The sequence below is a fragment of the Aliidongia sp. genome (genome assembly GCF_035943795.1).
GTDB lineage: Bacteria > Pseudomonadota > Alphaproteobacteria > ATCC43930 > CGMCC-115725 > Aliidongia.
Map to the genome: position 1 here is coordinate 1 of NZ_DASZBY010000083.1, position 54165 is coordinate 54165.

59 protein-coding genes (1 of these 59 only partly in view) are annotated in these 54165 nt (G+C 66.8%); 31 read left to right on the forward strand and 28 right to left on the reverse strand.

What is annotated here, in order from left to right; genetic code table 11:
• Positions 1 to 210: 210 nt before the first annotated feature.
• Positions 211 to 1497 carry an MFS transporter gene (locus VGV37_RS14120; RefSeq protein WP_326880333.1) on the forward strand — a complete coding sequence of 429 codons (1287 nt, stop codon included), beginning with the start codon at positions 211 to 213 and terminating at the stop codon, positions 1495 to 1497.
• A 13-nt stretch (positions 1498 to 1510) separates the two neighbouring features.
• Here the strand turns inward: VGV37_RS14120 and VGV37_RS14125 are convergent, their stop codons facing one another.
• A complete protein-coding gene (locus VGV37_RS14125) occupies positions 1511 to 2002 on the reverse strand; it encodes a 2,4'-dihydroxyacetophenone dioxygenase family protein (protein ID WP_326880334.1) in 492 nt (163 codons plus the stop codon).
• 11 nt (positions 2003 to 2013) lie between these two features.
• Positions 2014 to 2739 (reverse strand): SDR family NAD(P)-dependent oxidoreductase, encoded by a 726-nt coding sequence (locus VGV37_RS14130; protein ID WP_326880335.1) that lies wholly within the window; start codon positions 2737 to 2739, stop codon positions 2014 to 2016.
• A gap of 110 nt (positions 2740 to 2849) precedes the next feature.
• Between VGV37_RS14130 and VGV37_RS14135 the strand changes: the two genes are divergently transcribed.
• Positions 2850 to 3731, forward strand: a complete 882-nt coding sequence (locus VGV37_RS14135; protein ID WP_326880336.1) for a 2-dehydro-3-deoxygalactonokinase — start codon at positions 2850 to 2852, stop codon at positions 3729 to 3731.
• A gap of 3 nt (positions 3732 to 3734) precedes the next feature.
• A complete protein-coding gene (locus VGV37_RS14140; protein WP_326880337.1) occupies positions 3735 to 4358 on the forward strand; it encodes a 2-dehydro-3-deoxy-6-phosphogalactonate aldolase in 624 nt (207 codons plus the stop codon).
• Positions 4359 to 4369: 11 nt separating this feature from the next.
• Here VGV37_RS14140 and VGV37_RS14145 read toward each other — a convergent pair whose 3' ends face one another.
• Positions 4370 to 4801, reverse strand: coding sequence for a YccF domain-containing protein (locus VGV37_RS14145; RefSeq protein WP_326880338.1), 432 nt, complete (start codon positions 4799 to 4801; stop codon positions 4370 to 4372).
• Between the two features lie 110 nt (positions 4802 to 4911).
• Here VGV37_RS14145 and VGV37_RS14150 point away from each other — a divergent pair, with 110 nt between their 5' ends.
• From VGV37_RS14150 to VGV37_RS14165, 4 genes are all read left to right on the forward strand, one after another.
• Entirely contained in the window at positions 4912 to 6000 is a 1089-nt protein-coding gene (locus VGV37_RS14150) for a DUF2252 family protein (RefSeq protein ID WP_326880339.1), read from the forward strand.
• A gap of 77 nt (positions 6001 to 6077) precedes the next feature.
• Positions 6078 to 7523: an MBOAT family protein gene (locus VGV37_RS14155; protein ID WP_326880340.1), complete on the forward strand. Its 1446-nt coding sequence runs from the start codon at positions 6078 to 6080 to the stop codon at positions 7521 to 7523.
• 238 nt (positions 7524 to 7761) lie between these two features.
• Positions 7762 to 9018, forward strand: coding sequence for a hypothetical protein (locus VGV37_RS14160; RefSeq protein WP_326880341.1), 1257 nt, complete (start codon positions 7762 to 7764; stop codon positions 9016 to 9018).
• A 39-nt stretch (positions 9019 to 9057) separates the two neighbouring features.
• On the forward strand, positions 9058 to 10152 hold the full coding sequence (locus tag VGV37_RS14165; protein WP_326880342.1) for a hypothetical protein: 1095 nt from the start codon (positions 9058 to 9060) through the stop codon (positions 10150 to 10152).
• Positions 10153 to 10155: 3 nt separating this feature from the next.
• Here VGV37_RS14165 and VGV37_RS14170 read toward each other — a convergent pair whose 3' ends face one another.
• The gene (locus tag VGV37_RS14170) at positions 10156 to 10524 is read right to left on the reverse strand and encodes a helix-turn-helix domain-containing protein (protein WP_326880343.1); all 369 of its coding nucleotides are present in this window, start codon (positions 10522 to 10524) and stop codon (positions 10156 to 10158) included.
• A 98-nt stretch (positions 10525 to 10622) separates the two neighbouring features.
• Between VGV37_RS14170 and VGV37_RS14175 the strand changes: the two genes are divergently transcribed.
• Positions 10623 to 11234, forward strand: a complete 612-nt coding sequence (locus VGV37_RS14175) for an FMN-dependent NADH-azoreductase (RefSeq protein WP_326880344.1) — start codon at positions 10623 to 10625, stop codon at positions 11232 to 11234.
• Positions 11235 to 11283: 49 nt separating this feature from the next.
• Here VGV37_RS14175 and VGV37_RS14180 read toward each other — a convergent pair whose 3' ends face one another.
• Complete coding sequence (locus tag VGV37_RS14180; RefSeq protein WP_326880346.1) at positions 11284 to 12357, reverse strand: branched-chain amino acid aminotransferase; 1074 nt, start codon at positions 12355 to 12357, stop codon at positions 11284 to 11286.
• 104 nt (positions 12358 to 12461) lie between these two features.
• Positions 12462 to 13409: a LysR family transcriptional regulator gene (locus tag VGV37_RS14185; RefSeq protein ID WP_326880347.1), complete on the reverse strand. Its 948-nt coding sequence runs from the start codon at positions 13407 to 13409 to the stop codon at positions 12462 to 12464.
• 113 nt (positions 13410 to 13522) lie between these two features.
• Here VGV37_RS14185 and wrbA point away from each other — a divergent pair, with 113 nt between their 5' ends.
• The gene (gene wrbA, locus VGV37_RS14190) at positions 13523 to 14125 is read left to right on the forward strand and encodes an NAD(P)H:quinone oxidoreductase (RefSeq protein WP_326880348.1); all 603 of its coding nucleotides are present in this window, start codon (positions 13523 to 13525) and stop codon (positions 14123 to 14125) included.
• A gap of 36 nt (positions 14126 to 14161) precedes the next feature.
• Here the strand turns inward: wrbA and VGV37_RS14195 are convergent, their stop codons facing one another.
• A complete protein-coding gene (locus VGV37_RS14195) occupies positions 14162 to 15406 on the reverse strand; it encodes a GDSL-type esterase/lipase family protein (RefSeq protein ID WP_326880349.1) in 1245 nt (414 codons plus the stop codon).
• 297 nt (positions 15407 to 15703) lie between these two features.
• Between VGV37_RS14195 and VGV37_RS14200 the strand changes: the two genes are divergently transcribed.
• From VGV37_RS14200 to VGV37_RS14220, 5 genes are read left to right on the forward strand one after another with little or no spacing between them, the layout of a single operon-like run.
• A complete protein-coding gene (locus VGV37_RS14200) occupies positions 15704 to 16681 on the forward strand; it encodes an aliphatic sulfonate ABC transporter substrate-binding protein (RefSeq protein WP_326880350.1) in 978 nt (325 codons plus the stop codon).
• Complete coding sequence (locus tag VGV37_RS14205; RefSeq protein ID WP_326880351.1) at positions 16678 to 17493, forward strand: ABC transporter permease; 816 nt, start codon at positions 16678 to 16680, stop codon at positions 17491 to 17493. Before VGV37_RS14200 ends, VGV37_RS14205 begins: the two co-directional genes overlap by 4 nt.
• Positions 17490 to 18269 (forward strand): ABC transporter ATP-binding protein, encoded by a 780-nt coding sequence (locus tag VGV37_RS14210; protein ID WP_326880352.1) that lies wholly within the window; start codon positions 17490 to 17492, stop codon positions 18267 to 18269. Before VGV37_RS14205 ends, VGV37_RS14210 begins: the two co-directional genes overlap by 4 nt.
• Positions 18259 to 18807 (forward strand): OsmC family protein, encoded by a 549-nt coding sequence (locus VGV37_RS14215; RefSeq protein ID WP_326880353.1) that lies wholly within the window; start codon positions 18259 to 18261, stop codon positions 18805 to 18807. Before VGV37_RS14210 ends, VGV37_RS14215 begins: the two co-directional genes overlap by 11 nt.
• The gene (locus VGV37_RS14220; protein ID WP_326880355.1) at positions 18794 to 19090 is read left to right on the forward strand and encodes a hypothetical protein; all 297 of its coding nucleotides are present in this window, start codon (positions 18794 to 18796) and stop codon (positions 19088 to 19090) included. The genes VGV37_RS14215 and VGV37_RS14220 overlap by 14 nt, the downstream gene beginning before the upstream one ends.
• A 53-nt stretch (positions 19091 to 19143) precedes the next feature.
• Here VGV37_RS14220 and VGV37_RS14225 read toward each other — a convergent pair whose 3' ends face one another.
• Positions 19144 to 19692 carry a cytochrome b gene (locus tag VGV37_RS14225; protein WP_326880356.1) on the reverse strand — a complete coding sequence of 183 codons (549 nt, stop codon included), beginning with the start codon at positions 19690 to 19692 and terminating at the stop codon, positions 19144 to 19146.
• 125 nt (positions 19693 to 19817) lie between these two features.
• On the opposite strand from VGV37_RS14225, the gene VGV37_RS14230 reads away from it, so the two are divergent.
• Positions 19818 to 20957 carry a glycosyltransferase gene (locus VGV37_RS14230; protein WP_326880357.1) on the forward strand — a complete coding sequence of 380 codons (1140 nt, stop codon included), beginning with the start codon at positions 19818 to 19820 and terminating at the stop codon, positions 20955 to 20957.
• Positions 20958 to 20975: 18 nt separating this feature from the next.
• Here the strand turns inward: VGV37_RS14230 and VGV37_RS14235 are convergent, their stop codons facing one another.
• Positions 20976 to 21719: a sulfite exporter TauE/SafE family protein gene (locus tag VGV37_RS14235; protein ID WP_326880358.1), complete on the reverse strand. Its 744-nt coding sequence runs from the start codon at positions 21717 to 21719 to the stop codon at positions 20976 to 20978.
• 99 nt (positions 21720 to 21818) lie between these two features.
• Here VGV37_RS14235 and VGV37_RS14240 point away from each other — a divergent pair, with 99 nt between their 5' ends.
• The gene (locus tag VGV37_RS14240) at positions 21819 to 22712 is read left to right on the forward strand and encodes a LysR family transcriptional regulator (RefSeq protein WP_326880359.1); all 894 of its coding nucleotides are present in this window, start codon (positions 21819 to 21821) and stop codon (positions 22710 to 22712) included.
• Here the strand turns inward: VGV37_RS14240 and VGV37_RS14245 are convergent.
• The 4 genes from VGV37_RS14245 to pspA all read right to left on the reverse strand — a co-directional run bounded on the left by VGV37_RS14245 (position 22709) and on the right by pspA (position 24617).
• Entirely contained in the window at positions 22709 to 23050 is a 342-nt protein-coding gene (locus tag VGV37_RS14245; RefSeq protein ID WP_326880360.1) for a hypothetical protein, read from the reverse strand. The genes VGV37_RS14240 and VGV37_RS14245 overlap by 4 nt on opposite strands.
• Before the next feature lie 205 nt (positions 23051 to 23255).
• Complete coding sequence (pspC, locus tag VGV37_RS14250) at positions 23256 to 23660, reverse strand: envelope stress response membrane protein PspC (RefSeq protein WP_326880361.1); 405 nt, start codon at positions 23658 to 23660, stop codon at positions 23256 to 23258.
• The gene (gene pspB, locus VGV37_RS14255; RefSeq protein ID WP_326880362.1) at positions 23657 to 23890 is read right to left on the reverse strand and encodes an envelope stress response membrane protein PspB; all 234 of its coding nucleotides are present in this window, start codon (positions 23888 to 23890) and stop codon (positions 23657 to 23659) included. Before pspB ends, pspC begins: the two co-directional genes overlap by 4 nt.
• A gap of 49 nt (positions 23891 to 23939) precedes the next feature.
• Positions 23940 to 24617 (reverse strand): phage shock protein PspA, encoded by a 678-nt coding sequence (pspA, locus tag VGV37_RS14260; RefSeq protein ID WP_326880363.1) that lies wholly within the window; start codon positions 24615 to 24617, stop codon positions 23940 to 23942.
• 205 nt (positions 24618 to 24822) lie between these two features.
• On the opposite strand from pspA, the gene pspF reads away from it, so the two are divergent.
• On the forward strand, positions 24823 to 25869 hold the full coding sequence (pspF, locus tag VGV37_RS14265; RefSeq protein ID WP_414637997.1) for a phage shock protein operon transcriptional activator: 1047 nt from the start codon (positions 24823 to 24825) through the stop codon (positions 25867 to 25869).
• Positions 25870 to 26011: 142 nt separating this feature from the next.
• Here the strand turns inward: pspF and VGV37_RS14270 are convergent, their stop codons facing one another.
• The 5 genes from VGV37_RS14270 to VGV37_RS14290 all read right to left on the reverse strand — a co-directional run bounded on the left by VGV37_RS14270 (position 26012) and on the right by VGV37_RS14290 (position 33130).
• Complete coding sequence (locus VGV37_RS14270; RefSeq protein WP_326880364.1) at positions 26012 to 26998, reverse strand: dipeptide ABC transporter ATP-binding protein; 987 nt, start codon at positions 26996 to 26998, stop codon at positions 26012 to 26014.
• Positions 26995 to 28005, reverse strand: a complete 1011-nt coding sequence (locus tag VGV37_RS14275; RefSeq protein ID WP_326880365.1) for an ABC transporter ATP-binding protein — start codon at positions 28003 to 28005, stop codon at positions 26995 to 26997. The genes VGV37_RS14270 and VGV37_RS14275 overlap by 4 nt, the downstream gene beginning before the upstream one ends.
• A 1-nt stretch (position 28006) precedes the next feature.
• Positions 28007 to 28909: an ABC transporter permease gene (locus VGV37_RS14280; RefSeq protein WP_326880366.1), complete on the reverse strand. Its 903-nt coding sequence runs from the start codon at positions 28907 to 28909 to the stop codon at positions 28007 to 28009.
• Positions 28902 to 29822 (reverse strand): oligopeptide ABC transporter permease OppB, encoded by a 921-nt coding sequence (oppB, locus tag VGV37_RS14285; RefSeq protein WP_326880367.1) that lies wholly within the window; start codon positions 29820 to 29822, stop codon positions 28902 to 28904. The genes VGV37_RS14280 and oppB overlap by 8 nt, the downstream gene beginning before the upstream one ends.
• A 437-nt stretch (positions 29823 to 30259) precedes the next feature.
• Entirely contained in the window at positions 30260 to 33130 is a 2871-nt protein-coding gene (locus VGV37_RS14290; protein ID WP_326880368.1) for a TonB-dependent receptor domain-containing protein, read from the reverse strand.
• 1154 nt (positions 33131 to 34284) lie between these two features.
• Here VGV37_RS14290 and VGV37_RS14295 point away from each other — a divergent pair.
• The 5 genes from VGV37_RS14295 (at position 34285) to VGV37_RS14315 (ending at position 38273) form a co-directional block, all read left to right on the forward strand.
• Positions 34285 to 34923: an energy transducer TonB gene (locus VGV37_RS14295; RefSeq protein WP_326880369.1), complete on the forward strand. Its 639-nt coding sequence runs from the start codon at positions 34285 to 34287 to the stop codon at positions 34921 to 34923.
• A 90-nt stretch (positions 34924 to 35013) separates the two neighbouring features.
• Entirely contained in the window at positions 35014 to 35982 is a 969-nt protein-coding gene (locus tag VGV37_RS14300; protein WP_326880370.1) for a MotA/TolQ/ExbB proton channel family protein, read from the forward strand.
• Positions 35983 to 35984: 2 nt separating this feature from the next.
• The gene (locus tag VGV37_RS14305; RefSeq protein ID WP_326880371.1) at positions 35985 to 36419 is read left to right on the forward strand and encodes a biopolymer transporter ExbD; all 435 of its coding nucleotides are present in this window, start codon (positions 35985 to 35987) and stop codon (positions 36417 to 36419) included.
• A gap of 74 nt (positions 36420 to 36493) precedes the next feature.
• On the forward strand, positions 36494 to 36928 hold the full coding sequence (locus VGV37_RS14310; protein ID WP_326880372.1) for a biopolymer transporter ExbD: 435 nt from the start codon (positions 36494 to 36496) through the stop codon (positions 36926 to 36928).
• Between the two features lie 94 nt (positions 36929 to 37022).
• Positions 37023 to 38273 (forward strand): tetratricopeptide repeat protein, encoded by a 1251-nt coding sequence (locus tag VGV37_RS14315; RefSeq protein ID WP_326880373.1) that lies wholly within the window; start codon positions 37023 to 37025, stop codon positions 38271 to 38273.
• Positions 38274 to 38356: 83 nt separating this feature from the next.
• On the opposite strand, the gene VGV37_RS14320 is transcribed toward VGV37_RS14315, so the two are convergent.
• From VGV37_RS14320 to VGV37_RS14330, 3 genes are all read right to left on the reverse strand, one after another.
• Positions 38357 to 39925 carry a peptide ABC transporter substrate-binding protein gene (locus tag VGV37_RS14320; protein ID WP_326880374.1) on the reverse strand — a complete coding sequence of 523 codons (1569 nt, stop codon included), beginning with the start codon at positions 39923 to 39925 and terminating at the stop codon, positions 38357 to 38359.
• A gap of 35 nt (positions 39926 to 39960) precedes the next feature.
• Positions 39961 to 40410, reverse strand: a complete 450-nt coding sequence (locus VGV37_RS14325) for a response regulator (protein WP_326880375.1) — start codon at positions 40408 to 40410, stop codon at positions 39961 to 39963.
• Between the two features lie 100 nt (positions 40411 to 40510).
• Positions 40511 to 41797 (reverse strand): TIGR03862 family flavoprotein, encoded by a 1287-nt coding sequence (locus VGV37_RS14330; protein ID WP_326880376.1) that lies wholly within the window; start codon positions 41795 to 41797, stop codon positions 40511 to 40513.
• A gap of 75 nt (positions 41798 to 41872) precedes the next feature.
• On the opposite strand from VGV37_RS14330, the gene VGV37_RS14335 reads away from it, so the two are divergent.
• The 3 genes from VGV37_RS14335 to VGV37_RS14345 are packed head-to-tail and all read left to right on the forward strand — an operon-like array spanning position 41873 to position 44443.
• Positions 41873 to 42379, forward strand: coding sequence for a MarR family winged helix-turn-helix transcriptional regulator (locus tag VGV37_RS14335; protein WP_326880377.1), 507 nt, complete (start codon positions 41873 to 41875; stop codon positions 42377 to 42379).
• Positions 42376 to 43095, forward strand: a complete 720-nt coding sequence (locus VGV37_RS14340; protein WP_326880378.1) for a response regulator transcription factor — start codon at positions 42376 to 42378, stop codon at positions 43093 to 43095. The genes VGV37_RS14335 and VGV37_RS14340 overlap by 4 nt, the downstream gene beginning before the upstream one ends.
• A gap of 34 nt (positions 43096 to 43129) precedes the next feature.
• A complete protein-coding gene (locus tag VGV37_RS14345) occupies positions 43130 to 44443 on the forward strand; it encodes an ATP-binding protein (protein WP_326880379.1) in 1314 nt (437 codons plus the stop codon).
• Here the strand turns inward: VGV37_RS14345 and VGV37_RS14350 are convergent, their stop codons facing one another.
• The 7 genes from VGV37_RS14350 to VGV37_RS14380 form a co-directional block, all read right to left on the reverse strand.
• The gene (locus tag VGV37_RS14350; protein ID WP_326880381.1) at positions 44444 to 44779 is read right to left on the reverse strand and encodes a tRNA-binding protein; all 336 of its coding nucleotides are present in this window, start codon (positions 44777 to 44779) and stop codon (positions 44444 to 44446) included.
• 115 nt (positions 44780 to 44894) lie between these two features.
• Positions 44895 to 45326 carry a phasin family protein gene (locus tag VGV37_RS14355; RefSeq protein ID WP_326880382.1) on the reverse strand — a complete coding sequence of 144 codons (432 nt, stop codon included), beginning with the start codon at positions 45324 to 45326 and terminating at the stop codon, positions 44895 to 44897.
• Between the two features lie 143 nt (positions 45327 to 45469).
• On the reverse strand, positions 45470 to 46102 hold the full coding sequence (locus VGV37_RS14360; protein ID WP_326880383.1) for a TetR family transcriptional regulator: 633 nt from the start codon (positions 46100 to 46102) through the stop codon (positions 45470 to 45472).
• Positions 46103 to 46192: 90 nt separating this feature from the next.
• A complete protein-coding gene (locus VGV37_RS14365) occupies positions 46193 to 46669 on the reverse strand; it encodes a YbaK/EbsC family protein (protein ID WP_326880384.1) in 477 nt (158 codons plus the stop codon).
• Entirely contained in the window at positions 46666 to 47487 is an 822-nt protein-coding gene (proC, locus tag VGV37_RS14370) for a pyrroline-5-carboxylate reductase (RefSeq protein WP_326880385.1), read from the reverse strand. Before proC ends, VGV37_RS14365 begins: the two co-directional genes overlap by 4 nt.
• Positions 47488 to 47495: 8 nt before the next feature.
• Entirely contained in the window at positions 47496 to 47999 is a 504-nt protein-coding gene (locus VGV37_RS14375; protein ID WP_326880386.1) for a YbjN domain-containing protein, read from the reverse strand.
• 158 nt (positions 48000 to 48157) lie between these two features.
• Entirely contained in the window at positions 48158 to 48487 is a 330-nt protein-coding gene (locus VGV37_RS14380) for an accessory factor UbiK family protein (RefSeq protein ID WP_326880387.1), read from the reverse strand.
• A gap of 237 nt (positions 48488 to 48724) precedes the next feature.
• Here VGV37_RS14380 and rfaD point away from each other — a divergent pair, with 237 nt between their 5' ends.
• The 6 genes in view from rfaD to VGV37_RS14410 are tightly spaced (at most 56 nt apart) and all read left to right on the forward strand, a layout consistent with a single transcriptional unit that may run on beyond the window.
• Positions 48725 to 49711 carry an ADP-glyceromanno-heptose 6-epimerase gene (gene rfaD / locus VGV37_RS14385; protein ID WP_326880388.1) on the forward strand — a complete coding sequence of 329 codons (987 nt, stop codon included), beginning with the start codon at positions 48725 to 48727 and terminating at the stop codon, positions 49709 to 49711.
• Entirely contained in the window at positions 49708 to 50517 is an 810-nt protein-coding gene (gene lgt / locus VGV37_RS14390) for a prolipoprotein diacylglyceryl transferase (protein WP_326880389.1), read from the forward strand. Before rfaD ends, lgt begins: the two co-directional genes overlap by 4 nt.
• A gap of 4 nt (positions 50518 to 50521) precedes the next feature.
• Complete coding sequence (locus tag VGV37_RS14395; RefSeq protein WP_326880390.1) at positions 50522 to 51577, forward strand: class I SAM-dependent methyltransferase; 1056 nt, start codon at positions 50522 to 50524, stop codon at positions 51575 to 51577.
• A gap of 41 nt (positions 51578 to 51618) precedes the next feature.
• Positions 51619 to 52353, forward strand: coding sequence for a peptidoglycan editing factor PgeF (gene pgeF, locus VGV37_RS14400; RefSeq protein ID WP_326880391.1), 735 nt, complete (start codon positions 51619 to 51621; stop codon positions 52351 to 52353).
• A 33-nt stretch (positions 52354 to 52386) separates the two neighbouring features.
• Positions 52387 to 53538 (forward strand): Xaa-Pro peptidase family protein, encoded by a 1152-nt coding sequence (locus VGV37_RS14405; protein ID WP_326880392.1) that lies wholly within the window; start codon positions 52387 to 52389, stop codon positions 53536 to 53538.
• Positions 53539 to 53594: 56 nt separating this feature from the next.
• A protein-coding gene (locus VGV37_RS14410; protein ID WP_326880393.1) for a hypothetical protein crosses the window boundary here: on the forward strand, positions 53595 to 54165 show its 5' portion. Its footprint extends 302 nt past the window's final position; the window shows 571 of its 873 coding nt (coding positions 1-571); its start codon is at positions 53595 to 53597; its stop codon lies beyond the right edge, outside the window.

Sequence of the window (54165 nt, forward strand, 5' to 3'; positions counted from 1 at the left end):
CGAGGAACAGGCGAGACGACGGCATGGCAACCCCCAAGAGCCCGAACACGCTTCGCTATATGGGAAGGGCTTCCGTCTTTTTCGATCCCGCGCCGATAAGTCTGCTTAAAGACGATTGTCAGTTGTCGGACAAATCGGCACTCTGACGCTCGCGGAAAAGAACCAGAACGAAAGCGTGTCGCACCGCGAGGCGCGCGCGAGGGGAGTGACATGACGCAACCTGTTTCGCCGAAGGTCAGGCGCATGCAGCGGCTGGCTTTGCTGCTGCTGCTGGTGACCGGCGCCATCAACTATCTGGATCGCCAGACGCTCGCGATCGGCAATCCCGAAATCCGCGCCGAATTGGGCCTCAGCATCGAGCAGATGGGCTATCTGCTGGCCGCCTTTTCCTTGAGCTACGCCTTCGCGCAATTGCCGACCGGGGGCTTGGTCGACAAGGTCGGTCCGCGCAAGCTGCTCGGTATCGGGTTGGCGATCTGGTCGGTCGCCCAGGGCTTCGCCGGCTTCGTCAGCGGCTATAGCCAGTTCTTCTATGCGCGCATCGTGCTGGGCATCGGCGAGGCGCCGCAATTCCCGACCGGCGCGCGCGTCGTGTCCAACTGGTTCAACGTACGCGACCGCGGGCTGCCGACCGGCATCTTCAATTCGGCCTCGACGCTCGGACCCGCGCTGGCACCGCCGCTGCTGACCTGGCTGATGCTGACCTGGGGCTGGCGCGCCATGTTCATCGCCATGGGCGTGCTGGGCGTGATCGCCGCGATCATCTGGTACGCCTCCTATCGCGATCCGGGCGAGACCGACATCACGGAAGCCGACAAGGCGGCGATCCAGGAAGGCGAGCCGCCGCGCACGGCCGGCGTGAGCTTCGCCCAATGGCTGCGCCTGTTCCGCTTCCGCACGACCTGGGGCATGGTGCTGGGCTTCTTCGGCACGGTCTATCTGATCTGGCTCTACCTGACCTGGCTGCCCGGCTATCTCGAGATCGAGCGGCACATGAGCGTGATGAAGACCGGCATCTATTCCTCGGTGCCGTACATCTTCGGCTTCATCGGGTCGATCGTCGGCGGCGCCGTGTCCGACTGGCTCGCGGCCCGCGGCCACACCCCGATGATGAGCCGCAAGATCCCGATCATCTGCGGCCTGTTCGGCATGGCGCTCTTCACCATCCCGGCCGCCTTCACCGACAGCTGGCAGATGGCGCTCACCTTCATCTGCCTCGCGGTCTTCTGCGGCAACGTGTCGAGCGCCTGCAGCTGGGCGCTGGTCACGGCAGCGGCGCCGCCGACCTACGTCGCGTCCATCGGGTCCATCCAGAACTTCGGCGGCTATCTGGGAGGCACGCTCGCTCCGGCACTCACCGGCATCATCGTGCAGCGGACCGGATCGTTCATCCCGGCGCTGATCGTCGGTGCCGGCATCGCCGCGACGTCGGCCCTGATCTACACCTTCGTGGTCAAACGCCCGATCTCGGGCGCGGACCTCGAAGCGCTCACCTGATGAACTTGGTACATCATCTGATGAACTGGTCGACGTAGTCGCCCAGGCCGACGGCATGGTAGTGCCGTCGGCACATCTCGATCTTGGTGAAGACGTCCTCGTACCCGTTCATCTGGCCGGCTTCGTCCAGATAGATCATGGCGCCGGAGATGGTGAAGAACGTAATCATCTCCGGCACGCCCTCGTCGACCACCAGGGTGTGGATCTCGCCCGGCGGCTCGTAGACGAAGCTGCCTTCGGTCGCGACCCAATCATGCTCCAGGTAGCGCCAACTGCCCTTGATGACGTATCCGGTGACGATCATCGGATGGCGATGGCGGCTCAGCACCCCCGACTTGCGCACGCGCAGCAGGTTCGACCAGCCACCGCTGACCGTGTTGAACAACAGCGGGCGAAACCAGACATTGTCGGCCTGGGGCACCCAGACCCGCTCGTCCTCCGGCATCGCCTGGACCGCGATCTCCGGCTGGATGCCGGCAGCCTGCTGGAATTTCACGGCTGGCATGGATGCTCTCCTCAAGCGACCGCATAGCCGCCGTCGACCGGCAGCACGACGCCGGTGACGAAGGCCGCGGCCCCGGAACATAGAAACACGACGGCGCCGCCGATATCCTCGGGCCGCCCCCAGCGGCCGAGCGGGGTGCGCGCGACGATCGCGGCGCTGCGGGCCGGGTCCTCGCGCAGAGATCCGGTCAACGCCGTCTCGATCCAGCCGGGCGCCACCGCATTGACGCGGATGCCGTCGGACGCCCAGGCGATCGCCAGGCTCTTGGTCAATTGCGCGATGCCGCCCTTGCTGGCGCTGTAGGCGGGGGCCGCACCGCTGCCGAAGAAACTCAGCATCGAGGCGATGTTGACGATGGCGCCGCCGCGCCGGGCCAGCAGCGGCCGGCATGCCGTGGCGAGCCGCATGGCGCCGGTCAGGTTGACCTCGATGACTTTCTGGAACGTCTCGACCTCGAACTCGCCGCCAGCGCGCACGATCATCCCGGCACCGTTCACCAGGATGTCGAGCCGCCCCAGCCCATCGACCAGATCGGTCACCGCCCGATCGTCGGCCACGTCGAGCGCGCGGACCCGGATGCCCTGGAAGGCCGCGCCCGCTTCGGCTGCAGCGACTTCGGCGCCGCCGAGCCCGGTCGCCAGCACATCGGCGCCGGCGTTCCGCAGCGCCTGGGCGATGGCGCCACCGATCCCCCCGGTACCGCCTGTCACCATCGCCGTCAGCCCATCGAGCCGCATGCCGCTTCCCTTCCCCGTTCTTTCCGGCAGGGTGTCCTCCGCTCACGGCGGTTGTCAACGACCGGCCGCCGCCAATAGTCTGATGAAAAGTGACGCACGAGGAGCGAAGCATGATTGCCGTCGATTGGGGAACCTCGAGCTTCCGGGCCTATCGGCTCGGTGCGGACGGCACGATCCTCGCAACCGTCGCATCGCCGCGCGGCATTCTGAGCGTGGCCGACGGCCGGTTCGATGCCGTGTTGCGCGAAGAGGTCGGCCCCTGGCTCGACGCCGAACGGCTGATGCTGCTGTCCGGGATGATCGGCAGCCGGCAGGGCTGGCGCGAGGCGCCCTACGCCCCCTGCCCGGCCGGCGAGCCGGAAATCCGGGCGGCCCTGACCCGGCTCGATTTCGATTGGCCCGGCCAGGCATGGCTGGCACCCGGCCTGACCTGCCGGTCGAACGGCGTGCCCGACGTGATGCGCGGCGAGGAGGTCCAGATCCTGGGCGCACTGGACGCGCTCGACCGCGGCACTGGTCTCGTGTGCCTACCCGGCACCCATTCGAAATGGGTGCGGGTCGAGGACGGCCGGATCACCGGTTTCCAGACCCATATGACCGGCGAGAGCTTCGCAGTCCTGCGGCAGCATTCGATCCTCGGCCGCCTGATGCCGGCGGCGGACGCGGAATCGGACCCGGACGACCAGGCCTTCGCCGCCGGGTTGGCGCGCGCCAGGACCGAGGGCGGGCTGCTGCACCATCTATTCGGCGTGCGCAGCCTGGGCTTGATGGGCGATGTTCCCACCGAAAGCCTGCCGGCCTATCTTTCGGGCCTGCTGATCGGCCATGAATTGGCAGCGACCGTGGCGATTGTCGGCCCGGTGCATCTGATCGGCAACGACACCCTGACCCGGCGCTATGGTCAGGCCCTGACTCTGTCGGGCCGGGTGGCCCTGCCCATGGCGCCGGACCGGGCCGCAGCCGGGCTCCATCTCCTGTCGCGAGGATTGTAAACGATGATCGATCTCAAGACCGCCCTTGCCCGCTGCCCGCTGGTCGCGATCCTGCGCGGCATCACGCCGGACGAGGTGGCGCCGATCGGGGCGGCACTCATCGATGCCGGCTTTGCCATCATCGAAGTGCCGCTCAATTCGCCAGACCCGTTCGCCAGCATCGCGCGCCTGGCCCATCAGTTCGGCGATCTGGCATTGATCGGCGCCGGAACGGTGCTGACGCCGACCCAGGTCAACGACGTCAATGCGGCCGGCGGGCGGTTGATCGTCATGCCCCACGCCGACACCGACGTGATCCGCGCGGCCAAGGCGGCCCGCATGGTGGCGCTTCCCGGATTTGCCACGCCGACCGAGGCCTTCGCCGCGATCCAGGCGGGCGCGGATGGCCTGAAGCTGTTCCCGGCCGAAGCGAACCCGCCCAACGTCCTGAAGGCGATGAAGGCGGTGCTGCCGCCGGACGTGCCGATCCTCCCGGTCGGCGGCATCACCCCGGACCGCATGGCAGCCTACTACCAGGCCGGCGCCACCGGCTTCGGCCTGGGATCGGCCCTCTACAAGCCGGGCGACACGGCCCGGGAAGTGGCCGTCGCCGCCAGCAAGTTCATCGCGTCATTGCCGAGAGGTTGAACGGTCGAAGCTCAGCGCCTGCCATAACGGGAACCATAGGCGACCCCGTTGGGAACGACGGCCTGCCCGATCGGGAACAGCGCGATCGGCACCAGCTTCAGGTGCACCCAGGCAAACGGCAGGCCGATGATGGTGACGGCATAGCCCGCCGCCAGCACCAGATGGCCGAACGCCAGCCACCAGCCAAAACAGACGAACCAGATCAGGTTGCCAAGCAGCCCCAGTGGGCCGGTGCCGATATCCTCGCGGCCCGACAATTCGTCCCGGGAAACGGCGGTCTGGCCGAACGGCAGCAGGGTATAGAACCCGATGTTGAAGGCGGCTCGCGCCCAGGGCAGGCCGACGATCGATAGCGCGAACAGCAGGCCGGCCAGAAACCACGCGCCGCCGGTCAACAGCCCGCCGCCCAGGATCAACCACAGGATATTCAGAATCAGGCTCACAACGTCCTCCCTCGTCGAAACGGCAAGCGGTCGCGGGACACGTTGCACAAGCAGCTGTCATATTTGTGCGATACAGCCAGGTTGCAATATGCCATGGAAGGACCGACCCGATGATGGACATCGTCGAGGCGACCGAGGCCTACGAGACCTGGGCCTTCGCCCAGATCCCCAAGCTGCGCGCCGATCTCGCGCGCAAGCATGCGGCGATGGCTGCGGGCCCCTTCCCGTTCCTGCGCGCGACATATTACCGGTGGGCCCAGCTCTGGCCGAAGCTGTGCGAGGACCTGGCCGATGCGCCGCGCGTACTCGCGGTCGGCGATATCCATGTCGAGAATTTCGGCACCTGGCGCGACATCGAGGGGCGGCTCGTCTGGGGCGTCAATGACTTCGACGAGGCGCACATGGCGCCCTACACGCTCGATCTGGTGCGCCTTACCGCCTCGGCCCTGCTGGCGCTGGAGGCTCACCAGGTCGACGCGGCGCGCGACCGGATCGCCGAGACGATCCTCGCGGGATATCTGAAGCACCTCGAAAGCGACGCGCGCCCGTTCGTGCTCGAAGAGCCCAATCGCTGGCTGCGCAAGCTGGCGTTCGGCGAGTTCCGCGATCCCGAACCGTTCTGGGCCAGGCTCAACAACCTGCCCGGCGCCGAGGACACGATCCCGCACAAGCTATGCAAGCTGTTGGAGAAGCGCTTTCCGCAGACCGGCCTGGCGCTGCGGTTCGTCCACCGCACCGCCGGCCTCGGCAGCCTCGGCCGGCCGCGCTATGTGGCGCTGGCCGACTGGCACGGCTCGACGATCGCACGCGAGGCGAAGGCACTGCTGCCGTCCGCCTGGGTCTGGGCGCGCGACAAGGGGCGCAAGCGCATCCGATACAATGATCTGCTGGCCCGGGCGATTCGCTGTCCGGATCCCTATGCCGGCGCCATCGACGGCTGGATGATCCGGCGCCTGGCGCCGGAAAGTATCGGAATCGACCTGACGGCCTTGCCCAAGAAGAAACTCGAGGAACGGCTGCTGATGGCGATGGGTGCCGAACTCGCGAACATCCATCTGGGCACGGAAAGCGCCGGCGACGCGATCCGCAAGGACCTGAACGGCCGGCGCCGCTCCTGGCTGGAACGTGCCGCCGACATCACGGCCGACCGGCTGCGCGGGGATCAGGCAGTGTGGCGGGCGGCGCAGCACGCGGACTGACGGTCGAAAAGACTTGGCTGACCGGCGCGCGAACGCAAGGATGCGGGCCCGACCGCCCGAGACATCGCCACCGCTTCATGCTGTTCAACTCGCTGCCGTACATTCTGGGCTTCCTGCCCCTGACCCTGGTCGGCTGGTTCGCGCTGGCGCGGGTCAATCCGCGCGGCGGGCGGCTGTGGCTGGCCGGTGCGTCGCTGCTGTTCTACGGCTGGTGGGACTGGCGCTACCTGGCGCTGCTGCTGGGCTCGATCGCCTTCAACTACGGCGCCGCCCGGCTCATCGCCGGCGCCGGGTACCCGAGGCGACGCATCCTGCTCGGCGCCGCGATCGCGGTCGACCTGGCGCTGCTCGGCTGGTTCAAATATGCCGATTTCTTCCGCGAGAGCCTGGCGGCGCTGGCCGGAACCGCCTGGGCACCGCTGGGCGTGGCATTGCCGCTCGGCATTTCGTTCTTCACCTTCACGCAAATCGCCTTTCTGGTCGACACCAGCGCCGGCAAGGTGCGCGAGGCGGACCCGCTCGACTACCTGTTGTTCGTGACCTTCTTTCCTCACCTGCTGGCCGGTCCGGTGCTGCATCACGCCGAGATGATGCCGCAATTCGCCGATCCGCGGACCTCGCGACCGCGCGCAGAGATGATCTCGACCGGCCTGACCCTGTTCATGATCGGCCTGGTCAAGAAGGTCGTGCTGGCCGACGGCATCGCACCGGTGGCCAGCCTGGTGTTCGACGCGACCGCCCAGGGCGGCTCGCCCGGCCTGGGCGAGGCCTGGGCCGCCGCCCTCGCCTACAGCTTCGAGCTCTATTTCGATTTTTCCGGCTATACCGACATGGCGCTGGGTGCCGCCCGCCTGTTCGGCATCGTGCTGCCACTCAACTTCGCCTCGCCCTACCAGGCGGCGAGCCCGATCGAGTTCTGGCGGCGCTGGCACATGACCCTGTCGCGCTTCCTGCGCGACTATCTCTACATCCCGCTCGGCGGCAATCGCCTGGGCCCGGCGCGCCGGCACATGAACCTGTTCGTGACCATGCTGCTGGGCGGCCTGTGGCACGGCGCCGCCTGGACCTTCGTCGCCTGGGGCGCTTTCCACGGCGTGCTGCTGATCGTGAACCACGGCTGGCGCTCGATGGTCGGGCGCCTGGGCCTGGGCGGCGTGACCGCGAAGCCGCCGGCCCGGCTGGCCGGCTGGGCCCTCACCTTCCTCGCGGTGATGCTGGGCTGGGTGCTGTTCCGGGCGAACGGGTTCGATACGGCGGGACGGATGTTCGCCGCCATGGCCGGCCATGGCGGCAGCTTCGCCGCCCTGTTGCCCGGCGCCGAGGTCTGGGTCGAGTTGGCGGCGCTGGGCGCCGTGGCCTTCCTGCTGCCGAACAGCCAGAGCCTGGTGCTGGGCGGGCCGGAAGCCTGGCGCCGGCTCACTTGGCGCCCGTCGCCCGCCTGGGCGCTGGTCCTGGCGCTGGGCTTCGTCGTGGCGCTTGGCCAGATGTCCGACGTCAGCCCGTTCCTGTATTACCGCTTTTAAAAACAGCACGACGTCCGGATTGACGAGCAGCAATCGGGAGCGCACAATCGCCGGTAGGTTAAACCTGTCTTAATGAGAAGAGGGACCAAAAATGGTCGCCGTCTCGTCGCTCGGCTTTTCCGTGTACGAACAATACACGTCGAATACAAATGCCGATGGATCGACCAGTCAAACGGGCGCGCTAGAGGCCGGAGTCACCGTCGGAACCGACGATGGCTCGCAATATGGCTCCGCCATCGTGCTGGACATCAAACAGAAACCGGCCTCCGATATCCTCAAGGCCGGCCTGCGCGCGGTCAACACGCTGACCCAGGTTGCAAATTACGCGCGCACCCAGGCGCCGAAGGATGCGGCCGCCAGCCGCCTGGCCCAGGCGATCCAGGAATTGCGCGCGCTCAATCTGGTCGGTGGCGGCCTGCGGGCCGTGCAGGAAGCCGTCCGGATCGCTCAGGATATCGCGGGTGCCGTGCGCGACCTGGCGTCCGCCGAACAGGCGATCGCCCAGGACGGTGGCTCTGGTGGCATTTCCGACGCCGCCGGTGCCGGTGCGGCCGAGGCGGCGGCAGCCAGCGCCGCCGCACTCGGCGGCGGTGCCACGCCGGCGACCCCTGCAAGCCAATCCGGCGGCACGGCATCCGGCGGCACGGCCGGCTCCGGCGCCAAATCGACACCGGCCGCCGTCGAGGCCGGCTATTCCGGCCAGGTCGGCAATGCCGTGACCGGCCTGATCGCCGGTGAGGCGGGTCTCGGCACCGGGGCATCGGCCGATCACAAGGTCACCTCCGGTCTCGCGCAGGCGATCGTGGCGCAGTTGCAGTCGAGCGGACTGCCGGTCAACGGCTCCACCCTGGTCAAGGCGTTGCAGGATCTGATCGCGAACCCGCTGCGAGGCGCCCAGGAACTGCAGGAGAGCGCCAAGCAGGCCGGGCTCAACGTCAGGGTCTCGACCTCGCTCGACGTCAAGAATACCCTGACCGATCCGCGTAGCGCCGCCGCTTCCGGGGTTTCCGCCGGCGCGGCGGCCGCCGCGATCGACGATCCCTACGACGAGCTGATCAAGGATGCCGTCGCAGCCCTGGCCGCGATCGGCAAAGGCCTGAAGAAGGCGCTGCCGCCGCTGCTGAACTCGCCCAATAAACGGATCGCGCACGAAGCCCGCAAGGCGCAGGACAAGTTCGCCCAGGCCGTCGTCGACACGGTGGAATCGATCGGCGGCTATTACAGCGCCAAGGGCGAGATCGAGGCGAACGGCGGCAGCGACGGGACGCCCAGCCCGGCGACCAGGGCACAGATCGATGCCGCGGACGCAGTCATCAACGGCCCGAACGAAGGCAACGACCAGGGCGGCACGGTCGCCGGCGATGCCGGTGTGAGCGGTGCCGATACCCAACTGGGCAACGCGGCGATCGGCGACGACGGCGCCGCGACGATTGCCGCCGGCTCGACCGCCGGCACGTCGATCGGCATCCATGTCAGCGTGAACATCGAGGTCTGACGCCCGGGCGCCGATGGCGGCGCGGCTGGAAACCTGCTATTGCCGGTCGAGCTTCTTGCCGTCGCCAGGGTCGTCCGCTTGCATCAACGCTATGCCTTCCTGCTGATCCTGTTCTCACTGATCCTGGCAGCCGGCCTCGCCCTCTATGGACGCTCGTTCGAACCGCTGTCCGGTGACCTGACCCGTATCGGCTGGCGCAGCGAGAACGACTTCGGCTGGACCCGGCCGGAAGAGCATTTCGATCCGCTGGCCGCCAAGCTGGGCAATCTCGACGTCCCCTATGACGTGGTCGCGATCGGCGACAGCTTCACCGGCGAATCGCCGTGGCACCCCGGCACGACCTGGCCGCATTTCCTGGCCCATGACACCGGGCTCAAGGTTGCTATTTTCGACAGCGACGACGACATGGTCGGCCGCCTGCTGGCCAGCGACCGTTTCCGGTCCGACCCGCCGGCCGTGGTGATCTACGAGATCGTCGAACGCAACCTGGTGCCCAACCACCGTAGCCGGCCGGCCGACGCCTGCCCGGACGCGATCGCGCAGCCGGCCGTCACCCTGACGCCGGGTCCGCCGACGGCATCGCCCGTTCCGGTGACGCGTCCGACCGCGCGCGCCTGGACCGACTGGCCGGCGTCCTATGCCGCCGCCTACCTGACGCAGAACCTGCGCCGGCGGATCATGGGGCGCGAGACGACCAATTCCGTCGAATTGGACCTGACCCGGGGCGGGCTGTTCTCCAGCCGGGCCGATCGCGAATTGCTGGTCTATGGCGAGGATTTCAACAAGCTCGGCTGGACCGAAGCGGATTGGCGGGGTGCGGCCTGCAATCTGCTGCGGATGCAGGCGCGGGTCGAGGCCAACGGCAAGACCCTGTTCGTCGCCATGGTGGCGCCCGACAAGCTTACCGCCTATGGGCCGTTCCTGGCGGCCCCGCAATTCCGGCGGATCTCGCGGCTCGACCTGCTCGCCCAATACCCGGCGCTCAACCTGGTGCGGTTCGACCGGGATTTCGACCCGACCGACCATGTCGACCTGTACCTGCCGAACGATACCCATTGGTCGACGACTGGCCATCGCCTCGCGGCCCGTCTGGTCGAGCGGTTGCTGATCGCCAAGGGTGCGCTGCCGCCGTGAGTCTTATTCCGCTCGCGCGTCGTAGGCCGATCGGGCGGCCAGGATGGTCGGGCGGTTCTTCAGCGCCCATTCGCCCATTCCCTGCAGCATCGTAATCAGGGTCTGTCCCAGGTCGGTCAGTTCGTAATCGACCCGCGGCGGGACCGTGGGGAATACCGTCCGCGTCACGAGGCCGTCCCGCTCAAGCCCGCGCAGCGTCAAGGTCAGCATGCGCTGGGAAATGCCGTTGATGCCCCGTTTCAACTCGTTGAAGCGCATCGGGCCGCCCGACAGCATGCGCACGATGAACACGGTCCATTTGTCGCCGATCCGCGCCAGCACGTCGCCGACGAGCCGGCAATTCGAAGGCTCATGATTGTTCCCTAGGCTCACGAATGTGCCTCCTTGCGCGGTTCCGGGCCAGTCATCAATTTAGCCCCAGTCACAAAATGTGACTACCTCCCCTTCCTGTCAACGCAAGGCTGTTCCCCATGAGCCAGATCCTTTACGTCACGGCGAGCGCACGCGGCGCCGCCTCCCACTCGACCCAGGTCGCAACCGCCCTGGTCGCCAAGCTGCAGGCCGAACGGCCGGACGCCACGCTGGTCACCCATGATTTCGCGACCAATCCCCTGCCCCATGTCGGTGAGGATTACGTGCTGGGCCGCACGCTGGCGCCCGAGCTGCGCAGCCCGACCCAAGCGAGCGCCGTCGCGGCCTCCGACGCGCTGATCGCCGAGTTGTTCGCGACCGACGTCATCGTCATCGCGACGCCGATGTATAATTTCGGCATCCCCTCGACCCTCAAGGCCTGGATCGACCATCTGGTGCGCGTCGGGCATACGTTCGCCTATGGCGCCAACGGGGCCGAGGGTCTGGTCAAGGGCAAGAAGGTGTACATCGTCGCGGCGCGGGGCGGCCTGTATCTGGAAGGCCCGATGACCGCCTATAATTTCCAGGACGCATATTTGAAGACGGTGCTGGGCTTCATCGGCATCACCGACGTCGAGGTGATCCCGGTCGAAGGCATTTCCTTCGGTCCGGAGGCCGCCGAGAAGTCGGTCGCCGCTGCGCTGGGCCAGGTCTCCGCGCTCGCGGCCTGACCCGAACGAACGCGAGCCCGGCCATGGCCGGGCCCGCATTCCGTGGGCGCTACTTCAGGACGACCGGCTTGGTCCAGTCGTGAGCGTCGTTGGTCTCGCCATACTGGATGCCGACGATCGCGTCATACAGCTTCTGGGTAAGGGCGCCCGTCTTGCCGCCGTTGATGACGATCTTCTGGCCGCGATAGCCCAGTTCGCCGACCGGCGAGACGACCGCTGCCGTGCCCGTGCCCCACATTTCCTTGAGCGTGCCGGCCTCGGCCGCCGCCAGCACTTCATCGATCGAGACCTGACGCTCCGAAACCCTCAGGCCCCAGTCGCGCATCAGGGTCAGGATCGAATCGCGGGTGACGCCGGCCAGGATCGAGCCGTTCAGCGGCGGTGTGATCACTTCGTCGCCGATCTGGACCATGATGTTCATGGTGCCGACCTCGTCCAGGTACTTGTGATGGACGCCGTCGAGCCACAGCACCTGGGTATAGCCGGCCTTCTTCGCGACCTCGGCGCCATAGAGGCTGGCCGCATAGTTCGCCGCCGTCTTGGCCGCTCCCGTGCCGCCCGGCACCGCGCGGACATATTCGTCGGTCGCCAGGATCTTCACCGGGTTCATACCCTCGGCATAGTACGGGCCGACCGGCGACAGGATCAGGTAGTAGCTGTAGCGCTTGGACGGGCGCACGCCCAGGAACGCTTCCGACGCGAACACGAACGGACGCAGGTACAAGGACGTGCCCGGCTTGGACGGAACCCAGGCCTGGTCGACCTCGATCAGTTTGTCGAAGGATTCCAGCACCAGCTCGACGTCGAGCTGGGGAATGCACAGCCGCTCGCACGAAATGTTCAGCCGTTCGGCATGCTTGCGCGGACGGAACAGGCGGATCGTGCCGTCCTTGCCGCGGTAGGCCTTCGACCCGTCGAACACGGCCTGGGCGTAATGCAGCACCGAGGCGGCCGGATCCATCGAAAACGGGGCGTAGGGCACGATGCGCGGATCGTGCCAGCCTTTGCCGTCCTCATAATCCATGACGAACATGTGGTCGGTGAACACCGTGCCGAAGGTCAGGCTGTCGTCAGACGGGCGCGGCTTAGGCTGGGTCGTGCGGGTGATGGCGATATTGGTCATCGACGTGCGGTCTCCTGGTCCCCAAAATCTCGTTGCCGGCATCGAAGAGGCGGCCGTTCCCGGCATCATGGCACCGCCGGTGGCGAATCCGTGTTGATCTTCGCTCAATCCGGCATCGACTTCTTGGATGGGGTTGCCGCTGGAGCCAGGCCCTGGTCCCAATAGGGTTCCTTGCCGATCCGTTCGGCCAGGAAGTCGGTGAACAGCCGGACGCGGGCCGCCAGGTTGCGGGTCGGCGGATAGACCGCATGGATGGCGCCGTCCTTGGTCGGCCAATCGGCGAGAACGCGCACGAGTTGCCCCCTGGCGATCGGGCAACCGACCAGGAAGCTCGGCAGGATCGCAACGCCCTGCCCGGCAAGGACCGCGGCCAGGATCAGGTCGCCGTTGTTGGTAACGAGCCGGCCGCGCACGTTGACCGGCACCCACTCGCCGTCGATCAGGAACGGCCAAGAGTCCGGGCGATGGCTGCCGGAATAGAGCACGCATTCATGGCGCTCCAGCTGCTCCGGTCGGGTCGGCGTGCCATGGCGGTCGAGATAGTCCTGGGTGGCGCAGCAGATCGTGAGCGACGGCGCCAGGCGCCGGGCGATCAGCGAGGAATCCGGCAGGCGGCCGATGCGCAAGGCCATGTCCCAGCCGCCGGCGACCAGATCCAGGTGCCGGTCGTCCAGATCGATATGCACCTCGAGCGCCGGGTGCGCCGCCATGAATTCGAAGATCGCCGGCTGCAGGTGCATGAGCGCGAAGCTCAACGGGGCCGCGATGCGCAAGGCACCGCGCAGCTCCGTGCCGTGACGCGTCGCCCGCTCCTCCGCCTCCGCCGCCTCGCCCAGCGCGCGTTCGGCGCCGGTGAGGAAGCCTGCCCCCGCCTCGGTCAGCGACAGGCGCCGGGTGGTGCGGTTGATCAGACGCACGCCAAGCCGCGCTTCCAGGTCGGCGACCCGCTGGCTGACGATCGATTTGGACAGGCCCAGCCGCTGGGCGGCCGCGGTGAAGCTCCGCGCCTCCGCCGTGCGGACGAAGGCCTGCATTTCCTCGAAACGCCCCATGATTGGATCAACTCGCCGAACAGTGTGTTCCGGAACCAGCGGATTATCCGGAAATCGCAAACAGCCTACCTTCAGGGCGATGAATTTCCCATCGCCGTTTCAGGAGCGATTCCATGAGCAAGGTTCTGGTTCTCTACTACAGCAGCTACGGCCACATCGAGACCATGGCCGATGCCATCGCCGACGGCGCCCGTTCGGTTGCCGGCACCACGGTCGACATCAAGCGCGTGCCGGAACTGACGCCGCGCGAAATCGCCGAAAAGGCCCATTTCAAGCTCGACCAGAAGGCGCCGATCGCCACGGTCGACGAACTCGCCGGCTATGATGCCATCATCTTCGGCACGCCGACCCGGTTCGGCAACATGGCGGCCCAGATGCGCAACTTCCTCGACCAGACCGGCGGGTTGTGGGCGAAGGGCGCGCTGATCGGCAAGGTCGGCAGCGTGTTCGTATCGACCGCGAGCCAGCATGGCGGCCAGGAGACGACCGCGACCTCGTTCCATTCCACCCTGCTGCACCATGGCATGGTCATCGTCGGCGTGCCCTATTCCGAGCCGCGCCTGGTCGACAACAGCCAGGTCAGTGGCGGTACGCCCTATGGCGCCTCGACCATCGCCAACGGCGACGGCTCGCGTCAGCCAAGCGAGAACGAGCTGGCGATCGCCCGGTTCCAGGGCGCCCATGTCGCCAAGATCGCGGCCAAGCTGGCGGCCTGACCGCAGGTCGGCCGGGATCCCCGCGGATCCCGGCCGCTATTCCAGCAGCGCCTCCAGATCGATCGCCGCCGCCATCGCCTGATAGCCGGCCCGGTTCGGATGCAGCCAGTCGCCCGGCCCGCCGATCGTGCTGTCCGGCACGAATTCGGCGCGCATGCCGCCCGTGGCCGGGTCCAGGATCGCCCGGTCGAAATCCGCAACCCCGTCGAACAGGTCGCTCTCGCGAATGAAGCCGTTAAGGCGCCGGCGCTTGGCATCCTGCCCGGCATCGCCATGGGCGGGGCTGATGCTGCCGAGCGCCGTCACCGCGGTGGCGCCGATCACGCGCACGCCCGGGATATGGGCGCGCAGGCGGGCGATGCCCCGCGTCATGCCCTCGATGACCGCCTCGGCCGAGGCCTTGCCGTTCCCGCCGAAATCATTGATGCCTTCCAGCCAGATGACCGTCGTCACGCCCGACAGGCCGATCACGTCGCGATCCATTCGGTCGAGCGCCGACGGACCGCCCGGAAACGGTTGGGCATAGTCCGCCGGCCCAATTACTTGGTTGCCCCCGATGCCGGCATTTGCCACGGCGACATGCCGGATGCCCCGCGCCTGCAGGCGCCGCAGCAGAACATCGGGCCAGCGGTCGTCGCCATTCAAGGTCGAGCCGGTGCCATCGGTGATCGAATCGCCGAAGCAAACGATCAACCTGGTTTCCGCCGGGGCCGCCATGTCGACCGCGTCGAGGAAGAACCAGGACGTCGTGGTGAACGGGAATTCGAGCACCCCGTCAGAGGCGCCCCGCGCGCCGGCACCAGGCGCGGTCAGGTAGGACGTGGTCAATCCCTTGGCATGCCAGGTCATCGGGCCGCTTTCGCCCGCTACATGCAGGCTGACCGCCAGCCGGCGGCCGAGTAGCGCCGGATCGCCGGCACCGGCGACGAACGGCAGGTCGACCGGGTCGCTCCAGATCCAGTGGCGCGGCGGCACCGTGACCGAACGCCCGCCCTCGAACGTCACCGGTCGATTGCTGCCCGGTTCCACCACCGAACCGGAGCGCTGCAGGCCGACATGCACACCGTCGAACGTTACCGGGCGGACACCCAGCGCATTGGACAATCGCAGCCGGGCCCGCGGTCCCCACAGGCTCGGTCGAACCATCAGCCGAAAAGTCTGGTCGCGGGCGCCGAGCTCCGGATTGGGTAAGGCGAAGCGCAGGTCGGGCTGCGCCGACGGATTGCCGATCGGATAAGGGCCCTGCACGGACCCGGCCCAGCTCGTGACCCAATGAGCCATTCGCGTGCAATTCCTTCCGGAAGGAGTTTCACAAAACAACAAATTGCATATGTTAATATACTGCTTGACGGCTCGCCAACCACCGTCTAGCTTTGTCCGACAGCGCCGATTTGAGCAACAGCTTGCGGGCGCTTTACAAATGCAGCTAAAGCGAGGCGTCACAACCGCCCCGGCAAAAGCTGCGGCGGTTTTTTGTCGCCGCGGAGGACCTGTTCCCCCGACGAAAAGCCGTCCGTCCTTTGATCAAGGGGGCGCCGGCGATCGTCGCCGCGCCCCGTCCGAGAGGGTGCGTGCGTCATGACCGGGTTTTCCAATCTCCTTCGCCGAACCCTTGCCGCCACAGCCATGCTGGCCGCCTGTGCCGGCGCCGCGAAGGCCGAGCCGCTCGACGTGCGGCTGGACTACGCCTATTACAATCCGGTCAGCCTGGTGCTGAAGGACAGGCATTGGGTCGAGGATGCCCTCGGCCCCGACGTGCATGTGACCTGGATCCTGAGCGCCGGCAGCAACAAGGCGCTGGAATTCCTCAACGCCCAGAGCCTGGACTTCGGCTCGACCGCCGGCTCCGCCGCCCTGCTCGGCCGGGCGAACGGCAATCCGATCAAGGCGATCTACGTCTATTCCAAGCCCGAATGGACGGCGCTGGTCACGAGCGCCACGTCGCCGATCCAGACGGTGGCCGATCTCAAGGGCAAGCGCATCGCGGTCACCCGGGGCACCGACCCGCATATCTTCCTGCTGCGCGCGCTCGCCGGTGCTGGCCTCACCGAGCATGACGTCAAGATCATCCCGCTGCAGCATGCCGACGGGCGCCTGGCGCTCGACCGCGGCGATGTCGACGCCTGGTCCGGCCTCGACCCGTTCATGGCCCAGGCCGAGCTGGAGACCCACGATCGCCTGTTCTTCCGCAATGCCGATCTCAACACCTACGGCATCCTGAACGTCCGCGAGGCATTCCTGGCGGCTCACCCGGACGTGGTCGAGAAGGTGCTGGCCGCCTATGAGCGCGGCCGGCATTGGTCGCTCGAGCACAAGGCGGAACTGGCGCAGACGTTGGCGACAGCCTCCAAGCTATCGCCCGAGGTCGCGGCCCGGCAGCTGGAGCGCACCGACCTCAGCTCGCCCGTCCTGGGTGACGGTCCGCGCCAATCGATCGCAGCGGCGGCCGGCGTGCTGAAGTCGAGCGGCGTGGTCGATGCCTCGGTCGACCTCGACCAGGTGCTGGCGCAATTGTTCGAGCCGCGCTTCACGCAGAAATTCGCGAGTACGAAATGACCGATCTCGCCTATCTGCCGGGGATCGGCGGGGTCGCGCGGAAGCCCGGCGTGCTGCCGCCGAGCCTCGCGGGCTGGATCCTGCCGCTGGTGCTGGTCGGCGTCTGGGAAGCGGCCGCGCGCGCCGGGGTGGTCGCCCCCAACCATCTCCCGGCGCCGAGCATCGTCGCCGTCACGATCCTGCATCTGGCCCAGAGTGGCGATCTGGCCAGTCATCTCACGGCGACGATCGGCCGGTTGGGCGTGGGCTTCCTGCTGGGATCCCTGGCCGGAACGATCGCCGGGGCCCTGACCGGCGCCTCCCGCCCGATCCGGCTGCTGGTCGACCCCCTCGTCCAGGGGCTGCGCAGCGTGCCCTCGATCGCCTGGGTCCCGCTGTTCATCCTGTGGCTCGGCATCTTCGAGGCGTCCAAGGTGGCATTGATCGCGGTCGGCGTATTCTTCCCGGTCTATCTCAACCTGATGAGCGGCATCGCCGGCGTCGATCGCAAGCTGATCGAGGTCGGGCGCGCCCATCGTCTGTCGCCGTTCGAACTGATCCGGCGCGTGTTGCTGCCGGCCGCGCTCCCCGCCTACATCGTGGGCCTGCGTGGCGGCCTCGGGCTCGGCTGGATGTTCGTGGCCGCGGCCGAGTTGATGGGCGCCAGCGAAGGGTTGGGATTCCTGTTGGTCGACGGCCAGCAGACCGGCCGGCCGGCGGTCGTGATCGCCGCCATCCTGCTCTTCGCCCTGCTGGGCAAGCTCAGCGATCTCGTTCTGGCCCGCGTCGGGCGCGGGCTTACGGCCTGGCAGGATACGGAGGCCGGCCGATGAGCGCGCTGCTGGAAATTCGCGGCCTTGCCAAGCGCTTCGACGGTCGCCTCGTACTGGGTCCCTTGCATTTTGCCTTCGAAGCCGGCGAGACCGTCGCCGTGATCGGCCGCAGCGGCTGCGGCAAGAGCACGCTGCTGCGCCTGATCGCGGGGCTGGACGCGCCTAGCGCCGGCACCGCGACCCTGGCCGGACAGCCGATCCGGCCGGAGGACGTGGCGATCGTGTTCCAGGAGCCGCGGCTGATGCCCTGGCTGTCGGTCGCGGGCAATGTCGGCTTCGGGCTCGGCCACTTGCCGAAGGTCGCCCGGGCGGAAGCGGTCGCCGAGGCGCTCGACGTGGTGGGCCTCGGCGAGGCCGCGACGAAATTGCCCAAGCAACTGTCGGGAGGCATGGCGCAGCGTACCGCGCTCGCCCGCGCCCTGGTCGTGCGGCCGCAACTATTGCTGCTGGACGAGCCGTTCAGTGCGCTCGACCCCTTGACCCGGGCCGGTCTGCAGAACCATCTGAGCGAGGTCCGCGACCATTACGGGCCGACCGTCTTGCTGATCACCCACGATATGGACGAAGCGCTGGTGCTGGCCGACCGGATCATCGTGCTCGATGGCCCGCCGGGCCGGATCGTCGCCGAATTCGCGCCCCGGCTGCCTGCCGGCATCAAGCGCACCGCGCCGGCCTTCCAGCGCTGGAAGGACCGCCTGATCGACGTGCTCGGCCCGAGCGCCGCCCCTGCCACCGGCACGATCACCAAACTCGAGGAACACCGCCATGCAGTCTGACACCCTCCGCGCGCTCCAGGCCCCCCTGAAGGCGCAATACAAGGAAGACGCGGCGGCGGCCCTGGTGACGTTGAAGGCGTCGGGCGACCTCGATGGCCCGGGCCTGACCTGTAAGATCGACACCGGCCGCGCACTGGTCGAGGCCGGGCTGCATCCGGCGACCGGCGGCGACGGGCTGTCGGCCTGTTCCGGCGACATGCTGCTGGAGGCGCTGGTCGCCTGTGCCGGCGTCACCTTGCGCGCGGTCGCGACGGCACTCGACATCACGCTGCGCGGCGGCACGGTCCGGGCGGAGGGCGATCTCGATTTCCGCGGCACGCTTGGCGTCGACAAGACGGCGCCCGTGGGCTTCGCGGCGATCCGGCTGGCATTCGACCTCGAAACCGACGCGTCGGCCGAAGAATTGAAGACTCTGCTGAAACTGACCGAGCGCTATTGCGTTATCTACCAAACGCTGACGGCACCGCCGCCGATCGCGGTGTCGCTCGACGCGGCCATTTCCAAGACCGAGGGGGAACCAGCCTATGCGTCCTTATGAACGCGCCGGCATCGAGCCCGATTTGCACGAGCTGCTGAGCGATCCGGTGCTGCACGCCGTCATGGACCGCGATGGCGTTAGCGCCGAGATGCTGCGCGCCGTCGTTCGCATCGCCCAGGTGCGCCTGGGTCTGGCTGTCGCCTGCGAACTGGTGTCGGACGAGGCTCCGGTGGTGGAGGGATGGCGAATGCCGGCCATCTCCGGCGGGCGCGACGGCGCCGGCCATTGGGCGGGTGCCGGGCGATGTCGCACCAGCGGGCCGCTCCGCCTGAAATGCGCATAAAGATCGACTGATCCCGGACCGGCGCACGGGCGAACCCAGGGCGCCGGTTTTCGTTAGCGGCCGGCGCCGCCGCCGACCATGGCGAGCAGCACCCGGTCGCGGCGCACGAAGTGATGATAGAGCGCCGCTGCCGCATGAATGGCGATCAGCACCAGCAGCGCCCAGGCGATCGTGCCGTGCAGACCGGCGAGCGTCCGGCTCAGTTGCTTGTCGGGACCGATCAGCCAGGGCAATTGTCCCAGGAAATAGAAATTGATCGGCTTGGTCGCCGCACTCGACCACAGCCAGCCGACGAGAGGCTGGGCAAGCAGCAAACCGTAGAGCGCGTATTGGGCGGCACGTGCTGCCAACTTCTGCCAGGCCGGAAGATCCGCCGGCATCGGCGGCACGCCGGCCGCGAAACGCCAGATCAGCCGCAGCACCGTCAACGCCAGAACGGTGATGCCGAAGGATTTGTGCAGTTGAAGCGTCGGCGGCCGCATTTCCTGGGGCAGATCGTCCAGGAACCATCCGATCAGGAACAGGCCCACGAAGAGCACCAAGGTCAGCCAGTGCACCGCTCGGCTGAAGGCGCTATAGGAAGCGTGCAATTCGGTCCTCATGCTCATCGTCATCCATTTCCGCCCTGGCCAACCATCGCTATCTACCCGAGGAATTCGGTCGTTTTAATGAGAACCCATCGCTTGAAATCTTTCGATACCAAATTTCCCTCGGCCGACCGCGCCCCATGATCGCAACCATCGTCGGCGCCGCGAGCGCGCTTGCCTGGCTCTACCTGCTGCTGGCCCGTGGCGGGTTCTGGCGGGTGGCCGAGGCGCCGGCGCCGACCGGTCCTCTCGCGAACGCGCGCGTGACCGTAGTGATCCCGGCACGCAACGAGGCCGAAGGCATCGCCACTGCCGTCACCTCGCTGCTGACCCAGGATCATCCAGGGCCGCTCACGATCGTGCTGGTCGACGATCATTCGACCGACGGGACCGCCGATCTGGCGCGGGCTGCGGCCAACGCGCTCGACGCCGCGGACCGGCTCGATATCATCCCGGCCCGCGATCTGCCGCCGGGCTGGACCGGCAAGCTGTGGGCGGTGAGCGAGGGGCTGGACCGGGCGCGTGCAACGGCAGCCGATTTCTTCCTGCTGACCGATGCCGACATCACCCATGCCCCCGAGAATGTCTCGACCCTGGTGCGCCGGGCGCTGGCCGAGGATCTCGACCTCACGTCGCTGATGGTCCGATTGTCGACCGAGACTCTGCCGGAGAAGGCGCTTATTCCCGCCTTCGTCTTTTTCTTCTTCATGCTCTACCCGCCGCGCTGGGCCGCCGACCCGGGTTCCCGGATGGCGGCGGCAGCCGGCGGCTGTATGCTGGTGCGGCCGGCGGCGCTGGAAAAAATCGGCGGCATCGCATCGATTCGCGGCGCGCTGATCGACGATTGTTCGCTCGCGGCCGCGATCAAGCGCGCCGGAGGCCGCATCCGGCTCGACCCGTCGCGCACGACAAGGTCGAGCCGCGTCTATGGCTCGGCCGGCGAGATCTGGTCGATGATCGCGCGCACCGCCTTCACCCAGTTGCACTACTCGACGCTGCTGCTGGTCGGCACGGTACTGGGGCTGGCCGTGACTTATCTGGCGCCGCCGCTGCTGACGATTTTCGCCTATGGGCCGGCGCAATGGCTCGGCCTCGCCACCTGGCTCGCCATGGCCGCCTGCTTTCTGCCGACGGTCCGGCTCTATGACCGGCACCCCGCCTGGGCACTCGCCCTGCCCGCCATCGCCGCGTTCTATTCGACCGCCACGATCGGCAGCGCCGTCAACTACTGGCGCGGCAAGGGCGGCCAATGGAAGGGCCGGTCGCAGGCGATCCGTTAGGATCGCCGGGAACACAGCCTAAAGCCCGCGGATCAACAGATCGGCGCCCAAGGCCAGCAGGCCCACGAAGAAGCAGGTACGGAACAGAGCCGGCCGTACGCGCACGCGGACCCACTGGCCGATACCCATGCCGGCCAGCGCCGGAATGACCGTGAGACCCGAGTGCCACGCGGTCGCGGCGTCGAACGCGCCGTCATGGGCGAGACCGGCGGCGAGCGCGAGGGTCGAGACCGTGAAGGACAGGCCCAACGCCTGGATCAGGTCCTCGCGTTCGAAGTCCAGCGCCTGGATGAACGGCACCGCCGGCAGCACGAAAACGCCGGTCGCGGCAGTCACCAGCCCCGTCACGCCCCCGATGATCGGCGACAGCGGCCGTTCCCAGCGCGGCGGAACCTTCAACTGCAGGCGGCTGAGGCCCAGGATCGCATAGACTATCAAGGCCGCGCCCAACGCCGCCGTGGCGCGCCCGGCCGAGCCGTCGGTCAGCAGCCCCGCCCCGCACCAGGTCCCGACGCAGATCATCAGCAGCATCGGCCACAGCCGTCGCACCAACGGACCGAAGCGCGGGCCGGCGAACAACTGCCACAGGTTGGTCACCATCGACGGCACGACCAGCAGGGCGGCCGCCTGCGCCGGCAGCATGACCAGCCCCAGCAGGCCGACCGCGACGGTCGGCAGGCCGAGCCCGATCACGCCCTTGACGAAGCCGGCAAGGAGGAAGGTCAGGGTGATGAGGATGAGGGAAAACCAGGGATCGGCCATGGCCGAAGATTGCGCGCCGCCCCGTTCGCGGACAATGTGGAAGTTCCTGATCCAGCCTTCGTCATTACCGAAGGCAGATTACACCCCGCTGAGGCCGCAATGCCGTTCGACCTGACCGACCTGCGCCTGTTCCTGCATATCGTCGAGGCGGCGAGCATCACCAGGGGCGCCGTTGTAGCGAACCTGGCGCTTGCCTCCGCCAGCGAGCGGATCCGCGACCTCGAAGCCCGGCTCGGCACCCGCCTGTTCGACCGTGGCCGCCGCGGCGTCACGCCGACCCCGGCCGGCCAGGCCTTCGCCCATCACGCACGCCTGATGCTGCAGCAGATGGAACGGATGCGCGGCGAATTGGCCGACTATGCCCACGGGCTCAAGGGCCATGTCCGCCTGTTGGCCAACACCGCCGCCCTCACCGAATTCCTGCCCGAAGCACTGGCGGGCTTCCTCGCCGACCATCCGAACATCGATATCGATCTGGAAGAGCGGCCGAGCCATCAGATCGTCCAGGGTGTCGTGGAGGGCACGGCCGACCTGGGCATCGTCGCCGACATCGTCGATACCGGTTCGCTCGAGACCCACCCGATCGCGGTCGATCGGCTGGTCCTGGTCGTCCAGCACGGCCACCCGCTCGCCGGCAAGCGCAGCATTGCGTTTCGCGACGCGCTCGACCTCGAATTCGTCGGCCTTGATCTCGGCAGCGCGCTGCAGCAGCATCTGGCGCGACAGGCCGCCCGGATCGGCCGGCCGCTGCAATTGCGCGTCCGGGTCGCTGGGTTCGAAGCAATCTGCCGCATGGTCGAGGCCGGCGTCGGCTGCGGGATCCTGTCGGAGAGCGCTGCCCGCCGCTATCGCCGGTCGATGGCGATCCGGGTCGTCCCGCTCACCGACCGCTGGGCGACCCGGACCCTCATGCTGTGCCAGCGGCGCGAAGCCGATCTGCCGGCCCATGCGCAGCAGCTCGCGGCCCATCTGAAGGCACGCCAGATCGTTTAGAACTGCGCGGCACCAACCGTGTCGATCCGGCGGGCCGATCCGGTCGCCACCGGCACCGCCGTGATCGGGGTCGCAGTAGCTGGCGGCATGGCAGCCTCCGCCGCCGGGTTGCGGTGGCAGGTCAAAGTCCAGACGTCGGTCGATTCGCCGTTCTGGACGATACGGCCGCCGAACTCGAAGGTCGTCGTGGCACAGCCGGGAGATGGAGCCGCGTCCGTTGCCACAGGCTCGGGTTCGGCCGCGAGGGCCGCGACACCGACCAGCACGAGGCCCAGCATCAGAATCATCTTGAAGAGGGTGCGCGGCGTGCTGCCGCGCCTGTCGAGGGTGTGAACCATGGCGGAATTCCCATCTTCCATAGCGCTGGCTCGATGGAGGCAAGGCTCAGCCGTTGCCGGCCACGGCCTCGAAGCCGCGCGGATCGTTTATAGGGAGCGACTGGTGTGGAGGGCGGATCGGCCGCCTTCCTCTCGCGGGAAGGACGGCCGCCCGATTTGGACGGGTCTCGAACGGGTCGAGATATCTTGGCAGAAAGCTTGGGACTTAAGCGTTCAGGTCGCGGAACTTGCGGCGAAGGTCGAATTCATCCGAGGTCACCCGGCTCTCGATATCCGACAGCCGGCGGTCGAGGCCGCGGAACCGCTTGCGCAACTCGCTCACACTCACGTTCGGCGAGATGCTGACCGTGCGCCAGAAATGCTCCTCTTTTTCCGACGCGAACAATTGCGTCGGCATCGGCTTCAACAGCAAAGCCATCAGGATGTAGACGATCGCGATCGGCAGGAAGAAACCGAACACCATGCCGAGGATGACCGCCAGGCGGACGAACTTCAATTTGATGTCGAAATAGTTGGCCAAACCCGCGCACACGCCGGCGACCTTGCCGCGTTCGGTATCGCGATACAGCCTGATCGGGTTGCGCGACCAGTGGAACTGACCGGCACTCATGGCTGCTTCCTCCAGTCGGGCGCGGTCGCGTCGAGCAACCGTTCCAGGTTTTCGATACGGGACTGCATCCTGTCGGCGATGTCGGCCATTTCGGCCAAGGTCTTCTCGCTCTCGGTCGTCAGCAATTTCGCCTGGCGCCAGCGCGAACCGTAATGCAGGAACAGCCAGATCGGGGCGACGATCACCGCGAACAGGATGCCCATGACCCCAAGAGCTTCATGAAACGCCACGGCACTAAGTCCTTATCGTTAGGGGACCGAAGCCCTCATCGCTCGAAATTCAGATCGAGCCGTCGGCCTTCCTGGCCATTTTCGCCTTCAATGCGCTGAGCTCGTTCTCAACATGGGTCGTGGCCTCCAGCTCGGCCAATTCGTCGGCGACCGACTTCTTGACGCCGATGTCGAACACCTCGACCTTGCCCTCGAGCTCGTCCAGCGCCCGCTCGACCTGCTCGAAGCGTGAGAAGGCATCGGTCACGCGCTCGTCATACAGCGTTGAGCGGATCTTGAGCCGGGTCGTCGCCGTATTGTGGCGCATCGCCATGCTCGCCTCGCGCGCCTTGGCGTCGGCCAGCTTCTGCTGCAGCTTGACCACGTCGTCGCTTTGCTTGGCGAGCCCGTCCTCGATCTGGCCCAGCTGCTTCTGCAACAGGCCGAGGTCGGTCACGACCCGCGCCTTGATCTGCAGGGCGCCCTTGGCCAGGTCCTCGCGATCCTTGGTCAACGCCAATTCGGCCTTGCCCTGCCATTCTTCGATTTCCGCCGACAGCGTGGCGATCCGGCGCTCCAGCTCGCGCTTCTCGGCGATGGTCTTCACGGTGGAAGACCGCACCTCGACCAGCGTATCTTCCATCTCCTGGATGATCAGGCGGATGATCTTCTCGGGGTCCTGCGCGCGGTCCAGGATGGAATTGATGTTCGAATTGACGATGTCGCTGATGCGCGAGAACACACCCATGTTACCGCTCCTCTGATACCTCGGCGGCGACCATACCGGCACCGCCCTCTTCAGCCATATTTCACGTCCTGTGCCAACAGGGATCTGTCCCACAACCTGTTGGAATCGCTTTCTTTCGCGGGCGGCTTGCGAAGGAGTACATCGCGCTGTAGCGTGATCGGCGATTAATTGGCGAATCTCGCTACCGCCTGGAGCCCCTGCCCCGATGCCGATGGACATTCCCGAGCTGCCGAGCCCGCTCGGCAGAAGCCCGAGCTTCCTTGCGACCATGTCGGCGATCTCGCTGCTGGCGCCGCTCGGCAAGCCGGTGCTGGTGATCGGCGAGCGCGGCACCGGCAAGGAGCTTGTGGCGTCGCGCCTGCACTACCTGTCGCCGCGCTGGAACCAGCCGTTCGTCAAGCTGAACTGCGCAGCACTCTCGGAAAGCCTGCTCGAGGCCGAGCTGTTCGGCCATGAGGCCGGATCCTTCACCGGGGCGCAGAAACGGCGGGTCGGCCGGTTCGAGCTGGCCCATCGCGGCACTTTGTTCCTGGACGAGATCGCGAATGCGCCGATGACCGTGCAGGAGACCATCCTGCGCGTGGTCGAATATGGCACGTTCGAGCGGGTCGGCGGCAGCGAGACGGTCAGGGTCGACGTGCGGCTGGTGGCGGCGACCAACGTCGACCTGCCCGCCATGGCAGCGGCCGGCAAGTTCCGCGCGGATCTGCTGGATCGCCTGGCGTTCGACGTCGTCACCCTGCCGCCCTTGCGTCATCGCCCGGAGGACCTGGAGCTGCTGGCCGAGCACATGGCGCTCGAAATGACCAAGGAGCTGAAGCGCGACGTCTTTCCCGGCTTCACCCAGCGCGCCATCGACCAGCTGACCGAATATGAGTGGCCCGGCAACGTGCGCGAACTGAAGAATGTCATCGAGCGCGCGATCTATCGGGCGACCGACCTGGATGAACCGATCGACCGCATCGTGTTCGACCCGTTCGCCTCGCCCTGGCGCCCGGGTGGGATGCCGGCGGCCACGACGATTGCGCCGGTTGCCGCTGCTGCAGCGCAGACGCCTGCTGCACCCCCCGCGCCGATCATCCCGACCGGCGCCTATGATTTCTGCGAACACATCCGACTGTACGAGCGCGAGTTGTTGAAGCGCGCGCTGGAGGCGAATGCGCATCATCAGAAGAACACGGCGAAATACCTGGAGATGACCTACCACCAGCTCCGCGCGCAACTGCGCAAGCACGGGCTGATCGGAGGGTAGCAATCCGCCCCAAACCGTCACCCCCGGGACTCGACGCGGGGGGGTCTACGCGGCGGGCAATTCGCCAAATCCTCAGTGAGCGATCCGGCGGAAAGGCGTGGATCCCCGGGTCGGGCCCGGGGATGACGGTATGGCGAAACCCTTACACCTCGATGTGATGGCACGCGGCGACATGGCCCGAGCCGAAATCGCGGAGCGCCGGCATTTCCGCGGCACAGATCTCCGTCGCGCGCGGGCAACGGGTGCGGAACGGGCAGCCGGACGGCGGATTGAGCGGCGACGGCAGGTCGCCCTGCAGGCGCATGCGCGGCTTGGTCCGCTCCAGTTTCGGGTCGGGCAGCGGCACGGCCGAGATCAGGGCCTGACTGTAAGGATGCAGCGGCCGGCGATAGAAATCGTCACGCTCGGCGATCTCCATGACCTTGCCCAGATACAGCACCATGACGCGGTGGCTGATGTGCCGGACGACGCTCAGGTTATGGGAGATGAACAGGTAGCTGAGGCCTAGCTGCTGCTGCAGCTTCATCAACAGGTTGATGATCTGCGCCTGGACCGAGACGTCCAGCGCCGAGACCGGCTCGTCGCACACCAGCAGCTTGGGCTTCAGGATCAGCGCGCGGGCGATGCCGATGCGCTGGCACTGGCCGCCGGAGAATTCGTGCGGATAGCGGTCCATCCAGGCTTTGTTGAGGCCGACCAGCTCCATGAGATCGCCGACCTGGCGCCGCCGCTCCTCGGCGTTTTCCCGGTTCGGGAAATTCAGCAGCGGCCGCTCGATGATCTGGCGCACGGTCATGCGCGGATCGAGCGAGGCCAGCGGATCCTGGAAGATGATCTGCATGTTGCGGCGCTCGAGCCGCAGCTCCTCGCCGCCCAGCTCCGAGAAATCCTTGCCGAGCCAGACGGTGCGGCCGCCGGTCGGCTCGACCAGGCGCAGCACGGCCCGGCACAGGGTCGACTTGCCGCAACCGGACTCGCCGACGATGCCGAGCGTCTCGCCCGGCGCCAGCTCGAAGCTGACGCCGTCGAGCGCCTTGACCCAGCGCCGCTCGCCGCCGAACAGGCTGCGGCGCTTCATCGGGAAATGGACCTTGAGGTCCTCGATCTTCAACAGCGGCTGGACGGTCATAGGGACACCACATGGCAGGCGACCGTGCGCGAGCCGTCGTCTTGGATGATCGGGCGGACGGTCTTGCACCGCGGCTCGCGCAGCGTGCAGCGCGGCTCGAACGGGCAACCGAGCGCCGCCTTGGCGACCGCCGGCGGCTGGCCGGGGATCGTGTGCAGCTCGCCATGGGTCTGCTCGTCGAGCCGGGGCGTCGAGGCGAGCAGGCCACGGGTATAGGGGTGCTTCGGATCGGCGAACAGCGCCTCGGCCGGCCCGCTCTCCATGATGCGCCCGCCATAGAGCACGATCACCCGGTCGCACAGCGAGGCCACGACGCCCAGGTCGTGGGTGACCAGCACGACCGTCGTGCCGAGGTCGGCCGCCAGGTCCTTCATCAGGTCGAGGATCTGCGCCTGGACCGTGACGTCGAGCGCGGTGGTCGGCTCGTCGGCGAACAGGATCGCCGGCTGGCACAACAGCGCCATCGAGATCATGACGCGCTGGCGCATGCCGCCCGAGAACTCGTGCGGATAGAGCCGGATGCGCTTGGCGGCGTCGGGAATCGACACGGCATCGAGCATCTCGATCGACCGCTTCATCGCCTCGGTCTTGCCCATTCCGCGATGCTTGACCAGCACCTCGGTCAATTGGGTCGAGACGCGCAGGAACGGGTTGAGCGAGGTCATCGGGTCCTGGAAGATCATCGACATGGAGGCGCCGCGCAGCTTGTCGAGTTGATCGTCCTTCATGCCCAGGATTTCCTGGCCGCGCAGCTTCACGCTGCCTGATGCCGCGCCGTTCTTGGCGAGCAGGCCCATCAGGCTCATCAGGATCTGGCTCTTGCCTGAACCGGATTCGCCGACGATGCCGACGATCTCGCCGGCCTTCAGCTCGAAGCTGACCTCGTTGACGGCGGCGACCTTGCCGCTGTCGGTGCGGAATTCGACCTTGAGGTCCTTCACCTCGAGAATCGTCCCGGCCGGGCGGACCGCAGCCTCGGCCCGCACGGCAGTCTTCGTCGTCGCCATGTCAGCGGTCCTTCGGATCGAATGCGTCGCGCAACCCGTCAGCGATGAAATTCAGGCTGAACAGGGTCGCGGCCAGGAATAGGCCGGGGACGATCAATTGCCAGGGCGCGGTGTCCATCGCCTGGGCGCCGCCGTCGATCAAGGTGCCCCAGCTGGATTGCGGCTCCTGCACGCCGAGACCGAGGTACGACAGGAAACTTTCGCCCAGGATCACCTCCGGCACGAGCAGGCTGGCATAGACGATGACCGGGCCGATCGTGTTCGGGATGATGTGCTGGCGCACGATCGCGAATGGCCGCATGCCGCCGGCGCGCGCCGCCTCGATGAATTCCTTGTGCTTCAGGCTGAGCGTTTGCCCGCGCACGATGACCGCGATGGTCAGCCACAGGAGCGCGCCGATCGCGATCAGGATCGATTCGATGCCGCGGCCCAGCACCATGGTCAGCATGATGACGAAGAACAGGAACGGCAGGCTGTAGAGCACGTCGACGATGCGCATCATGACCGTATCGACGGCGCCGCCGAAGAAGCCGGCGACGGAGCCGTAGCTGATGCCGATGGTGATCGCGACGATGGTCGCGAGCACGCCGATCAGCAGCGAGGTCCGGCCGCCTTCCAGCACGCGGGCCAGCAGGTCCCGGCCCAGATCGTCGGTGCCGAAGATGTGACCGCCCGCGAAGGCCGGCGGGATCGAGATGCTGTCGAAATCCGACTGGTTCGGGTCGAACGGCAGGACGAACGGGCCGAAGGCGCAGGCCAGCACGATGATCGCCAGCACGACGAGGCCGACCATGGCCATCTTGTTCCGGCGCATGCGGCCGAAGCCGTCCTTGAGCTTGGACCGGCCGGCGACGGTGGCGCCATGGTCCGTCTCGTGGATGAGTTCGAATGCGGCCTCACTCATAGCGCACCTTCGGGTCGACCAGCGAATACATGAGATCGACGATCAGATTGGCGATGATGATGAGCACGCCGTAGAAAATGACGGTGCCCATCACCAGCGTATAATCGCGGTTCGACGCCGCCTCGACGAAATAGCGGCCGATGCCGGGGATGGCGAAGGCGCGCTCGATGACGACGGAGCCGGTGACGATGCCCGCGGTTGCCGGCCCCAGATAGGCGAGCGTCGGCAGCAGGCCGCCCAGCAGCGCATGTCGCGTCACGGTCAGCCGGACGCCCAGGCCCTTGGCCCGCGCGGTGCGCACATGGTTGGAGCGCAGCGACTCGATCATGCTGCCGCGCGTGAGCCGCGAGATGGCGGCGATGTTCGGCACCGACAGCGCCAGGATCGGCAGCACCTTGTGCTGCCATCCGCCGTCCCAGCCGGCGACCGGCAGCCAGCCGAGCGCGAGGCCGAAGATCAGCTGGTAGATCGGCGCGGTGACGAAGGTCGGAATGGCGATGCCGGTCATGCCGATGGTCATGACCGTATAGTCCCAGGCGCTGTTCTGCTTCAGCGCCGCGAACGTGCCTAGAAAGATGCCGATCGTCGCCGAGATCAGCATCGCCCAGAGGCCGATCTCCAGCGAGATCGGGAAGCCGCGGAAGATCAGCTCCGACACCGTATAGTCGCGGTACTTGAAGGACGGCCCGAAATCCAGGTGCAGCACGCCCCAGAGATAGCGGCCGAACTGCTCCGGCAGCGGCTCGTCCAGGTGATAGGCCTTGTTGAGGTTCGCCATCACCTCCGGCGTCGCCTTGCGGTTCGCGTCGAACGGACCGCCGGGGGCGATGCGGATCATGAAGAATGAAATGGCGATGATCGCGAACAAGGTCGGGATCGACACCAGAAGCCGCCGTAACAGATATCTCAGCATGAGGTCGCTCGACCCTCTCCCGCGTCCCGTGCGGCCCGAGCCATCACCATAAGACCCGGCACCGCGCGACAACCGACCGCGCCTGGCTCCAGCCTAACAGGATATCGAGGAAACGCGCACGCCGTCCGGCCCGTGGGCATCGGACATGGGTTCTTGTTCTAGCTATCGCCCAAAGCCTGAAGACTTCGGGTGATTCATAACCGGCTCATTACCAGGACTTGACCATCGGCAGCAAGAAGCTTGGTCGTCGCGGGTCATCAAAAAGAAATGAACGGTTCGGTTTGCCTGGGAGCAGGCAATCTCAGTGAACAACCGGATCGATACATGACCGATGGCAAAAAGAAGCGGCACGGATCCGGAAATCCGTGCCGCTCGAAGCAGATCGTGGGATGCCGTTTCTCAAGAGAAGAAGCGGCATCCCGGATCCTGGCCTTGGCCTAGAACTTGACCGAGGCCTTCATGTAGATGAACCGGCCGACGAAGTCGTAACCCGCCGAAGCCGCACCGTTGTTGCCCTGGCCCGTCGGGAGCAGGAACGGCGGATCCTTGTCGAACAGGTTGTCGACGCCGACCGTCAGGTTCACGTTCTTGTACTGATAAGTGCCGCTGATGTCGTGATAGAACACGCCGGCCGCCTCGTTGCCTTCGAAGTCGCCCGGGCCGTTGAGCGTATCCTTCACGCCGCCGTAGTACCGGGTCGTCCAGTTGACCGACCAGTTGTCCTGCTTGAACGAAGTCGCGAGCAGGGCCTTGAAGCGGGGTTCGGCACCGTCGCTATTCGGCACGAGAGCGTAGGCGCCAGCCTGCTGCACCGTAGTGCCACCGGCCGAGACGTTGTCGCTCAGCAGGTAGTTGACCTGGCCGTTGAAGTCGAGGTGACCCCAGGCCGGCAGGCCCAGCTTGGCCGTGTCGATGCCGTAGTTGAGCGCGATATCGATGCCATCGGTGTTCTCCGCGCCGATGTTGGCATTGATCGCCTTAACCGGCAGGAGCGAGCCGGTACCGGGGACCCGCCCGCCGGCCAATTGGCAAGCGACCGGTCGGGAAACGAGGTACGGTACGCCGCCGTAGCACGCCGCAAGCAACTGGTTCGGATCGTAACTGCCGATCTCGTTGCGGACCAGGATGGTGTAGAAGTCGGTCGAGACCGACAGGCCGGGGATCCAATGCGGTGTCGCGACGCCGCCGATGGTCCATTCCTGTGAGGTTTCCGGATGCAGGCTCGGGTTGCCGCCGGTCGCCTGTGTGACCTGGTTGACCTGCGTGAGCGTCACGCCCGCAGGCAGCGCAGCCCGACACGCCGCATTGCCGAAGGAGGCGCCCCCAGGAGCGCAAGGATCGTTGCCGCCGACTTCGGTCTGGGACGCACCGCCATAGAGTTCGCGGAGCTGCGGTGCACGATAGCCGGTCGAATGGCCGCCACGCAGACGGAAGTCGTCCGTGATGGCGTAATCGAGGCCGACCTTGAACGTGGTCGCCTGGCCGAAGGTGGTGTTGTAGTCGTACCGGCCGGACGCATCGAGGGTCAGCATCTTGACGAACGGCAGGTTCGACAGCAGCGGGGCGTTGACTTCGACATAGCCGGACGTGGTGGCATAGCTGCCGCTGGTCGGCAAGGCGAAGACGGCGCCGTCACCCTGCGAGGTGATCGAGTCCGGATGGTCGAACAAGGTGTCCGGACGATATTCGAAGCCGACGACCACGCCCAGCGGGCCGGCCGGCAGCTGGTAGACCGGGCCGCCGATATGGCCGTAGGCGACCTGCTCGGTATATTCGCTGGTATCCGTATTGGTGAAGGACAGGTATTGCGCCTGCGCCTTCGTCAGCGTGTTGTAGCCGAAGAAGTTGGCGACGGAGCAGCCCGGTGCGCTGCCGCACGGGTTCATGCCCAGCTCTTGGCTGAGATGGTAGAAGTTCGTCTCGTTATAGACGTCATAGCGGGCCGACGACTTGCCGTACATGTAGCCGGCTTCCCAGTCGTACTTGCCCATCAGGGTACCCTGCAGGCCGGCACGAATCCGGTAGGTCTCGACGTCGTCGCGATACTGGCGCGGGCCATTCTCGAACCGGCGGGTCAGGATCGGCACGTCGGTGTTGACGTTGCCGGCGCCGAAGAGCGCCGCGGCGTTGGGCAGGTTCGTCGGGTTGTACGGGTTGGCGACGACCTGGCCGGCAGTGTTGAGATAGTTGGCGGCCGAGAACATATTGGGGAACTGTGGCGTCGGAACGTTGTAGCCGAGCGGTTCCGGGTTCAGCGTTTCGGCCGACTGGCGGTCGGTATAGAAGCCTTCCAACACGACCGTGACATTGGGTGCCACGTCATAGTGGGTCGTGAAATTCATCTGCTGCCGGTCGAGGCCGGCGGTCAGGCCACCGTTCGGCAGCGTGTTGAACCGGACACCGACGCCGGGGATGAAAATGTCACCCTGGCTGATACCGCCGCCCTGGCACGGGCCGCCGGGCAATTGCTGCGTGCAGAGCGAGCCCGCCGCGGATGACAGCACCGGGTTGTTGAGGCCGTTGTTACCGAAATAATAGTTGGTCCCGCCGATCTGACCGACCGCGCCGGTGACGCGGCTCGAGACGTTGCCATAGCCGTTTTCGATCGCTTCCGGATGCTGGCTGATCGCCCAGGCGCGCTGCGCACCCAGCAACTGATCGGTGTGATCGGTGCCGACGTTGATCAGGATGTTGCCGCGGTCGAAGTCGGCGCCGGCGGTCGAATAGACCGAATGGCGCAGGCCGTCGCCGTAGCTCGTCTCGCCGACCGAGCCACCGACCTCGATGCCGTTGAAATGCTGCTTGGTGATGATGTTGATCACGCCGCCGATCGCGTCGGCACCGTAGATCGACGAGGCGCCGTCACGCAGCACTTCGATGCGTTCGATCATCGAGACCGGGATATTGTCCAGGTCGACGGCGTCGGACGAACCCTGCGTATCCGTGAACGGGAAACGCTGACCGTTCAGCAGGACCAGCGTACGCTGTGGCTGCAGGTTGCGCAGGCCGGCTTCCGAAGCGCCGAGACCGCCGTTGGAGCTGTTGCCGCTGATGCCGCCGGTGAAATCGACGGCCGGCAGCTTCATCAGGATCTGTTCGAGCGACGTGGCCGCGGTCTTGGCGATATCCTCGCTCGACACGACCGTGATGGGATTGGCGCTCGCGGCATCGGTGTTCTTCAGGCGCGAGCCGGTAACCTCAATGGTTTCAGTTTGCGGCGCGCTCTGCGCGAGCGCCGGAACCGCGGCGAAAACCGGCAACAGCGCCAGGACGGCAACCGTTCCGGAAAGTCGGTTCTTAAGTGTCAAGGACCCAGACCCCCTCAATACAATGCTCATTTAAGTGACCCCCTCCCTTGCGGGAAATGCGACCGAGCCGGCAGAACGCACGGCAGGGTCGCAAGGCGAACGGGAATTCTTGTAACTCCCTTGTTACAAAGATTTCCGGAAAGTTTCGTTCGTGACAATAGGCGCGGTCGGGTCGGCGGGGAGGTAGTTGGAGGGTGTGTCCGCGGCGCCACAAAAATGCGGGGCCGCCATGGCGCCAGCGCATGGACTGCCGCTATCGCCCGTCACAAAGAATCGCGAAATCCGGCCACGCACGCCCGGGACCCGCACCCGAAATCCAAAACCTCAGACAATACGCCCCGTCATTTGACAGGCGTCAAATCGCCAAAATCGTCGGAATCGGAAATAACCCGTAATTTCAGGATCGAGTATTCGCAATAATGTGCAAGCTTGCGCTTAGAAAGGAGGCGAATCGCAAAATCATGGCGATTCCTCATGAAAACTGGGCGACTTTTGTCATGAAGATGGCATAATGCGTCTTACGGACCCACACCATGACCGTAACGCATGGCGTTTGCTTCAATAGAAAGCGACGTTATGGCGTCGCAGTTCATGGGGGCGGGTCCAAACCCCCGCATTCATCCCGGCAACCGGCGACGAGCGTTTCCGGTCTGGGATGACGTTCAATGTTTTGGGCTGGTCGATACTGCCGCCGGGATTTGGATATCGGTTCGTGACACAGGGATGGCGAGACAGCGGATTCCCGATCGATTGCGGTGCTGCCGCTATCGACCGCGTGTCCTCTTTTGTCCGGACCCGTCGCGGACGATCCACCCATCCCGGCCGCCGGACCCTCCAAGCCATTGGAATGTCGGTGGAAACACCCTGCCGGATCAGCATCGATCGCCTTACTGTCTGCCCCTTGACGGGAGCGGACGGAGCGTTCTTGGATGCGGCCGGACAGGGAAAACCGGGAATCAACCCAAGGCGAACCCTGGGGAAATCCGGCGAAGCCAGTAACATGGCGCGCTATTTGACGGATTTTCCGGGTTTAGACCAAGGAATGCATAGTTTCGCTTAAACGATTGCGCGTTCGTCCGTCGTGCGGTAACGACGGCGAAATTCGTTGCGCTCGAAACTCTCCCGCGAGAGGGCGGGCGGAGGAGGAGAATGGGATGAATTTCACGCAGCAGCAGAAGAGTCCCGGCCGACAGCTTATGGGCTTCGTCGTCGTGGTGCTCCTGCATGTTGGCTTGATTTACGCGCTGGTGACGGGCCTCGGCACGAACATCGTCGAGGTGATCAAAGCTCCGATCGAGACGAAGATCATTCAGGAGGTGAAGCCGCCGCCGCCGGACGTGCCGCCGCCGCCGCCGCCGCCGAAACTGGCAGCGCCGCCGCCGCCGTATATTCCGCCGCCGGAAATCCAGATCGCACAGCCGCCGCCGCCGACGCCCATGGCGACGGTCGCAACGGTCGCCCCGCCGGCACCGCAAGCCCCGCCGGTGGCCCGCGTGACGGCGCCGTCGGTACCGGATAGCGAAGTGAGCGCGCGGCCGATATCGGGTGGCTCGCCCAAATATCCGGCCCGCATGCTGGATCAAGGTCGCGAAGGCCATGTTGACGTCACTTGCGACGTCGATACGGACGGCTCGACCTCCAATTGCACCGTGACGAGCGTCACCGGAGGGCAGGCTTTTGCAGACTCGGCTTTGGAGTACGTGAAATCGGCACACTACAAGCCGCGAATTTTGAACGGGGTCGCGGTGAAGGAACCGCATCACACGTTCAGCATCGGCTTCACGCTGAAGTAGCGCCGGCAACGACACGGCAGATCAACAGATAAAGGCAACTCGGGACCTCCGCACCGCGAAGACGACGGAACCCGACCTTCCGGAGACACCATGATCAAGACCAACAGCCTGACGGCCCTCGCAATGGCCCTCCTCCTCGCCGCCGCCCCGCTCGCCTCGACCGTGGCGCTGGCCCAGACGGCGCCGGCGGCCCCGGCTCCGGCGGCGACCGCGCCGGCCGCACCGCCTCCTGCAGCGGCCGCTCCGGTGGCCCCGGCCACGCCGGCTCCGGCCGACGCGAGCGCCCCGCCGGCGGCCGCTCCTGCCGCAGCCCCGACCGACGCGCCGGCCCTGGCGGCCCCGCCGGTCGGCCCGGCACCGACGACCGAGGCGGTCGACAATCCCTACGGCCTCGATGCCTTGTGGAAGGGCGGCGATTTCGTGTCGCGCGGCACGCTGGTCATTCTGGTCATCATGTCGGTCGGCACCTGGTACATCATGATCATCAAGGTGTGGGAGCAGTCGCGCCTGTTCTCGGCCGGCAAGAAGGCGAACAAGAGCTTCTGGACGGCCGGCTCGATCCAGGAGTCGGTCGGCAGGCTGAAGCCGACGAGCCCGTTCCGCTACATCGCCGAGAGCGGCGTTTCGGCGAGCGAGCATCACGAAGGCACGCTGGTCGAGCAGATCGACCTCAATACCTGGATCACCATGTCGATGCAGCGCGCAGTCGAGGCGATCCAGAGCCGGCTGCAGGGCGGCCTGGCCTTCCTGGCGACGGTCGGCTCGACGGCACCGTTCGTGGGCCTGTTCGGCACGGTCTGGGGCATCTACCACGCACTGACCGCGATCGGCATCGCCGGCCAGGCCTCGATCGACAAGGTCGCCGGTCCCGTCGGTGAGGCGCTGATCATGACGGCGATCGGTCTCGCGACCGCTGTTCCGGCCGTGCTGGGATACAACTGGCTCGTGCGCCGCAACAAGTCGGGCATGGAGCTGGTCCGCAACTTCTCGTCCGACGTCCACTCGGTGCTGCTCTCGGGCAGCAACCCGGGCAAGGGCGCTGCCGCCCGGGTCGCCTGACCATGGCGATGAACGTCGGCTCGCCCGACGGGGGCGGCGAGGACGAGGTGGTGTCGTCGATCAACACGACACCGCTCGTCGACGTCATGCTGGTGCTGCTGATCATCTTCCTGATCACGATCCCGGTGGTGACCCATACGGTGCCGGTGGTGCTGCCGAAGGAAACCAACATCCCGACGCAGACCAAGCCGGACAACATCAACCTGTCGGTCAACAAGGACGGGGACCTGTTCTGGAACGAGCAGCCGGTGGCCGACTTTCCGGCGCTGGTCGAGCGGCTGAAGGTGGTGGCGGTCAAGGTGCCGCAGCCCGAGGTGCATATTCGAGGCGACTCGAACGCGCGCTACGAATTCGTCGGCAAGGTCGTCATGAGCTGCGAGCGGGCCGGCATCTTCAAGATCGGCTTCATCACCGAACCGCCACCGCACGGCGGTTGAGGACGAACGGCCCGCCGGCACCGCCGGCGGGCCTCCGGACCAGATTTGCGGACCAGATTTAAGGAACGAACCCCATGGGTATGAATGTCGGATCCGGCAGCGAGGGCGGCGATCCCGAGGTGATGGTGGACATGAACACCACGCCGCTGATCGACGTGATGCTCGTGTTGCTGATCATGCTGATCATCACCATCCCGATCCAGACGCACGCGGTGAAGCTCGACCTGCCGGCCGGCAATCCGCCGCCGCCGCCGGCGCCGCCCGAAGTCGTCACCGTCGACGTCGATTTCGACGGCACGATCCTGTGGAACGACGAGGTGGTCGATCGCCAGGGCCTGGACGCGCGCATCCTGACCGCGGCGGCCCAGCCGGTTCAGCCGGAGCTGCACCTGCGACCGAACAAGCTGGTGACCTACAAGTACGTCGCCGCCGTCATGGCCGATGCCCAGCGCCTCGGCCTGACGAAGCTCTCCCTCGTCGGTAACGAACAGTTCATCGACGCGAACTAAAAAAGCGGCGTTGTTGAAAGCGAGGCTGTATTGCAGCCTCACTTTTCGTATCTTTCGGAATCTTCTTTTCCGCCCCCATTCGGAATCCCCATCAATGACGCGTTTCCGCCTTCTGTACGTCGGTCTCGTCGGTGCCGGCCTCGGCCTTTCCATGCTGCCTCACTCGCCGCTCGGCATCGCCGCCGCCCAGGCGCAGGAAGCGGACAAGCTCCGCCCCGAAGTCGGCAAACCGCTGCAGAAGGCGCAGGATTTCGTGAAGCAGCACAAGCTGCCGGAAGCGACCGCCCAGCTTCACGACGCCGAGAACGCCAAGAGCAAGACGGCGTACGAAAGCTTCGTGATCGAACAGGTGCGCGGGTCGATCGCCCAGGCGTCCGGCGACACCGCCGCCGCCGCCAAGTCCTACGAGACGCAATTGGCGTCCGGCCGCGTCACCGGCGCCGAGCAGACCAAGCTGGTCCTGGCCGTCGCCAGCATGAGCTACCAGGCCAAGGATTATCCGAAGGCGATCACCTGGTTCACCCGCTATTTCAAGGAAAGCGGCGCCGACCCCGCGATGCGGACCTTCCTGATCCAGTCCTATTACCTGTCGGGCGACTATGCCAGCGCCGGCAAGGCCCAGGCCGATCAGATCCAAGCCGAGGAGAAGGCCGGCCAGAAGCCGCCCGAGGACCAGCTCCAGCTGCTTCAGGCCTGCCAGACCCAGACGAAGGACAACGTCGGCTTCTCCAACACCATGGAAAAGCTGGTGACCCTCTATCCCAAGAAGGACTATTGGGCGCAGTTGATCCATGGCCTGCAGGTCAAGCCGGGCTTCTCCGACCGTCTGACGCTCGATCTCGATCGGCTGCAGCTGGCCGTCGGTACGCTCGCGACCTCGGCGCAATACATGGACATGGCGCAGATCTCGCTGCAGGCGGGATTGACCGGCGAAGCCAAGGCAGTCGTCGACAAGGGTTATGCCGCGGGCGTGCTGGGAACCGGTGCCGAGGCCGCTCGTCAGCAGCGCCTGAAGGATCTCGTGACCCGGACCATCGCCGAAGACCAGCAGACAGCGGGCAAGGCCGATGCCGATGCCGCAGCGGCGAAGGACGGCCAGGCGCAGCTCGACCTCGGCGCGAAATACGTCAGCTACGGCCAGTTCGACAAGGGCATCCCGGCCATGGAAGCGGGTATCCGCAAGGATGCGCTGAAGCATCCCGAGGACGCCAAGCTGCACCTGGGCCTTGCCTACCTGGCCGCCGGCCAGAAGGCCAAGGCCGTCCAGATGCTGAAGACGGTCGGCGGCACGGATGGCACGGCCGACCTTGCCCGCCTGTGGATCCTGCAGATCGGCAAGGTCTGAGCCCACCCTCTTCTCGTCGCATGAAAAAAAGGCCGGCAGCCCTCGGGGTTGCCGGCCTTTTCCATTGGGGGGCGTCGCGGGCTTCAGGGGGCGAACGACAGGAAGCGCGAGGGGTGGAAGTTCAGGACGTTCTCCTCCCAGCCCCGCAGCCGGGGCGACACGATCGCCCGGTAGACCGGAAAATTCAGCGGCAATACCGCCGCATCGTCGATCAGCACCTGCTCGGCCCGGCCGAGGAGCTTCGCCCGCTGCACGGCATCGACCGTCCCCGACGCCTTCTCGAGCAACACGTCGAAGGTCGGGTTGGCATAGCCCGCGTCGTTGAGCTCGCCCGCCGCCGTGCGATAGCCCGACAGGAGATCGTAGGCATCCGCATAGGAACCGTTGATCTGGTCGTACGCGATCTGGAAATCCCGTTCGCGCAGGTTGGCCAGATAGACCTGCCATTCCCGATTGACCAGAGTCAGCTCGATGCCGCAGCAATCCTTCCACATGGCGGCGATCGCCAGCAGGATGCGTTTCTTGTCGCGATCGGTCTGATACACGATCGACAGCTTGAGCGGCCCGCCCTTGCCGGCACCCGATTCCTCATAGAGCTTGCGGGCGGCAGCCAGCCGGTCCGCCTCGTTCATCTCCTTGTAGCTGAGCGTCTGGGGTTCGTAGCCTTCGACCCCGCCGGTGATGAAACCATAGGCAGCGATCTCGCCGGCCGGCTCGACCTTGTCGCTCAGCACCCGGCGATCGATCGCCATCGACAGCGCCGTGCGCAATTTCAGGTTCGACGCCAGCGGCTCCATGCGCATGTTGATCGCCAGATAGACGACGGCCAGTTGTGGCGCCAGGTGGAGGTGGTTGGGGATCGTCCGCTTCGCCCAGTCCAGCTCGCCCGCCGGCACCCGGGAAATGTCCAGCTCGCCGGCGCGATAGCGCTTCAGCGCGGTCTGGTCGTCCTCGACCACGACCCAGTGGATTTCGTCGAACGCGACCCCGGCGGCCTCGCGATAGGCCGCGTTCCGCTTGAGCACGAGCTCGGATTGCGGTGCCCAGGACGTGAGCACATAGGCACCGTTCGAAACGAGGTTGCCTGGGCGGCTCCACTGGTCGGCGAATTTCGCCAGGGCGGCGCGATTGATCGGTGCCGCCGCCGCCGTCGCCAGCAGGTTCGGCAACAGCGGCATCGGATGTTCCAGGGTAAGGCGCAGCATCGTCGGATCGATCGCCGCGGCGCCCAGCGCCGCCAAATTCTTCTCCGCGCCGGCGATGATGCGCGTGGCGTTCTCCAGCACGTCGAACATCTGCGCGGATGGCGACGCGGTGGCCGGGGCGACGAGGCGTTGAAAGGCGGCGACGAAATCGTCGGCCGTCACCGGCGTGCCGTCGGACCATCTCGCGTCCGGCCTCAGATGGAAAGTCCAGACCAGGCCATCCGCCGAGGTTTCCCACCGGTCCGCCACACCCGGAACCGGGCGGGCGCCGGCATCATAGGTCGTCAGGCCTTCGAACAGATCCATCTCGATATTCTGTTCCGGTCCGCCGGAAGACTTATGCGGGTCGAGCGTTTCCGGCTCGACCTGGCTGGCCCGCTTGAGGATCGTCGCGGCACCGGCCACCTCGTGCGTCGCCGCCAAGCATAGCGTCGACAGCGTGATCATCAGACCATGTGCGAGGATACGTCGTCCCAACCGGCTCAAAGGGTCTGTCCCAGAAAACGCTTCGGGGCCGCCTTGGGCGGCATGGGGATCGGTGGCGGCGACGGCGTCAACGCGGCGGTCACCTTCTTTTCGAGCGCGTCGCGGGACAGCGGCTTGATCAGCAGGCCGTTGAGCTTCAATCCCTGGGCGGCCAGGACGCTCCGCGGCTCGGCTTTCCACGTCATAATGACGATCGGCAGGTCGCGGCGGGGCGGCACGCGGCCGGTCCGGATGTCCGCGGCCAGGTCGAAGCCCGATCGCGCACCGAGCTGCCAGTCGATCAAGGCGAGGTCGATCGTCGTCGACGCCAGCGCGTGCTCGGCATCTTCGGCGCTCTCGACCGAGACGACCCGTTCGAATCTGAGCTCACGTAGCGCCGCCTGGATCATCTGGCGGACCATTTCGGTGGGATCGACGATCAGCGCGGTCTTGCCCCGGCCGATCATCAAATGCTCCGCGCCATTCGGCGGCCCATCCCGTTCAAGAACATGCTCATCGCTGCTGATCGTCAAATAGTTTGCTCGAGGATTTGATACCCGCAAATACTTACAAACCCTTTAGTTCGATTTGTTTCAGAAAGCGGGCGGCGCCGATGCCCGCCCAGCGCCCCGTCGCAAAGCAGGCCTGCAGCAGATAGCCCCCGGTCGGCGCTTCCCAGTCCAGCATCTCGCCGGCCAGGAAAACACCCGGGCGGGTGCGTAGCTGCAGATCACCATCGAGCGCTTCCCACCGGACCCCGCCGGCGGTCGAGATGGCCCGATCGATCGGCGCGGCGCCGGTCGCGACCAGCGGCAGGGCCTTCAAGGCCTCGGCCCATCGTCCGGGTGCATCGTCGATCACGTCCGGCCGGGTCGCGCGCAGCAAAGCGGCCGCGATCGGCGGCAGGTTCGCCGCCTTGCGCAGGAAGTTCGACAGGCTGGCGCCCCGCCGCGGCCGCCCCAGTCGGGCCGCGAGCTCGGCCAACGTCAGATCAGGCTTGAAATCGAGCAGCAGGGTCGCGCTTCCCGCCTCCGCCAGCGCCTCGTGCGGGGTGCCGCCCAGGGCGTAGACGGCGCCGCCCTCGATGCCATACCCCGCGATCACGGCCTCGCCGCGCACCCGCACCGCGCCGATCGCGAGCGCGACGTTCTTCAGCGGCGTGCCGGCGTAGCGCTCGGCGAACCCGTCCGGCCACGCGATGGTGAAGCCGCAATTGGCAGGACGAAAGGGCGCCAGGGACACGTCGAGCCGGCGCGCCCAGGCGCCGTCCGACCCCAGCCGCGCCCAGCTGGCGCCGCCCAGCGCCAGCACGGTCGCAGACCCACGAACATGGGCAACAGCGCCGTCCGGGCCGATGAGACGATGGGCGCCGTCCCCGTCGAAACCGTCCCAGCGGCGGCGCGTATGCAGGCGGACGCCGGACCGGCCCAGCCGTGCCAGCCAGGCGCGCAACAGCGGCGAGGCCTTGAGCCCGACTGGAAAGACCCGGCCGCTGGAGCCGGCGAAGGTCTCGATCCCCAGGTCCCCCGCCCAGGCGCGCAAGGCGTCTGGCGGGAAGGCTTTGAGCATCGGCGCCAGCCGGTCGGCCGCCTCGCCGTAGCGACCGAGGAACCGGTCGAACGCTTCGCCATGGGTCAGGTTGAGCCCCCCGCGCCCGGCCATCAGGAACTTGCGGCCGACCGACGGCATGGCATCGTAGAGCACGATCGGATATCCCTGCCCCGCCAGGCTCTCCGCCGCCATCAGTCCGGCCGGGCCGGCGCCGATCACGGTGACCCCCAAGTCACCGTGATCGATGCCCTCTGGACGCGGGCCCGCGTGGTCGTCGCGCGGTGAGGCGGAATGCTCGGGCATGGGGGAAATATTCCGAAACCTTTTGTGTAAGCCCAAGGCTATACGCCCCGGCGAGACGGCGCCATAATCCGCGCCATGCCCGATCCGTCTCCCGCCGCGACCCTGCTATTCCTCCGCGAGGAGGATCTGCGCCAGGGCGTCGAGCTGCTGTATTTCGCGACCCGCGACTTCGCCGCCGAATGCGATGCCATCCTGGCCGAGCACGATCTCGGTCGGCCCCATCACCTGGCGCTGCATTTCATCGCGCGGCAGCCGCACATCACCGTCTCGGTGCTGGGAGACCTGACCGCTCTCAGTAAACAGAGCCTGGGTCGCGTCCTGGACCTGCTGATCGAGCGCGGCCTGATCAGCCAGCGGCCCGGCCTGAACGATCGACGGCAGCGGCTGCTGACCCTGACCCCGGCCGGGACGACCCTGGAAAAGAGCCTGTCCGACCGGCAGCGGGCGCGCATGGCGCGCGCCTATCGCGACGCCGGTGCCGCCGCCGTCGATGGGTTTCGCAAGGTATTGCTGGGCCTGGTCGCCACCCCGCAGGATCGTCGCCGGTTCGATCGGCCGGCCGAGACGGGTCCACGCCGGTGACGTCGGTCGACGATGATGCCCCGGCGCCGGAAGTCGCTCCGCACCTGCTGATCGTCGACGACGACAGTCGCCTGCGCGCGGTGCTGAAGCGCTATCTGGTCAAGAACGGTTTCCTCGTGACCGAAGCGTCCGATGCGCGCGACGCCCGGGCGAAGCTGAAGTCGCTCGAGTTCGACCTGCTGATCCTCGACGTCATGATGCCGGGCGAAACCGGTTTCGAGTTGCTCAGCCATCTGCGCAAGGAGACGCGTGTCCCGGTGCTGATGCTGACCGCCATGTCGGAGCCGTCCGACCGGATCAACGGGCTCGAGCGCGGCGCCGACGACTACCTGCCGAAGCCGTTCGAGCCACGCGAACTGGTACTGCGCTTGCGCAACATCCTGGCCCGCGTGCCGCCGCCGGCGGCCCCGGTCGAGCCGGTCGCCATCCTGCGCCTGGGCGATTGCGCGCTCGACCTGAAACGTGGCGAATTGACCCGCAACGGCGCCCTGGTCCATCTGACGGCGGGCGAGGCGGCCCTGCTGATGGCGCTGGCCAACCGTGCGGGCGAACCGGTCTCGCGCGAAGCGCTGTCGGCCTATAGCCAGTTCAGCGGCAACGAGCGGACAGTCGACGTGCAGATCACCCGGCTGCGCCGCAAGATCGAGCGCGACCAGAAATATCCTCGCTATCTGCAGACCGTCCGAGGCACCGGCTATGTCCTCAAACCGGACTGAGCCGGGCCGCGCGCCAAGGGCCCGACGATCCAATTTGTTCAAGCGCATTCTGCCGCGCAGCCTGTTCGGCCGGTCGGTGCTGATCCTGGTGACGCCGCTGATCCTGGTCCAGGCGGTCGCGACCTGGGTGTTCTACGATCGGCTGTGGGACACGGTGGTCCGGCGGTTGGCAAGCGCCGCCGCCGGCGACATCGCGCTCACCATCGACGCCCGCACGCTGATCTCCGGTTCCGGCAACGAGGGGCAATTGTTCGAGCTGGCCCATGGTTCGACCGAGTTCAGCTTCGAACTGCTGCCGGGCGCCCAACTGCCCGACCGGGCACCGCCGCCGACCGGCAGCCTGATCGAGCGGCACCTGACGAACGCGCTCGCCGAGCGGGTCGGCCGCCCGTTCCAGATCGACGAAAAATCCCAGGCCGACCAGCACATCATCGACATCGCGATCCAGCTGCCGGACGGCGTGCTCGACGTCGCGGTGCCCCGCTCGCGCGTACTGATCGGCGCGCCCTACATCTTCATCCTGTGGATGGTCGGCACCGCGCTGATCACCTTCGCGCTCGCCACCCGCTTTCTGCGCAACCAGGTGCGCTCGCTGCGCCGGCTTGCCAATGCGGCAGAGGCGTTCGGCAAGGGCCGCGACGTGCCGAATTTCAAGCCGGAGGGCGCCACCGAAGTCCGCCAGGCCGCCGCCGCCTTCCTGGTCATGCGCGAGCGGCTGCAGCGGCAGATCAGCCAGCGCACCGAAATGCTGGCCGGCGTCTCCCACGACCTGCGCACGCCGCTCACGCGCATGAAGCTGGAACTGGAACTGCTGGGCGACGTCGAGGAGGCCCATGGCCTGCGCGGCGACGTGGCCGAGATGCAGCAGATGATCGAAGGTTATCTGGCCTTCGCCCGCGGCGAGGGCAACGAGCAGCCGGCGGTCGTCGACCTGATGGAGTTCCTGCGCGACGCGGTGGCGAACGCCCGGCGCGACGGGACGGAAATCAGCCTGATCGGTCCGGAGGAACTGCATGTGCCGATCCGGCGCGATGCGTTCCGGCGCTGCATCATGAACCTGATCGGCAATGCCAGCCGCTATGGTGGCCACGTCTGGTTGACCGTCATGCCGACGCCGAGTGCGGTCGAGATGATGATCGACGATGACGGCCCCGGCATTCCCGAGGCGCTGCGCGAGGCGGTGTTCCGTCCGTTCTATCGGCTGGAAAGCTCGCGCAACCAGGCGACCGGCGGCATCGGTCTCGGGCTGACGATCGCACGTGACATCATGCTGAGCCACGGCGGCGACCTGAAGCTGGAGACCTCGCCCCAGGGCGGCCTGCGCGCGCGCATGATCGTGCCGCGCTAGCTAAAACAGACGCGCGCCGTTCGGCACCGGCAGGTCCGGTTCGACCAGCACCACAGCGCCGTCGGGATCGGGGAAACCCAGCACCAGCACCTCGGACATGAACTTGCCGATCTGGCGGGGCGGAAAATTGACCACGGCCGCGACCTGGCGACCGACCAGGTTTTCGACCGCGTAATGCACCGTGATCTGGGCCGACGATCGTTTCACGCCGATGTCGGCACCGAAATCGACGGTCAGCTTGATCGCGGGCCTGCGCGCTTCGGGATAGGGCTCGGCCGCAACGATCGTGCCGACCCGGATGTCGACCTGCATGAAATCATCGAAACTTATCGTCATCGGCGGCTATGTCCCTTCGATCTACATCGGAGAACCATAGGCATGACCGCGCCCGGCGCAAAGAAAAAGGGCCGATCCCTGCGGACCGGCCCCGGAGCAAGCGATGCGGCGCTCGCTATTTCTTGGTGTGCTTCTTCACCAGGTCGCGGACTTCGTCGAGGCCTTCGGTCACGCGCTTGTTGATGACCTCGAATGCCTCCTGCTGCGCCTTGCCGACGATCTCGGCCAGTTCGCGGGCATTGCCGAACGCCTTTTCCAGCGCCTGCTTGGCGGCGTCGGTCTGCTTGGTGACGCGATCTTCCGGCGACTGGTTCTGGAACAGCTCGCGCGCGAGGGTCGAGGCTTCTTCGAAACCGGCGCGGAGGATCTCGGCCTGGCGGCGGGCGACGGTCTGCAGACCTTCGATCGCCAACTGGTTGGCCTTGGTCAGCGCTTCGATGTTCTTGCGCTGGGTTGCGAGCACGGTTTCCATGTCCACGCCGGGCAGCTTGAATTCCGCCATCAGCTTGGTGACATCCGTGTCGAACGGGTTCGGAAGCTTGGCCATCGACGTATATCCTCCACAGGGTTTCGGTTGGACGGAACGAACTGCCGCAACTGTTGCGTGGGACCATCTACCGAGGCGCGAGCCTCGTCAAGCGTTTTTGCTGCACTGCAGCAAAAACGCTTGGAACATCCAAATCCGGGGTACTAGGCGACGGCCTCGCCGCCTGGCGCCACCGGCGGCCGGCGCAAACGCATGAACGGTTCCGCCCGCTTCAATGCGCGATCGAGCGACGCCATGGTGCGTGCCAGGTCGGCACTGTCATCCTCCAGCCAAACGCGCACCGTGGCAAGGTACGCGAGCCCCAACAGCTTGACCCGCACGGCACCCTTGAGACCGCTCGCGGAAATGCCCGCGGCCTCCAGCATCCAGCCGAGCGAGCGCGGCAGGTGGCATGCCAGCGCGAGGCCGTCGAGCCGGCCGCGCCGGGCGTCGCGACCCAGTCCCCGAAGACCGGGCTTGTACCGGGCCAGAAGATCGAACCGGTGCATCAGCACCTCGAACAGGCGATCGTGCGGCGTCGCATCCGCCTCGCCCGGCAATGCCACCATCGCCGCATCGACGCGGCGGGCGAAACTCTTCAGGATCGCCCCTTTCGAAGGGAAGACGCCGTAGAGATCGGCCAGGCTGACCTCGGCCGCGGCGGCGATATCGGCCAGGGCCAGCCCGCTCCAGGAACGGTCGGCCGCGAGTGTCAGGGCGGCATCGACGACCGCGCCTTCCAGGTCGGCGACGGGTTTTTGGGAACTGGTCTTCGAGCCGCTGATCTTCCGCGCCATGATCCGGATGCTCTCCTACGCCGATGCAATGATCACATCATATGGCGACCCTTGGGCCCGGTGGCCAGCCCTGTGCGACCGGAAACCCGATCAGCACACGGCGATGACGGTGCCGCCGGTCAGCCTCACCAGGTCGTCGAAGCCGAGCGGGAACACCGCATGGGGATGGCCGGCGGCCGCCCAGATCTCGTCGTAGCGCCGCAGGTCCTGGTCGATGAACACGACCGGCGGCTGCAGATGGCCGACCGGCGCGACCCCGCCGATGGCGAAGCCGGTGACCTCACGCACGAAGGCGGCATCGGCCTTGCCGAGCGGCTGCCCCAGCGCGGCGACGACATTCTGCTCGACCACCCGGTTGCCGCCGCTGGTCACGACCAGCACGGCTTGGCCGGACGTCAGGCGGAAGATGATGGATTTGGCGATCTGCTCGACTGCGCAGCCGATCGCGGCGGCGGCCTCCGCCGCGGTCCGGCAGGCGTCGGGCAGCAGCCGGACCGGCCCTTGGTGGCCGGCGGCGGCGAGCGTGGCGGCGACCCGCTCGATGCCGGGATGCGCGAGGCTGGTCAATCGGCCAGTTCCCGCGACCGACGGGTCGCCGCCGCGATCGCCCGCACCATCAGGTCCGGCACGCCGCCCTCGGCCATCAGCACACCCAGGGCCGCCTGGGTCGTGCCATTGGGGCTGGTGACGTTCTTGCGCAACTGCTCGGCGGATTCACCAGGCGACTGGACGGCAAGCTCGCCGGCACCCGCCACGGTCGTGCGCGCGAGTTTCATGGCGAGGTCGGGCGTCAAGCCGGCGGCGACACCGCCCGCCGCCATCGCTTCCATCAGCAGGAAGACATAGGCGGGTCCGCCGCCGGAGGTGGCGGTCACGACGTCGATCAGCTGCTCGTCTTCGACCCATTCGACATCGCCGCCGGCCTGCAGCAGCCGGTCGCACAGCGCACGCTGCTCTGCGGTGACCCTGGCGTTCGGCACGGCGACGGAGATGCCGCGACCGATCGCGGCCGGCGTGTTGGGCATGGCGCGCACGATTGGAGTCGCCGCCCCGTACAGCGTCTCGAAATGCTCGATGGTCTTGCCCGCGGCGATCGACAGCACGACCGCGCCCCGGCCGACGATGTCGCGATAGACCGGCGCCGCGTTTGCCATCATCTGCGGCTTGACGGCGATGACGACCACATCGGGCGCGAAACCCGCCGGCAGGTCGAGACCCGACTTGACCGCGAGCACCCTGCTGTCGCCGGCGAAGGCATCCGGGCCTGGGCCGGGATCGACGGCCACGGCACGCGCGATCGCCCCACCCTTCAGCCAGCCCGCCAGCAACGCTCCGCCCATCTTGCCGCAGCCGATGAGCAGGACTTCCGTATTGTTTGTCGTCATGAAACGGTTCAGGCCTCGCCCACGGGTTCGATCATGGCGGAGATGACGGCTTCATCGGCCGTCTTGCCGCCCCAGATCACGAACTGGAAGGCCGGATAGAACCGCTCGCACTCGGTCAGCGCCATGTCGACCAGATCCTCGATCTGCTCGACCGAGGCGCCCATGGCACCGCGCAGCAGCACGGCATGGCGGAACATCGGCAGGCTGGTATCGGAGCAGACGTCGAAATGTCCGAGCCACATCTTCTCGTTCACGACCGCCAACAGCTCGTAGACCGGCAGCTTGCGCGCCTTCGGCACCTTCATGTCGAAGCTGCAGGAGAAATGCAGCGCGCTGATTTCCTCCTGCCACACGAACAGCAGGCGATAGTCACACCAGCGGCCGGAGATCTCGACCACCATCTCCTCGTCGCTCGAGCGGTCATGCGGCCATTCGTTGGCCAGCACGATCTCTTCGACCAGGTCGATCGGATTGGTTGCGACAATTTCGGTTTCAGTGGAAAGCGCGGTCATGGCTGCCCTCCTTCAGGGGAGCGTGGGGCCGAAGCATCCGCAGGGTCCGCGTCGGCTTCGATCCCGAGATAATGTATCGATCCGGGAGCCAACCCCAACATACGGTAGGGTGCCAAAGGCTCACGGGGTGTGCAAGCGCCGCGCCCGGCCGCTTGGGCTTACGACGCGTCGGACACCTTCTTCGTGCGAGTCGACGGCGCTTTCACCACGGTCGGCACGGCCAGCGCCGCGGCGCCGGTCAGCTCGGCCAACCGCGACTCCAGGGCCGCGAGCCGGACGGCGAGCGCTTCCTGCTCGGCCCGGGCCCGGGCGGCCATCGTCTGGACCGCGTCGAATTCTTCGCGCGAAACCACGTCCATGCGCCCAAGGACTTTTTCAAACTGTTCGCGCATCCGGGTCTCGATTTCCTCGCGCACGCCGGTCAGCGCGGAGAAGGCGCCGGTCGCGACCCGCGAAAGATCGTCGAGCAGGCGATTGTCGGTTTGCATGGTGCGTCAGCCCCTTCCTGCCTGATAGATCGCCTCATCTTCGCATGCGCTAGCATATTTCCTGCGTCAGGCAAACGTCGATGGGGGCGCATCTGATCCGCGCCGGCTTCTCCGGACCGGCTCGCCAGCGCCGCCGACCGGACCGACGCTTGCCGCCCGCCCGGCCTTCGGCCATAAATCCGGGGGCGGGGCCGCATCGAATGCGTGTCCGCGCTCAAAGCTAAGGAAACGGTTGATATGATCGTCATCACGGGCGGCGCGGGTTTCATCGGCTCGAATCTGGTCGCCGCCCTCGAGGCGCGCGGCGGTGAAAGCCTGGTCGTCTGCGATTGGCTGGGCCTGGGCGACAAGTGGCGCAATCTCGGCAAGCGCGAGCTGCTGGCGATCGTTCCGCCCGAAGAGCTGTTCGATTATCTCGACGAACGCCGCGGCGACATCGAGACCATGTTCCACATGGGCGCGGTCTCCTCGACCACGGAGGGCGACGCGGACCTGATCGTCCGGACCAATCTCACCCTGTCGCAACGGCTGTGGGGCTGGTGCGCCGAAAGCCGCGTCCGGCTGATCTACGCCTCGTCCGCCGCGACCTACGGCGACGGCAAGGCCGGGTTCGAGGACGATTGGTCGAGCGGAGCGCTCGCCAAGCTGACGCCGCTCAATGCCTATGGCTGGTCGAAGCAATTGTTCGACCGCTGGGTCGCGCGCCAGATCGAGCGCGGCTATCCGGCGCCGCCGCAATGGGTCGGTTTGAAATTCTTCAACGTCTATGGGCCGAACGAATATCACAAGGCGGGCCAGCAGAGCGTCGTGGCGCAGATCGCCGACCACGTCATCGGCGGCGGGCGGGCCACTCTGTTCCGCTCCCATCACCCCGACTACGCCGACGGCGGCCAGTTGCGCGACTTCGTGACGGTCGAGGATGTGGTCGCCATCATGATGTGGCTTTACGACATGCCGAAGCTGTCGGGCATTTTCAACATCGGCACCGGCAAGGCGCGCAGCTTCCTGGACCTGGCCAACGCCGTGTTCGCCGCGGTCGACCGCAAGCCCGAGATCCATTTCGTCGACACGCCGGACAATATCCGCGCGAACTACCAGTATTTCACCGAAGCGCGGATGGACCGGCTGCGCGCCGCCGGCTGCCCGGTCCAGCCGACCTCGCTCGAAGACGGCGTGACCGCCTACGTGAAAAACTACCTGACCCAGGCGGACCGCTACCGATGATCGGCGTCATTCCCTATCCCGCGTTCGACCCGTTCGTGTTCCACATCGGATGGTTCGGCATCCGTTGGTACGCGATCGCCTATATCGCCGGCCTGCTGCTCGGCTGGCGCTATTGCCTCTATCTGGCCAAGCGCCCGCCGACGCTGCTCAAGACCATCGACGTCGACGACTTCCTGACCTGGGCTACGCTCGGCGTCGTGCTCGGCGGCCGCATCGGCTACGTGCTGTTCTACCAGTTCGATCTCTACAGCACCGATCCGCTGGAGATCGTCCGGCTGTGGCACGGCGGCATGTCGTTCCATGGCGGCTGCGCCGGCGTGACGATCGCCATGATCCTGTTCTGCCGCAAGCGCGGGATCCCGTTGTTCGCCTTTTCCGATATCGTCGCCAGCGCCGTGCCCCTGGGCCTGTTCTTCGGCCGGCTGGCCAATTTCGTGAACGGCGAGCTGTGGGGCCGCCCGACCGACGTCCCTTGGGCCATGGTGTTTCCAAACGGCGGGCCCGAGCCGCGCCATCCGAGTCAACTCTACGAGGCCGGCCTGGAAGGGATCGGGCTGTTCGTCATCGCCCTGGTGCTCGATCGCGCGTTCGAGGCACGCGTGCGGCCCGGCGTCATCACCGGCGCGTTCTTGATCGGCTATGCCGCCGCCCGGACGGTCAGCGAGCTGTTCCGCGAGCCCGACAAGCAGCTGGGCTTCCTGATCTTCGGCACGACCATGGGCCAGCTGCTGTCGATCCCGTTGCTGCTCGGCGGCATCTGGCTGATCCTGCGCGCCAAGCCGGTGGCGACGACCGTCACCGCCTGAGGCCATGAACCTGCTCGAACGACGCCTGGCCGACGAGATCCGCGCATCCGGCCCGATCGGCGTCGACCGGTTCATGGGTGCGGCGCTCGAGCATTATTACCGCTCGCGCGACCCGCTGGGTGCCGGCGGCGATTTCACCACGGCGCCGGAGATCAGCCAGGTGTTCGGCGAAATCATCGGCCTGTGGGGCGCCGACCAGTGGCAGCGCCTGGGCGGTCCGCTGCCGCTGCGCCTGGTCGAGCTCGGTCCCGGCCGCGGCACCCTGATGGCCGACCTGCTGCGCGCGCTCCGCGTGGTGCCGCCGCTGCGCCAGGCGGTCGAGGTCCATTTCGTCGAGACCAGCCCGACGCTGCGCGAGCGGCAGGCGGAAACCCTGCGGCGGCTTCACCCGGATGTGGCGCCCCGGTGGCACGACGCCCTGGCGCAGGTACCCCAGGGCCCGATGCTGCTGATCGCCAACGAATTGTTCGACGCCCTGCCGATCCGGCAATGGCTGCGCGAGCATGGCCGATGGCGCGAGCGGCTGGTCGGGCTCGACGGGTCGGGCGCCTTCGCGTTCGAGACCGGGCAGATCGGGACGCCGCCGGTGGATCCACCGCTCACCGCAAGCGACGGCGCGCTGTTCGAAACCTGCGAGCCCGGCCTCGCCATCGCCGGCGAGATCGGCCGGCGGCTGGCCGCTGCCCCCGGCGCCGCCCTGCTGATCGATTATGGCCACGGACAGACCGCGGCCGGCGAGACGCTCCAGGCGCTGAAGGCCCATGCTTATGCCCCGGTCCTGGCCGACGCGGGAGAAGCCGACCTGACCGCCCATGTCGATTTCGAGGCGCTCGGCAACGCCCTGGCGGCTGCCGGCGCAAATGTCGCACCATTGGCCCTGCAGGGCCAATTCCTGATCGAGAACGGCGCGAACCTGAGGCTTGAGGCGCTGTTGCGCGGCAAGGACGAAGCGGCCGGCCTACGGTTGAAGACCGGTGTGCGCCGCTTGCTCGATCCCATGGAAATGGGCAGGCTGTTCAAGGTCCTCGCGGCCACGTCCCCCGAACGGAGCCCGCCCTGACCCAGTCGTTCGTCACCCTCCCGACCCTGGCCGATCAGTCCGTGCTGCGCCATGCCTTCTTCACGCGCCAGGGCGGCAGCGGCGACGGGCTCTATGCGTCGCTCAACTGCGGCTTCGGCTCGGATGACGATCCGGCGCGGGTCGAGGCCAATCGCGCCCGCGCCATGGCGCTGCTCGATCTGCCCGCGACCGCGCTGGTAACCGTGCATCAGATCCATTCCGCCGACGTTTCGGTGGTGGAACGACCTTGGCCACGGGCGGAAAATCCGAAAGCCGACGCGATGGTCACCGATCGTCCCGGGGTGGCGCTGGGCATCCTGACGGCGGATTGCGTGCCGATCCTGTTCGCCGACATGGAAGCGCGGGTGATCGGTGCCGCCCATTCCGGCTGGAAAGGCACGCGCGACGGCATTTCCGAGGCGATCGTGGCGGCGATGGAGCGGCTGGGCGCCCGGCGTGGGCGTATCCGGGCGGCGATCGGCCCCGCGATCCAGCAGCAATCCTACGAGGTGGGACCGGAATTCCCGGAACGGTTCACCGCGCTCGATGCCGGGACCGACCGGTTTTTCGTGCCGTCGGTCCGGCCCGGCCATTTCATGTTCGATCTGCCGGGCCTGGTCGAGGCGCGCCTCGTCGCCCTCGGCCTGGGCTCCGTCGAGCGCAGCCACCACGACACGGCCGCGGAGGCGGACCTGTTCTTCAGTTACCGGCGCGCCACCTTGATGGGCGAGCCCGACTATGGCCGAGGCCTGTCGGCGATCGCTCTTACCGACTGACGGCCCGGACTGACCGCCGAGGGAACCCGCTTCATGGCCATCCATTTCACGTCGGACGAACTCGCACAGCGCCGGGCCGCGGCCATCGCCGAGCTGGCGCGGCGCGGCCTGGACGGGCTGCTGATGTTCCGGCAGGAGAGCATGTATTACCTCTCCGGCTACGACACGTTCGGCTACGTGTTCTTCCAGTGCCTGTATCTTGGCGCCGACGACCGGATGGTGCTGCTGACCCGCGCGCCGGACCTGCTGCAGGCCGAGCATACGTCGGTGATCGAGGACATCCGGATCTGGGTCGACGGTCCGGCAGCGCAGCCGGCGCAGGAGCTGAAAGGGTTGCTCGCCGGCCTCGGGCTCGCCGGCAAGAAGCTCGGCGTCGAATGGGACAGCTACGGCCTGACCGCGCGCAACGGCCAGCGCCTGGCGGCGGCGTTCGACGGCTTCGCCAGCCTGATCGACGCCTCCGACCTGGTCACCCGGCTGCGCGCGGTCAAAAGCCCGGCGGAACTCGCCTACGTGCGCGAAGCGGCGAAGCTGGCCGACGCGGCGCTCGACGCGGCCCATGCCGAGATCCGGCCGAACGCGTTCGAAGGCGACATCCTTGCCGCCATGCACGGCGCGATCTTCCGCGGCGGCGGCGACGATCCGGCCAACGAGTTCATCATCGGGTCCGGCGCCGACGCGCTGCTGTGCCGCTACAAGACCGGCCGGCGCCACCTGTCGGCCGAGGACCAGCTGACGCTCGAATTCGCCGGCACCTATCGGCACTATCATGCGGCTCTGATGCGCACTGTCGGCATCGGCCGGGTCGATCCGCGATTGAAGGACATGCATTCCGCGGCCCAGGATGCGCTGTTCGCGGCCGAGGCGGCGCTGAAGCCCGGCAACCCGATCGGCCAGGTATTCGACGCCCATGCCCGCACGCTCGACGCACGCGGCTATCGCCATGCCCGCCTGAACGCCTGCGGCTACGGCATGGGCACGACCTTCGCGCCGAACTGGATGGACTGGCCGATGTTCTACGCCGGCAATCCGGTCGAGGCGGAGCCGGGCATGGTATTCTTCATCCACATCATCCTGTTCGATGCCGATACCGGCCTCGCCATGAGCCTCGGCCGCAGTTCGGTCGTGGGTTCGCGCAAGGCGGAAACACTCTCGACGGCATCGGTCGATCTCGTCATCAAATGAGGCCGCATGGGTCGCTGTCCGGGCCTTCACCGCCGCTTCTGAAAGAATTCGCCTCGATGTTCCGTTTCGCGCGCGCCCCGGGCTCCCCGCTCGCCCTCGTCGTCGGCCTGACCCTCGCCGGCTGCCAGCCCCTGCCCCATCCGTTCGCCGATTCGCAATTGCCGCCCGACGCGCCGATCCTGCAGGTCGCCGACACGGTCGGCATCCTGGTCGAACCGGTCGTCCAGGCCCCGTCGCTGGCCCAGGCGATGGCGACCGCGCTGCAGGACCGGGAAATCCCCGCCGACACCCATGCCGCCAACCGGCAGAGCTATCACCTGAGCGGCGATGCCACGGCGACCCGGGTTTCCGCCGGCAGCGCCATGGTCGACATCCAGTGGACGTTGCGGAATGCCAAGGGCGAGACCGTCGGCAGCGACCGCCAGCAGGCGACCATCGCCGCCGCGGACTGGACCGGCGGCGCCCCCGAGACCCTGGCAGCGCTCGGCAAGGCAGAGGCACCGCGCATCGCCGCGATGATCCAGGAAGCGCCCCCGATCGAGCGCAATCCCGGCCGCCAGATCTTCATCCGCCCGACCGAAGGCGCGCCGGGCGACGGCCGGACCGCCCTGCCCCGGTCGCTGGGCT

What these genes read in the sequence shown, in the direction of transcription:
- VGV37_RS14315 (WP_326880373.1), top strand. Translation starts at nt 37,023, where the DNA reads ATGACGCGTTTCCGCCTTCTGTACGTCGGTCTCGTCGGTGCCGGCCTC.
- VGV37_RS14225 (WP_326880356.1), bottom strand. Translation starts at nt 19,692, where the DNA reads ATGAGGACCGAATTGCACGCTTCCTATAGCGCCTTCAGCCGAGCGGTG.
- oppB (WP_326880367.1), bottom strand. Translation starts at nt 29,822, where the DNA reads ATGCTGAGATATCTGTTACGGCGGCTTCTGGTGTCGATCCCGACCTTG.
- VGV37_RS14130 (WP_326880335.1), bottom strand. Translation starts at nt 2,739, where the DNA reads ATGCGGCTCGATGGGCTGACGGCGATGGTGACAGGCGGTACCGGGGGG.
- VGV37_RS14350 (WP_326880381.1), bottom strand. Translation starts at nt 44,779, where the DNA reads ATGACGATAAGTTTCGATGATTTCATGCAGGTCGACATCCGGGTCGGC.
- wrbA (WP_326880348.1), top strand. Translation starts at nt 13,523, where the DNA reads ATGAGCAAGGTTCTGGTTCTCTACTACAGCAGCTACGGCCACATCGAG.
- VGV37_RS14335 (WP_326880377.1), top strand. Translation starts at nt 41,873, where the DNA reads ATGCCCGATCCGTCTCCCGCCGCGACCCTGCTATTCCTCCGCGAGGAG.
- pspA (WP_326880363.1), bottom strand. Translation starts at nt 24,617, where the DNA reads ATGGGTGTGTTCTCGCGCATCAGCGACATCGTCAATTCGAACATCAAT.
- VGV37_RS14140 (WP_326880337.1), top strand. Translation starts at nt 3,735, where the DNA reads ATGATCGATCTCAAGACCGCCCTTGCCCGCTGCCCGCTGGTCGCGATC.
- VGV37_RS14295 (WP_326880369.1), top strand. Translation starts at nt 34,285, where the DNA reads ATGAATTTCACGCAGCAGCAGAAGAGTCCCGGCCGACAGCTTATGGGC.
- VGV37_RS14135 (WP_326880336.1), top strand. Translation starts at nt 2,850, where the DNA reads ATGATTGCCGTCGATTGGGGAACCTCGAGCTTCCGGGCCTATCGGCTC.
- VGV37_RS14275 (WP_326880365.1), bottom strand. Translation starts at nt 28,005, where the DNA reads ATGGCGACGACGAAGACTGCCGTGCGGGCCGAGGCTGCGGTCCGCCCG.
- VGV37_RS14180 (WP_326880346.1), bottom strand. Translation starts at nt 12,357, where the DNA reads ATGACCAATATCGCCATCACCCGCACGACCCAGCCTAAGCCGCGCCCG.
- VGV37_RS14395 (WP_326880390.1), top strand. Translation starts at nt 50,522, where the DNA reads ATGAACCTGCTCGAACGACGCCTGGCCGACGAGATCCGCGCATCCGGC.
- VGV37_RS14230 (WP_326880357.1), top strand. Translation starts at nt 19,818, where the DNA reads ATGATCGCAACCATCGTCGGCGCCGCGAGCGCGCTTGCCTGGCTCTAC.
- VGV37_RS14360 (WP_326880383.1), bottom strand. Translation starts at nt 46,102, where the DNA reads ATGGCGCGGAAGATCAGCGGCTCGAAGACCAGTTCCCAAAAACCCGTC.
- pspF (WP_414637997.1), top strand. Translation starts at nt 24,823, where the DNA reads ATGCCGATGGACATTCCCGAGCTGCCGAGCCCGCTCGGCAGAAGCCCG.
- proC (WP_326880385.1), bottom strand. Translation starts at nt 47,487, where the DNA reads ATGACGACAAACAATACGGAAGTCCTGCTCATCGGCTGCGGCAAGATG.
- VGV37_RS14330 (WP_326880376.1), bottom strand. Translation starts at nt 41,797, where the DNA reads ATGCCCGAGCATTCCGCCTCACCGCGCGACGACCACGCGGGCCCGCGT.
- VGV37_RS14325 (WP_326880375.1), bottom strand. Translation starts at nt 40,410, where the DNA reads ATGATCGGCCGGGGCAAGACCGCGCTGATCGTCGATCCCACCGAAATG.
- VGV37_RS14195 (WP_326880349.1), bottom strand. Translation starts at nt 15,406, where the DNA reads ATGGCTCATTGGGTCACGAGCTGGGCCGGGTCCGTGCAGGGCCCTTAT.
- VGV37_RS14280 (WP_326880366.1), bottom strand. Translation starts at nt 28,909, where the DNA reads ATGAGTGAGGCCGCATTCGAACTCATCCACGAGACGGACCATGGCGCC.
- VGV37_RS14125 (WP_326880334.1), bottom strand. Translation starts at nt 2,002, where the DNA reads ATGCCAGCCGTGAAATTCCAGCAGGCTGCCGGCATCCAGCCGGAGATC.
- VGV37_RS14270 (WP_326880364.1), bottom strand. Translation starts at nt 26,998, where the DNA reads ATGACCGTCCAGCCGCTGTTGAAGATCGAGGACCTCAAGGTCCATTTC.
- VGV37_RS14120 (WP_326880333.1), top strand. Translation starts at nt 211, where the DNA reads ATGACGCAACCTGTTTCGCCGAAGGTCAGGCGCATGCAGCGGCTGGCT.
- lgt (WP_326880389.1), top strand. Translation starts at nt 49,708, where the DNA reads ATGATCGGCGTCATTCCCTATCCCGCGTTCGACCCGTTCGTGTTCCAC.
- VGV37_RS14355 (WP_326880382.1), bottom strand. Translation starts at nt 45,326, where the DNA reads ATGGCCAAGCTTCCGAACCCGTTCGACACGGATGTCACCAAGCTGATG.
- VGV37_RS14320 (WP_326880374.1), bottom strand. Translation starts at nt 39,925, where the DNA reads ATGATCACGCTGTCGACGCTATGCTTGGCGGCGACGCACGAGGTGGCC.
- VGV37_RS14210 (WP_326880352.1), top strand. Translation starts at nt 17,490, where the DNA reads ATGAGCGCGCTGCTGGAAATTCGCGGCCTTGCCAAGCGCTTCGACGGT.
- VGV37_RS14245 (WP_326880360.1), bottom strand. Translation starts at nt 23,050, where the DNA reads ATGGTTCACACCCTCGACAGGCGCGGCAGCACGCCGCGCACCCTCTTC.
- rfaD (WP_326880388.1), top strand. Translation starts at nt 48,725, where the DNA reads ATGATCGTCATCACGGGCGGCGCGGGTTTCATCGGCTCGAATCTGGTC.
- VGV37_RS14300 (WP_326880370.1), top strand. Translation starts at nt 35,014, where the DNA reads ATGATCAAGACCAACAGCCTGACGGCCCTCGCAATGGCCCTCCTCCTC.
- VGV37_RS14375 (WP_326880386.1), bottom strand. Translation starts at nt 47,999, where the DNA reads ATGACCGCGCTTTCCACTGAAACCGAAATTGTCGCAACCAATCCGATC.
- VGV37_RS14205 (WP_326880351.1), top strand. Translation starts at nt 16,678, where the DNA reads ATGACCGATCTCGCCTATCTGCCGGGGATCGGCGGGGTCGCGCGGAAG.
- VGV37_RS14310 (WP_326880372.1), top strand. Translation starts at nt 36,494, where the DNA reads ATGGGTATGAATGTCGGATCCGGCAGCGAGGGCGGCGATCCCGAGGTG.
- VGV37_RS14185 (WP_326880347.1), bottom strand. Translation starts at nt 13,409, where the DNA reads ATGGGGCGTTTCGAGGAAATGCAGGCCTTCGTCCGCACGGCGGAGGCG.
- VGV37_RS14380 (WP_326880387.1), bottom strand. Translation starts at nt 48,487, where the DNA reads ATGCAAACCGACAATCGCCTGCTCGACGATCTTTCGCGGGTCGCGACC.
- VGV37_RS14405 (WP_326880392.1), top strand. Translation starts at nt 52,387, where the DNA reads ATGGCCATCCATTTCACGTCGGACGAACTCGCACAGCGCCGGGCCGCG.
- VGV37_RS14175 (WP_326880344.1), top strand. Translation starts at nt 10,623, where the DNA reads ATGAGCCAGATCCTTTACGTCACGGCGAGCGCACGCGGCGCCGCCTCC.
- VGV37_RS14220 (WP_326880355.1), top strand. Translation starts at nt 18,794, where the DNA reads ATGCGTCCTTATGAACGCGCCGGCATCGAGCCCGATTTGCACGAGCTG.
- VGV37_RS14240 (WP_326880359.1), top strand. Translation starts at nt 21,819, where the DNA reads ATGCCGTTCGACCTGACCGACCTGCGCCTGTTCCTGCATATCGTCGAG.
- VGV37_RS14200 (WP_326880350.1), top strand. Translation starts at nt 15,704, where the DNA reads ATGACCGGGTTTTCCAATCTCCTTCGCCGAACCCTTGCCGCCACAGCC.
- VGV37_RS14235 (WP_326880358.1), bottom strand. Translation starts at nt 21,719, where the DNA reads ATGGCCGATCCCTGGTTTTCCCTCATCCTCATCACCCTGACCTTCCTC.
- VGV37_RS14215 (WP_326880353.1), top strand. Translation starts at nt 18,259, where the DNA reads ATGCAGTCTGACACCCTCCGCGCGCTCCAGGCCCCCCTGAAGGCGCAA.
- VGV37_RS14150 (WP_326880339.1), top strand. Translation starts at nt 4,912, where the DNA reads ATGATGGACATCGTCGAGGCGACCGAGGCCTACGAGACCTGGGCCTTC.
- pspC (WP_326880361.1), bottom strand. Translation starts at nt 23,660, where the DNA reads ATGAGTGCCGGTCAGTTCCACTGGTCGCGCAACCCGATCAGGCTGTAT.
- VGV37_RS14305 (WP_326880371.1), top strand. Translation starts at nt 35,985, where the DNA reads ATGGCGATGAACGTCGGCTCGCCCGACGGGGGCGGCGAGGACGAGGTG.
- VGV37_RS14155 (WP_326880340.1), top strand. Translation starts at nt 6,078, where the DNA reads ATGCTGTTCAACTCGCTGCCGTACATTCTGGGCTTCCTGCCCCTGACC.